Source organism: Bacillus cereus group sp. BfR-BA-01316, from assembly GCF_022664195.1.
Taxonomy (GTDB): Bacteria; Bacillota; Bacilli; order Bacillales; family Bacillaceae_G; genus Bacillus_A.
The window spans coordinates 57,672-111,619 of the sequence record NZ_JAKUGX010000012.1 but is presented as its reverse complement, the minus strand read 5'-3'; the positions used below and the strand labels follow the sequence as shown (position 1 = coordinate 111,619).

Genomic DNA, 53,948 nt, shown 5'->3' with positions numbered 1-53,948 from the left:
CTTTTTTGTCATTTTGAACATTCTCCGATCCCAATTTTCCTCTTATTATACAAGAAATACCCTATAGAATAGACTTTTTTTAAGTGTCTATTCTATAGGGTACATTTTATTAATTCCCTGCTTTTCTATTTGGTTTATTGCCTGATGGTAAGAAGAACGATAACACCCAAGCAATACCGGCTAATATTGTTGCAATTAAGAAGGCATCGTTAATACCGTTAATTGCAGATAACTTTGAAATTTGTCCGAATAATAGTTGCGTGCTCATCGCATCTCCTGCTTGAGCTGATCCGGCTAATGCCGCTAAGCTTTGGCCCATACCGTGTACTTTATCAACTAAAATCGGGTTTGACGTTGTTAACATATTGCCGTAATCCGCTACGTGAGCAGTAGTTTGTTGCGTCATAAGCGTGATTAATATCGCTGTTCCAATTGAACCAGCTACTTGTCTTGACGTATTTTGCGTTGCTGTACCGTGAGAAATTAATTTCATCGGTAACGCGTTCATACCAGCTGTCATAATTGGCATCATAATGAATGACATACCAATTGAACGTATAATATAATCCGTCATAATAACGCTATACGGTGTATCCATCGATAACGTTGTAAATTTATATGTCGCAAATGTTGTAATGGCTAATCCGACAATTGCTAACGGACGAATACCATACTTATCAAATAGTTTACCTGCAACTGGTCCCATAATCCCCATAATTAATGATCCTGGAAGTAATAATAAACCTGATTCCATCGGTGTAAAACCGCGAATGTTTTGCAAGTATACTGGAAGTAATAACATACCTCCGAATAATGCCATCGTTACGATTGCGTTAATTAATAATGTGAAAGTGAACGTTGGATATTTAAACACTTGCAAATCAAGCATTTTATTTTCCGTTGTTAACTCTCTCCAAATAAATACAGCTAAACCAATGACACCGATAATAAGTGTTATAACAACTTCTGCACTAGTCCAGCCATTATTTCCAGCTTCACTAAATCCGTACAGTAAGCTACCTAGTCCAATACTTGAACTAATAACACCGAATACATCTAACTTTGTTTTAGACACTGGCTGAGCTAGTGTAAAGAATTTAAAAGATAAGAACGTAATAATTAAACCGATAACAAACATCCCATAGAACATTAAGTTCCAGCTATAGTTTTCAATTACCCAACCTGTTACAGTTGGTCCGATAGCTGGTGCTAAAATCATCGCTACCCCAAGTAACCCCATAGCTGCTCCGCGCTTATGAGGCGGGAATAATGTCATGAAAATATTCATACCAACTGGCATTAAAATACCTGCACCAACCGCTTGAATAACGCGGCCCGTCATCATCATTGTAAAGTTACCTGATGTAGCACAAATGATAGATCCTACAGTGAAGAATAACATTGCTGCTATGAATAATTTACGATACGTAAACCGTGAAACTAAAAATGCACTAATCGGTACTAAAATTCCGTTTACAAGCATGAAGCCTGTAATTAACCATTGTGCTGTTGAAGTTGATACGTTAAATTCGTTCATTAATGGAGGCAATGCAACATTAATGATCGTTTGGTTTAAAATAGAAACGAACATACCGAGAATTAATACAGCTACAACTGCCTTTACATTCACATTCTCTACCGGTAATTGTCTCTTCAGCATTTCTTTTTCCTGTTTTACTTGCTCTTGCTTCCCTGTTTCTAATTCCACTACGTTAGAAGCTTCTGTTTCTTGTTCAAGTTCTTTCTCTACTGTTTCTGCTTGACTTACTTCTATCTTACTTACGGCTGGGACTTGTTCTTCTCCCACATTCGTTTTTTTCTTTCGTAAAAGACGATTTATAAGGAAGAAGACGATTATACAAAATAGTGCATATCCTACAATTGCAATTGAGGACATCTCATCTCCCCCTTACTTATGAATACGAACTGACACATTCATTCCAGGAACAATATTTACTGATTTACTATGATCTAAAGAAATTTTCACTGGCACAACTTGCTTTACTTTCGTATAGCTCGCTGTTGCGTTACTTGATGGTAACATCGAGAATGTATTCGCTGTTGTTAATCCAACTTGTTCTACTTTCCCTGTTAACGTTGTATCTGGGTATGCGTCTACATACACATCTACTGTTTGACCTTTTTGAACATCATCAATATTTGTTTCTTCAATATTTGCCGTTACCCATAAATTGTTCATATCAAATGCATAAGCAATCGGGCTACCTGCTCCAACGAATGCATTAGTTGTTGCATTTGATTGTACAACTGTTGCATTTTGCGGAATTGTTACATCTACTGTTTGCTCACCATTTGCTCCTGCTACAGTAACCGCACCTACTTTATCGTTCTCATTGTAGTTTTTTCCGACTTCAGCTTTCCAGTCCGTTAACTTACCTGCTACTGGTGATGCAATTGGGATTACTTTCCCGTCAATCTTCGCATTTTCTGTTTTTAAATAGTTTTCCGCTTGATTGTAATAGTAATAACCGCCAATACCGCCGCCAACTAATACAATTAATGTGATAATGTTGATAATTACCATTCTTCGAAACTGATTCATTGCATTCCTCTCCTTATATCGCATATAATTTTTTTCTAAACTATTTACATCCTTAGTGTTTACATTGTTTAATTGTTAATTATATTAACCTTTAAACAAAAAAAGCACACCTTTTACGACGCAAACTATGTTTTGTCTGCATCCTAGCGGTGCTGATTTCTAAAGGACTATCGTTTATAATTATAAATAATTATCCCGAATCTACAACCAACAATTTAAACCCATATGTCGTTTAAACAACATTACACTATACATGTGTTGTTTAAGTTAAAAAAATTAAACGAGGTGAAGTAAAAATGTCTATTAAAAATACAAATGATCCACGTGTAAAACGAACGAGACAACTCATACAGGATGCTTTTGTCGCTTTAGTAGGCGAAAAGGGCTTTGAAAATGTAACTGTGCAACATATCGCGGAACGTGCTCCTGTAAATCGTGCTACATTTTATAGCCATTACCATGATAAATATGATTTATTAGAAAAAAGCATAGAAGAAATGTTAGAAAAACTAGCTGAAGTAATTAAACCACAAAAACGAAATAAAGAAGATTTTCAGCTCACATTTGACTCACCACATCCAACATTTTTAGCTTTATTTGAACATATAGCAGAAAATGTGAACTTCTATAACGTTATGCTTGGTGATAAAGCCGCTAGAAACTACTCTTATAAAATGATGAAAACAGTCCAAACACATTTAACATTAAGCTTATCTATTTCACAACCTGATGATGAAGAACTCATGGTTCCTCGTGACATTCTTATTAGTTATGTTACAGGGGCTCATATCGGTATGATTATGTCATGGTTAAAAAGAGGCATGATTTATACCCCGCATTTCATGGCAATGCAATTAACTCGCTTAATTATTTTAGGAGCCCATACTGCAGCAGGATTAGAACGACCGTTTTAAAAATGGAAAAAGCGAAGGAAATTACCCTTCGCTTTTTTCTATTAATTAAATGTAATGTTATGTACAGCCTCTTTATCAAGACGTTTAATAACTTCTACAATTAACTTCACTGCGTTTTCATAATCATCACGATGTAACATCGCTGCATGAGAATGAATGTAGCGTGTCGCAATCGTAATTGCCATAGACGGAATACCATTTACAGAAATGTGAATTGCTCCTGCATCCGTTCCCCCGCCTGCTACAGAGTCATATTGGTATGGAATTTGTAATTCATCAGCAACATCAACTACGAAATCACGTAAACCTGTATGACCAATAACAGAAGCATCATATAGAATGATCTGCGGACCATCACCCATTTTACTTTGCGCTTCTTTTGCCGTTACACCCGGTGTATCCCCAGCAATACCAACATCTACAGCGAATGCGATATCGGGCTTAATATAGTTTGCAGATGTTTTCGCACCACGAAGACCGACTTCTTCTTGTACAGTCCCAACGCCGTATACAACGTTTGGATGCTTTTCATCTTTTAATTGTTTTAATACGTCAATTGCAATTGCACAACCAATTCGGTTATCCCATGCTTTTGCAAGTAACATCTTTTCATTCTTCATCACTTGGAATTCGAAGTACGGTACAACTTGATCTCCTGGTCGTATGCCCCACTCCATCGCTTCTTCTTGGCTAGAAGCACCAATATCGATGAACATGTCTTTAATTTCAACTGGCTTTTTACGAGCTTCTGGAGGTAAAATGTGCGGTGGTTTTGAACCAATTACACCTGTTACATCTCCTTTACGCGTTACAATCGTTACGCGCTGTGCAAGCATAACTTGCGACCACCAGCCACCAACCGTTTGGAAACGAAGGAAGCCTTTGTCATCAATTTGCGTAATCATAAAGCCAACTTCATCTAAATGACCTGCAACCATAATTTTCGGGCCGTTTTCTTTCCCAACTTTTTTCGCAACTAAACTTCCTAAATTATCAGTAGAAAGTTCATCTGCAAACGGCTCAATATATTTCTTCATTACTTCACGTGGTTCGCGCTCGTTACCCGCAATACCGCGTGCGTCTGTTAATTCTTTTAGCATTGTCAATGTCTCGTCTAATTTTGTCATTGCCAACACCCTCCTTTTTCTTCAGTCACTTTATTATACAAAAGGAAATTGAAATATTCAAAAATTAAATTAGTATCCTTGTGTTTGACGCTGATGATTTACTTCATTTTTATCTAAATATGCTTTTTCAATTTCTTCTTGTTCAAATTCAAGCGCTTGTCCAAGACGAAGATAGCTTGTAAATAGTTCAATATAGTTCGTAATAGAAGGTTGATCTGTAAAGCGAATTACTTTCGCATATGTGTCTAAGAAAATTTCCACTTGTGTTTTATTCGTTTGCGCACATTTATAGAATAAGAAGTTTTTATCAATTCCTAAATCGATTCCGATTGATAAAATAAAATGTAAACCATCTACGTATTCTTCTAATATTACTTCACGTTCTGACGCTGGTTTATTGCTCCAATATTTAAAACAACGTGTTTCATTTGCAAGTTCTCCAATTTCTACAAGAAGAGCTAACATTTTTTCTTTTAACAATTTCTTCGGTTGTAAGTCATGTTCTTTCACAATACGGTCATCTAATTCTTTTTGTAATTTAAATAGTTGTAGTAAGTCCATTCTATTGTCCTCCTCCAACATCGCATTTTCCGCAACAATGTTGTTTCATCTCAAAGTTCATTATTATTTTTCGTTTCTTATTAAAAAGTCAGCTACCTACATCTTTATAAAGATAGCTTGTCCTTAATTTGCAAATACGTTTCAATCATCACTCATAGATTGTTCACTTGATGAAAGTTCCATATCATCTTTCCATTATAGCAGTGTCGTTTCTGCTAGGAAAGATACACTTCTTTACGAATGAGTTCAAATAAAAAAAAGTCAGGAGGATTCTCCTGACTTTTTTTATATATTCTTTTATATTGATTTTGTCATATCGATAACGACACGTCCGTTAATCTTTCCTACTTTCATGTAAAAGTCTCCTCGTTATCGTTACAAAAGCTCTTACAAGCACATCTTAATATACTAGATAGAAATAACTCATTTAATTGTGACGACACTAAGCGGGAAATTTCACAAGTTATTGAATCGTTATAATGAATACAAATAAAAAAACCTTAGAAGAAAGATCTTCTAAGGTTTTAAACAATTAGTTAATGTTGTTTTTTGCAACTGTTGCTAATTCAGCGAAAGCTTTTTCGTCATGAACAGCTAAGTCAGCAAGCATCTTGCGGTTAACTTCGATGCCAGCATTTTTTAAACCGTGCATTAAGCGGCTGTAAGAAAGACCATTCATACGAGCTGCTGCGTTGATACGTGTAATCCATAATTTACGGAAGTCACGTTTCTTTTGACGACGGTCACGGAATGCATACATTAGAGATTTCATAACCTGTTGGTTAGCAACCTTAAATAATGTACTCTTAGAACCGTAGTAACCTTTTGCTAATTTTATAACTTTTTTACGACGTTGACGAGTAACTGTACCACCTTTTACTCTTGGCATAATATTACCTCCTAGTTTGTTCTATATATCAGCCGAACTTATTTTAAGTTGTCAAGCATTTGACGAATGCGTTTGAAGTCACCAGCGCTAACTACACCAGCTTTACGTAGTTTACGTTTAGCTTTTGTAGATTTGTTAGCGAATAAATGGCTTGTGTAAGCGTGAGAACGCTTCAGTTTACCAGATCCAGTCTTTTTGAAACGCTTTGCAGCGCCGCGATGAGTTTTTTGTTTAGGCATAGGTATTTCCTCCTCTATCTATTACTTATCGTTTTTCGGTGCTAAAACTAAGAACATACTGCGTCCTTCCATTTTAGGCTTAGATTCAATTGTACTAACTTCAGCACAAGCTTCTGAGAAGCGATCTAAAACACGTTGACCGATTTCTTTATGAGTAATGGCACGTCCTTTAAAGCGAATTGACGCTTTAACCTTGTCGCCTTTCTCTAAAAACTTGACAGCATTACGAAGTTTTGTGTTAAAGTCATGTTCATCAATTGTTGGACTTAAACGAACTTCTTTCATGCTAATTACTTTTTGATTTTTGCGCTGTTCTTTTTCTTTCTTCTGTTGCTCAAAGCGGAATTTACCGTAGTCCATAATGCGGCATACTGGCGGTTTCGCATTTGGAGCAACCAATACTAAATCAAGATTAAGACCTGCAGCTAAGTCTAAAGCGTCATTACGAGACTTGATTCCAAGTTGATCGCCGTTTGCGCCAACTAAGCGTACTTCACGTGCACGAATTTGCTCGTTAATCATCATATCCTTGCTAATAGTAAGCCACCTCCAAGGTTTTCTTAGAATACGTTTTGCAATTGTAGAACCCGAACAAAAAAAGTGCGGGCACACGGCACCCACACTTGTAATATCTTTAGTAAGAAATACATTTACCTGCTAACTGCGAATGCGTCCATCAGGTGAGAAGCGGGTGCTTCTACTTGTCAAAACCATATTCTATTATCCTTGATGAGTTTATCATAGGACATGACGTCTGTCAAGAAGACGCGATGTGTTTTACTAACAACAAGAAATATTGTAACAAACAACCAGCATACTTGCAATACTTTTTTATGATAAGTATTGTTTGGTTATTTTTTCTAGATTTTCTTTTTTATAATACATAAAAAAGCCGCGGTATACCGCGGCTTTTTCTTATCGTTTTCCTTCTACTTTAATCATGTCAACAAACGCATCTAATGCGATTGTTTCTGATTTTTGTTCACCATATTTACGTACGTTAACGCCATTTTCAGTAACTTCATTGTCACCTACTACAAGCATGTACGGAATCTTTTGCATTTGTGCTTCACGGATTTTGTAACCAATTTTCTCTTCACGAGTGTCTAATTCAACACGGATACCAGCACGTCGTAATTCATCTTGTACTTTCTTCGCATAGTCTAAATGTACTTGCGGAGAAACTGGAATTACTTGCGCCTGAACTGGAGCTAACCAAGTTGGGAATGCGCCTTTGTATTCTTCAATTAAGAAGGCTACGAAACGTTCCATAGTTGATACAACACCACGGTGAATTACAACTGGACGATGTTGTTTACCGTCTTCACCAACGTAAGTTAATTCAAAGCGTTCTGGAAGTAAGAAGTCTAATTGTACAGTTGAAAGTGTTTCGTCTTTTCCAAGAGCAGTACGAACTTGAACGTCAAGTTTTGGACCATAGAATGCCGCTTCACCTTCAGCTTCATAGTAATCAAGACCCATTTCATCCATAGCTTCTTTTAACATACCTTGTGCTTTTTCCCACATCTCATCATCAGCATAATACTTTTTAGTATCTGCTGGGTCACGATAAGATAGACGGAATGAATAGTTTTCTAAACCGAAATCTTTGTACACTTCTAAAGTTAAGTTTACAACACGTTTTAACTCTTCTTTAATTTGATCTGGACGAACGAAAATGTGCGCATCGTTTAAAGTCATTCCGCGTACACGTTGTAATCCAGATAATGCTCCAGACATTTCATAGCGGTGCATTGTTCCAAGTTCCGCAATACGGATTGGTAATTCACGGTAGCTGTGAATATCATTTTTATAAACCATCATATGGTGAGGGCAGTTCATTGGACGAAGAACTAACTCTTCATTATCCATTTCCATTGATGGGAACATGCCATCACGGTAATGGTTCCAGTGACCAGAAGTTTCATAAAGCTCTCTACTTCCTAATACTGGAGTGTATACGTGATCATAGCCTAAGCTTGCTTCTTTATCAACGATGTAACGCTCGATAATACGGCGAATTGTTGCACCTTTTGGTAACCAAAGTGGTAAACCTTGTCCTACTTTTTGGCTATTAGTAAATAGTTTTAACTCTTTACCTAATTTACGGTGATCGCGCTCTTTTGCTTCTTCAAGCATACGTAAGTGCTCATCTAATTCTGCTTTCTTAACGAATCCAGTACCGTAAATACGTTGTAACATTTTATTATTGCTATCACCGCGCCAGTAAGCACCTGCAACGCTTAATAATTTAAACACTTTAATCTTCCCTGTAGATGGAAGGTGAACGCCACGGCAAAGGTCGAAGAATTCGCCTTGCTCGTAAATTGAAATAACTGCATCTTCTGGAAGATCGTTAATTAAATCTAATTTTAACTCATCGCCAACTTCTTCGTAACGACGAAGTGCTTCTGCACGTGGTACTTCATGACGAACGATTTCTAAGTTCTCGTTCACGATTTTTTGCATTTCTTTTTCGATTTTCTTGAAGTCTTCAACTGTAATTGCTTCTTCCATATCGATATCGTAGTAGAAGCCATTTTCGATTACTGGACCAATGCCAAGCTTAACATCTTTATATAAACGTTTTAACGCTTGCGCTAAAAGGTGGGCTGTTGAGTGGCGTAAAATATATAAGCCATCTTCAGAATCTAATGTAATGATAGAAACTGCACCATCTTCTTCAATTGGTGTAGAAAGATCGATCATCTCATCGTTTAATTTTCCAGCCACAGCTTTTTTCTTTAAGCCTGGGCTAATAGAAGCTGCGATTTCTTCAGTTGTTACTCCTTTTGGAAACTCCTTCACAGCTCCATCAGGGAAAGTAATTTTAACTACATCTGCCATCACTGGTCACTCCTCTTTTTTTTCAAAATAAAAAACACTCATCCCATAAAAAGGGACGAGTGTTGAATTCGTGGTTCCACCCTTGTTCCAATTAACCTTATTGTTAATTGCTCAAGTTCAACATAACGGTGTTGTCCGTTAGCAATTACTAGAAAAACGTTCACTGCTAAAGTTTAGAGGTGGTAAGTAATTATCCCGTACTAGGAAGCTCACACCCTAAGGCTTCCCTCTCTGAAAATCGTAGAAAACTACCCATGTCCTCATCATAACATTTCGATATATTTCATTTATGTAGGTAATTATATGCTCAAAAACTTAGAAAATCAAGGGCGTTACCTTTATTTTTTAAATTTTTCACGTTGCGCTCAAATTCATGTAATCCATGTAGTTGCACTCGTTCCTGAAATACATTTCGCAAAGTAATAATCATATTATGATCTTGTTCTTTCGTATATAAATAAATCTTTTTCGGCGAAATAGAAAGAAGTGGTGCAATTACTTTCGTATCGATATATACATCCTGGTTCTTTAATAATTCTTCATCTATATATTGAACTAATTTCTCCTGTTTTAAACGTCTACCTTTATCATCATAGAAAATAAAACTTTCATCAAAAATAAGATGTACACAGGACAAACGTGATTTTCGGCTACTTACTTGTTGGCGAAGTGTCTCAATGAACATTTGATATTCCTGCTCCATCTTATACTCATCAATTGCAACTTCAGCAAGCTTAGCTACCATTTCCCTATATGTACGAAGACGAAAACGAACGTATGATGAAAACGAGAATGAGAGCGGATCACAAAGCCAATCATTCAAAGACGACGCAATATAAGATTCAAATTTTTGACGTGTTAAATCACGAGCTGCTCCTTTTCTTCTTTCCTTTAAAATCTCATGTGCCATATGCAATATTTGATGACACTCTTCTTGTTCTTCATAAAAAAACTTTTCCTTTAAAATGGTATGAATCCATTCATTTTGTTTCACATTCATAATGAAATATAGTAATACTGGCAATAAAATCTTTTCAATATAATTCGATTCACATAATGGTATATGAATAACAACCTTTTGTTCGTTTAAATATACACTTGTTTCCTTATATAAGGATTCCGTTCTTTTCGTTAGTTGTCTGTATACGTGCACAGCATCATTTTTTTCTTCGAAGCAAATTTCAATCACTTTTGTCCCCCCTTTTATCCCCGCTCTAAAGGATTGCATCTAAAATCCTATAAGAGTCCGATCTATGGAAGTTCACTCTTAGTAGAAACCTATCTCCCATTGTTAGAACATCCACTCGATATGGCTTGCTAATTTTATATATATTAAGGGAGGGAGAAAAAAATGATACAAGCTACTCTGAAAAAATGTTTAAAATAAAAAAGAGCAAGCTTCTTAGCTTGCTCTTTACTTATGACGACGGTTCTTTCCACCAATAGAAATCGGCTTTGCTAAATATTGAATTCGTTCCATAATACGGGCTGCTTTCATCTCTTCTGCTTCACCGCGCTGTGTATACGTTAAATGATGTTCTAACTGTTTGAAATCAAAGTTAGACGTAAAGAACGTCGGTAAGTTTTCTAACATACGGAATTGCAAGATTGCACCGAGAACATCGTCACGTACAAAACTTGACATTGCTTCCGCTCCGATATCATCTAACATTAATACTTGTACGCGTTTTACCGCATCAATCTTTTCCCCAATCGTATTATCTTGAATCGAACTTTTAATTTCACGTAAAAATTCCGGGAAGTATACAATCATCGAACTTATTTTCTTTAGAGCAAGCTCATTTGCAATCGCCCCTAAAAGATATGTTTTCCCTACACCAAATTTACCGTAAAGATATAAGCCCTGCACTTTCTTCCCCGGTTCATATGCACGTAAAAATTCATTCGCTGCACCAATCGCCTCAATACGTGCATCTAAACCTGAAGGGTCTAAGTTTTCCATAGACGCCTGTAAAATATCATTTGGCATATACACACTTTGAACGAGTTTTTCATGTTTCTTTCTCTCATCATACGCTACTTTTCTTACGCAGCGATCGTATTGAATATCAATCATCTTACCTTGAATGACAAGCTTCGGCTCATATCCTTGCAGCATATTTTTACATGACCCTAAATTTGGACAATCAGTGCACCCTACACTTTGTCCAATGTATTCATATAACTTCACAAGACTTCGTTCAATCATCGAAGTCGTTACTTCACCTTTATGTTCGTCTATAAATTCTTTCACACGTGGGTGCGTCATTACTTCTGCTTTTAACACTTCATATCTATTTTTAAAGTTTTTATTTTCCATTAACTTCGCAAACGAATTTTGAATATGCTCCATTTCCTCACCTCAAAGAGCGTTCATTCTCTTCTATTAATCACGCTTATATTTTTTCAATACTTCTTCTAATCGTTTTCGTTCATCCTCTAACGTACTTGCCTTTTTTTCCACACTTACGTCATTCTTCACAGTTTCTTTCTCTTGTTCTTTCGGTTCTTCTTTAAGCCAATCAGGCACCATTTCTTTACGCACCGTTCTCTTAGCTGTTCGGCCTTTCTTCTTCGTCTCAGCCCACTCTTGATATTGACGATTCTCTTCTTTCGCTAGCGCCATCGCTTCGCCTACTGTACCGACCTTTTTTCGCGCCCAATGTCCAGCAATCTTCTCGACATACGTTTTAGCAAGCTTCATATCTGAGCGTAGCATAACGTAATAAATAAGTACATTCACAACCCCTGGCGTTAATTTTTGGTTTATCATTACATCCTCAACGATTTGCAAGTCCGCTTTCGTCGCCTCTGCACCGCCTGAAATCTCTTTCAATAGTTGTTTTGGCGAGATTTCCTCTAACTGCTTCATTAGCATCTCTTCTTGCGTAGATGGCTCTTCCTCTTTCATTGTACGAGCTGCATGAGGTTGCACCCTTTCACTTAATACAGGTAGTGCTTGACCATTTTCAAATTGATACCAATCGCGTGCTCCCTTCCGAAGCCTTTCGATATCAATAGTTTGTATCTCTGTCACTGCGCCAAGAACGATATTTTGCATCGATAACGCATCCACACCGTACACATAAGCGAGTGTAATGACACATTCTCGCACTTGATCTGTAATCGCCTTTTTAGGAACAAGCGCTGATAGTCCGTCTACAAATAAAGAGAAATCAAAGAAATCATTCCAAACTTTCGGGGCATCCCCATTCTCGTTATTTGGCATAGTTGTCGTTTTCGGGATACGCAGTTCTTCTTGCGCATGTTCAAACTGACCTGGGTTAAAAGAATCAAATACATCGTTGAAGGAGCGCGTAACATTTTCATAAGAAGCAAAATCGAATTCTTCTTCTAAGAAATATTGCTTTACTTGGTTGTATTTTGTCCGACTCAAGCGATTATATAAAAAGATACTTAAAACAATATCATCAAAAAACTGCTTCGGAGATAAAGGTGGTTGCAATTCATATATAAACATTCGAATATCTTTTTCTTTCTTAATATATACATTTAAAAGACCAATCGCTTCTAACTTTACTCGTTCCCCATATATTTCAGGAAGTTGCATTTGCATAGTCACCATAAGGGAGTGATGTGTATTCTCTTTTCCAAACACACGATCTTGCTCTAACTCTCCCCATAGCGTCATGTATAAGCTAAAAGCTCTACTACCTATTAACGGCTGATACAACATCGTTAATACTTTCCGGTCGTAATTATGTAACAACCCTTTCGCACTTACTTTATAACGATCAATCGGCAATAGCTCCATCCATGACTGTTTTTCCATTCTTGCTTTTCCTTTCTCTCATCCAATCTAACCTATATTTCACTCGTTCTATCTTTATTATATAATTTATCCCGCATTAACGGGCAGTAAGACTCCCACCTCAAAATTCGGCGAATGCGAGGAAGTTAGGTGGGAGATAACTTCCCGTAAATGCCCGATTGGTTCAACTAATAATCATTGGGGATGAACACCCCCCAATGATTAAAGTTTCACTTTATTAGCGAAAAAGAGCTATTAGCTTCCGCTTCTAGCTCTCTTATCTCGTTTACTTACAGTATATAAAGAGATTCCTTCTACTCTCTCTCTTTTTGCAGTATATCTTTTAATTCTTCAATAAATACATTTAAATCTTTAAATTGACGATACACAGAAGCAAAACGTACGTAAGCAACATCATCAATATCACGAAGTTCTTCCATAACAATCTCACCAATCATATCACTTTTCACTTCTGATATACCTAAGTTACGAAGTTCACGCTCCACACTTTGCGTTACTTCCTCTAACTGCCTTAAAGATACAGGTCTTTTTTCACACGCTTTAATTAAACCGCGTAAAATTTTCTCTTTATTAAACTCTTCTCGTGTTCCTTCTTTTTTAACAACGATAAGAGGTGATTCTTCTACTCTTTCAAATGTCGTAAAGCGACTTAAACAACTTTCACACTCTCTTCTCCTTCGAATAGAGCGCCCCTCGTCTACCGGACGCGAATCTAACACTCTTGTTCCATTATGAAAACAGGATGGACAACGCAATTCATTCACTCCTTTACACTATAATCTTTATTCTTTCGCTACTCACCTACATGTGAAAATATATATACAATATTATATAACTCATTCTTCTATAATGACCACTCTAAGTTATTACATATCGTGATCCTATTTTATATAAACTAAAAAAGAGGTGCATTATACACCTCTTTACATTTTAAATCAATTATGTTCTTTTTTAAAGAGCTTTTGTTTCTCTCTGCTTAATTTCGAAGCTACCAGTGCCTCGAGGAAGCTCGATGCTCTCACGCGTTTTCGCGTTTAAACCTTCTGCAATATATTCTGCAGCAACATTTGGATCAATACGATCCCCACAAGTATAAACATCAATACTTGCGTAACCGTGCTCCGGAAAGCTATGAATTGTTAAATGTGATTCCGAGATAATTACTACTCCACTTACACCCTGTGGTGCAAATTTATGAAAAGCAACCTCACGTACTTCAGCACCAGCTCTTAGTGCTGCATCCACAAATAATTGTTCAATATACGGCATGTCATTAAGCTTGTCGAAATCGCAATCCCAAAGTTCAGCGATCACGTGACGACCCATCGTATCCATAGTATCCATTCTACAGTTCCCCCTTGTAAATTTATTCTAACTGTTCGAATTGAAAACTAATTTGCAATTTGGCTTGCTCCACTACCACGGGGGAAAGTTAGTCCAGAGAGGTCCTAACCCTTTAAGTAGTGACTACGTACCTCAGCTCTTAAGTTTACGAGTGTTAGTATACTTTGTTTATTTTCATTTTGCAACAACAGTTTTTTCGATTTTCTGTCATAATTTCCTCTTTACTTTTCCCTAAAAAAAATAAATGATTCACAAATACAGTAATCACAACGTTTTTTGGTCTGTCCAATATTTGAAAATATACTCCTATAATTTTTTCTTTTCAGAAAAAAATAAAAAAAGAGGGCAAATATTCACTTGCCCTCCCTCTATTTCACTTAAATATGTTGTACATTTTCTTGTTTTGCTAATTCATCTACAACTAACGTTACAAGATCTACAACACGACGAGAGTAGCCCCACTCGTTATCATACCAAGCAAGTACTTTCACTTTACGCTCACCCATTACCATTGTAGATAAACCATCAATAATAGCTGAGTGTGTATTTGTATTAAAGTCGATAGACACTAAAGGCTCTTCGCTGAATTCTACAATTCCTTTTAACGCACCGTTTGCAACAGTTTTGAATGCTTCATTAATATCTTCAACTGTTACATCACGTTTTACGTCTACTACTAAATCAACAAGAGACACGTTTGGTGTTGGTACACGAAGTGCCATACCATGGAGTTTTCCGTTTAAGTGTGGAAGAACTTTTGCAAGCGCTTTCGCGGCACCCGTCGTTGTCGGAATGATAGACTGTCCGCAAGCACGCGCTCTTCTTAAATCTTTATGTGGGTTATCAATATTTTTTTGGTCATTTGTATAAGCGTGAACAGTTGTCATTAAACCGTTTTCAATTCCGAACTGCTCATCTAACACCTTTACAACAGGCGCTAAACAGTTTGTTGTACAAGATGCATTTGAAATAACGGTATGTTTTGTAATATCTAATTGGTCTTCGTTCACACCAACTACAATTGTTACATCTTCATTTTTACCAGGTGCTGTTAAAATAACTTTTTTCGCTCCAGCTTCAACATGAAGAATTGCTTTTTCTTTCGAGTTAAATTTACCAGTTGCTTCAATTACAACTTCAACACCTAATTCTTTCCAAGGCAATTCCTTTGGATCGCGGTTGTTTAAAAGGCGAATCATTTTCCCATCTACTAATAAATGATCTTCAAATGCTTCCACTGTTCCGTCAAACTTACCATGTACTGTATCATATTTAATTAAATGTGCTAACGTTTCGGATGGATAGCTTGCGTTGATTGCTACAATTTCGAATGCGCTTTCTTTTATTGCTTGACGAAACACCATTCTCCCAATACGTCCAAATCCATTAATTGCCACACGAGTCATAATATGTTATCCCCCTTGAATGCGTTATACTATTTATCTCCAATCCCAATAATAGTATAACACAAAAAGGAGATATGTCACTAAGCATTTTCATTAATTTCACAATTTTTTAATCAATAATGTTCCATTCTTTCAAAATAGCCGCTAATTGTGTTTTCGTTTCAGCAATTGTGCCATCATTATAAATTACTTCATCCGCCCTCGTTACTTTTTCTTCTAGTGACATTTGAGATTGAATACGCGCCGTTGCTTCTTCTTCTGAAAAGTTATTTCGTTTCATTAAACGTTCCAATTGCGTATTCGGTGTGACCGCTACAACTAAAACACGATCAACGAGATTTGTTAATTTACTTTCAAACAAAAGAGGGATATCTAACACAACCGCTTGCATACCTTCTTTTATGTACATCTCCTTTTGTGCATTCATTTCTTCACGCACTGCAGGGTGAACGATTTTGTTTAACTGCAATCGTTTTTCTTCATTATAAAAAACGACACTCCCAAGCTTTGGTCGATCAAGCTCTCCATCTTTTTGTAACACTTCCGTTCCGAACACCTCTATAATTTTGTTATATGCTGGTTTTCCTCGTTCTACAACTTCTCGCGCAATAATATCTGCATCAATAACCGGTATACTCATTTCACGAAACATTTCTGATACCGTACTTTTTCCGCTTGCAATGCCTCCTGTTAATCCAATTACTACTGTCATAATAATCCTCCTCATAATAAAAGGCGCGAAACTAATGTTCCACGCCCATACTTACATTTTCCAAATTCCAATAATAATGAGTAATACCCCAGGCAGGAATGTAAATTTTTGTAACCATTTCATATTTGATAAAATCGTACCGAGCTTCATTCCAATAAATAAAAATAAAGAACTCATAACCGCGACTAATATCGCCATCATCGCAGGTGCATAACCTAATAAAGATGCACCAATTCCAGCACCAAACGAATCTACAGAAAGAGCGATACCGAGAAGTAGTGCTTCTCCTGCAGAGATAGTTCCTGATTTATCAAAATCCGCAACAGTCGGCTTCCGCAAAATTTGAATCACTAACCCTAGCGAAGCAATTTCTAGTTTCCAAACCTTCTCCTCTTGCTTTGGTTCTTCTTTTTTATCACTTCGAAAAAATTGATATAATACCCAAATACCTATCCCAATAAGAACAAGCCCACCGATACGCGTTGCGATAACAGGCGAAAATATTTTCGCGATCATATGTCCAATTCCCATGGAAACGAGCATGACAGCTGCTGAACAGATCCCGATAATTATAATTGATCTTAGTGGAATTCTTACGCTCCTTAACCCATATGTTAGCCCTACACTACAGCTATCTAAGCTTAATGTAAAAGCTAATAAAATAAGAGATAAATAAAGGTACATCGGTAAGCTCCTCCCTTATACATAGCTCTGCTCTATGTATATGACAAATGCCTATCCGATGTTATCCCTTTTCTATATTCTAGGTTGGCAAATTGGGCAGTAATGTGTTCCCCTTCCGCCAACAACTGTTTTTTCTAATAGCGTACCGCAAGTCACACATGGTTCTCCTTTTTTCCCATATACATTTAGAAGTTCCTGGTACGAACCAATTTGTCCTTGCGAATTAATATACGTTCTAATTGTACTTCCGCCTCGCTTAACAGCTTCGCCCAGCGTTGTAACAATCGCCTCATAAATTCTTTCTACTTCTTCTTCTGTTAAAGATGCAGCTTCTCGTTCTGGATGAATTTGCGAACGGAATAATACTTCATCTACATATATATTTCCAAGGCCTACTAAAAGACGCTGATCTAATAATACGACTTTTATTTTGCGATTTGTCTTTTGCAATCTTTCTTGTAAATACTGCGGTGTCAATTCAACATCAAATGGCTCTGGTCCTAAATCAGCAAGAGGCATTTGAGCAAACTCTTCACCTTTCTTAAAGAGATGCATCGTACCAAACTTTCTCACATCTTTATAATGTAATTCAGTTCCATCTGTAAATAAGAAGCGTACGTGTGTATGTTTATCAATTGGCTCATCCTCTTGATGAAGTAAAAACTTACCTTCCATACGCAAATGTGAAACAATTACATAGTTCGTTACATACAAAAGCAAAAACTTACCTCTTCGCTTTATATTCTCGATCATCTCGCCTCTTAGCATGTCTTTAAAGATTTCTGCATCGTCCGGTCGTTTCACTATTTTTGGATAGGTGACAATTACATCTTCAATCACTTTTCCCGTTACAAGATTTTCAAGTGTCCGTCTAACATTTTCAACCTCTGGTAATTCCGGCATTTTATCACTTCCTTATTTCGCGTCGTACCAAGTTGGACCGTAAGAATAATCAACTTTTAACGGAACTGCTAGTTCAATTGCATGCTCCATTACTTCAGGTACAAGCTTTTCTAGTTTTTCCACTTCTTCTTTTGGCGCTTCAAAGATCAATTCATCGTGTACTTGCAGAAGTAAGCGAGCTTGTAGACCTTCTTCTTCTAAGCGATCCGCCATAATAATCATAGCCTTTTTAATAATATCCGCCGCACTACCTTGAATTGGTGTATTCATTGCTGTACGCTCTGCAAAGCTACGTAAATTAAAGTTACGGCTCGTAATTTCTGGAATGTAACGACGGCGATTTAATAACGTTGAAACATATCCTTTTTGCTTCGCATCTTTTACAATGTCAGCCATATATTCTTGTACTCCAGGGAAGCTTTCTAAATACCTTTCAATAAATTCCCCTGCCGCTTTTCTCGTGATTCCTAAGTTTTGTGAAAGGCCGTAATCACTAATACCGTATACAATGCCGAAGTTTACAGCTTTTGCTTGTCGTCTCATATTAGATGTCACTTCATCTTTTCCAACACCGAATACATCCATAGCTGTTTTCGTATGAATATCCATGTCATGTTGGAACGCTTCAACTAAACCTTTATCTTTTGCAATGTGAGCAAGCACACGAAGTTCAATTTGTGAATAATCGGCTGCGTACATAATCCATCCTTCTTCTGAAGGAATAAACGCCTGACGAATCTTCCTTCCCTCTTCTAAGCGAATCGGGATATTTTGCAAGTTTGGTTCCGTTGAACTTAGTCGTCCCGTTTGTGTTAACACTTGGTTAAAGCGAGTGTGAATTTTAGACGAATCGTCATGTACAACTTTTAATAACCCTTCAATATATGTAGAGTTTAGTTTCCCTAATTGACGGTAGTGTAAAATCTTCGGAATGATTGCATGATGATCCATAAGCTTATCTAGTACATCAGCAGACGTAGAATAACCTGTTTTCGTCTTTTTAATAACAGGTAAATTTAAGTTTTCAAACAGAATAACCCCAAGCTGCTTCGGTGAATTAATATTAAATTCCGTTCCTGCAAGTTCATAAATCTCTTGTTCCATTTCCTTTAATCTACCCGCAAGCTCTTCTCCCATATTACGAAGACGCTCCGTATCAACTGTAACACCTTTCACTTCCATGTCAGCTAATACACGAGCAAGAGGTAATTCTAAATCCGTAAACAGTTCATATTGCTCATTCTTTTCTAACTCTTCTACGAATGTTTGCTTCACATCGAATAATACATGTACTTTACGAGCGACATGCTCCGCTACTACCTCTTGCTCAGGAACAGCACGCTTCGCACCTTTCCCGTAAACTTCTTCGTCAGATTTTACCGCATGTGTTTCTTTCATCTTTGCTACAGTACGGAAATCTTTATCTGTATCGGCTGGATCAAGTAAATAAGCAGCAATTAATAAATCAAAGTCAATCCCTTGAATATCTACACCTTTCCACTTGAGAGCAACGATAGCACGCTTCGCATCAAATGTATGTTTTCTCATTTCTTCATTTGCAAGCCACTCTTTAAAAGCATCTGATTTAAGAGCAACATCGGCCGGAATGAAGTAACAACCATTTTCATTTTGAATACCAAAACCTTGAATATCGGCTTTATGATAGTTATCTTCTTGCACTTCAACAATAAGCGCACTATCTTGCTGAAGCATTTCTTCTATAACTTCTTCTACAATATCAAATGTAATATCATCTAATTCAGCTGGATCCGTTTCCTCCGGCGTAACACCTAATTTATTTAAAAGGGATGTAAATCCTAAATTCTCGAACATTGGAATCAAATCGCTTGGTTCATACCCTTTATATGCCATATCATCTACATGCACAGTAATCGGTGCGTCTGTAATAATAGTCGCAAGTTCTTTACTCATAAGAGCTTGTTCTTTATTCGCTTCTAACTTTTCTTTTAATTTCTTTCCACTCACTTGATCTAAGTTTTCATATACTGCTTCTACCGTTTCAAATTGCGTTAATAATTTAATGGCTGTCTTCTCACCAACACCTGGTACACCTGGAATGTTATCCGATTGGTCTCCCATTAAACCTTTCATATCGATAATTTGCTTTGGTGATAAGCTATATTTCTCAAATAAAGCTTCTTTCGTATATTCATCTACTTCCGTAATCCCTTTGCGAGGAATACATACGAGTGTATTATCTGAAACAAGTTGCAGTAAATCTTTATCTCCTGAAATAACTTTAACATGAAACCCTTGCTCACTCGCTTCTTTCGCTAACGTCCCCATAATGTCATCCGCTTCATAATTTTCCAGCTCATAACGCGGTACATTGAATGCATCAAGCATCTCACGAATAAACGGGAATTGCTCTGATAACTCAGGTGGAGTCTTTTGACGCCCTCCCTTATAATCACTATACGTTTTATGACGGAATGTTGTTTTCCCCGCATCAAACGCCACAAGCATATGCGTCGGTTTTTCTTCCTCTAATATTCTCATTAACATCATCGTAAAACCATAAATTGCGTTCGTATGTATACCTTTGTCGTTATTTAAAAGCGGTAGTGCAAAGAAAGCACGATACGCGATATTATTACCATCTACTAATACGACTTTTTTTTCCAAACTACAAACCTCCCATACAAATTTGAAACGATTTTTCCACAGAAAAAAAACCGTTCCTATCCTCTCTCTATATTAACATGACTAATAGAGAGAAGAAAAATAACGGTTTTTTTCTATCATATATAAACAGACTTACATTGGCATAAAGGGAAGTGACGAGAATAGCATAACTACTCTCGTCCAAAATTACTCCTTGGATGAAGGGGTTTTCATGTATTATATTAACAGAGCTTTATTAATATTTAATTAAGCCAATGTTAATATATTGTAAATATCCTTCATCCTATTTTTCAGTAGCTGATTTTGGTAAAACAACTGTAAATGTTGTTCCTTCTCCAACCTCACTATCCACCGTAATCGTACCTTGATGTGCCTCAACTAAATGCTTTACAATTGATAAACCAAGACCCGTTCCACCCGTATTTCTACTTCTCGCTTTATCAACTCGATAAAAACGTTCAAATATACGAGGGATTTCTTCTTTACTAATACCAATTCCAGTGTCCGACACCTTTATATACGCATTATATTTATCCTCTAATAATTCAACTGAAACAACGCCTCCATCCGGCGTATATACGATTGCATTATTAATTAAATTAATAAAGATTTGTTTTAAGCGGCTCGGATCTCCAATAACGGAAACTCGTTTCAATACATTCACTTGTAAAGAGATTTCTTTTTCACCCGCTTTATTATCAAGCACCATGTGAATGTCTTCAAGAATCCCCTTCATATCAACCGTACCCATATTTAATCTAAACCCTTGCTGCTCGATTTTTGACAAATCTAATAAATCTTCAATTAATCCTTGCATACGCTCACTTTCTTTTAAAATGATATGCAAGAAATGTTCGCAGAATTTTTTATTATCCATCGCTCCGTCCAAGAGTGTTTCTGAAAAACCTTTAATAGAAGTAATCGGTGTCTTCAATTCATGAGAAACATTCGCTAAAAAGTCTTTTCTTATTTGTTCTAATTTCTTCAGCTCAGTAATGTCATGGAATACGAGAACAATCCCTTTCCACTCATGGTTCGTCCCAATAATTGGCGCTCCATATACTTCGAAATGCTTTCGCTCAATACTAAGTGGCAATAACATTTGTTTACGCACTTTCACTTCTGTCATAAAAATTTCTTCCACAAGCTCAATAATTTCCGTATGGTGAAATGATTCATAATATAAACGGTCTAAATATTCTTCATCCGTTACGTGGAAAGTCTCCTTATAAGAACGGTTTACAAGGTTTATATAACCACGGCTATCAATTAAAATCATTCCGCTTCCCATATTTTCAATTAATGTGTGCAAACGATCTTGTTGCATTTCTTGTTCGAGTGTCATCTCTTGTAAATTACGAGCTAAAATATTAATTGCTTTACTCAGCATTCCTGTTTCATCCGAATGACTTTCATATGCACGCGCTTTATAATTACCCTTCGCTAATTCAATCGCAACTTTCGTAACTGATTCAATCGGCCTAATATATTGTCCTGTAATTTTGACACCTAGGAATACAACTACAAGACAAGCAATGACAAATCCGATAATTAATAATCCCCACGTTTTTTGGTGAACGTCCCTCAAAGTATCAATTGTACTTTTCACCAAAATGTATCCTTGTTTCCCTTCTACATCCTGGACAAACACAGCATGATAAAATTCATTCTTTTGATCTGTTTCTTTCGTAATGACTTTATTTTCTTTCTTTTCTGTTTCGGAAGAAAGTTCTTTAATCATCTCTTGACTAAATGCAGATGGTTGTCCTCCGCTATATTGAACTTTCTTTTTTTCATCAACAAATATAATAGAAGCTGGTATTTTTTCTTCTAACTTTTCAAATACATAAGGCTTTTTTAAAACAGCATCAAACCCTTGCTCTTCTGCTAATACCGCAACATACTGTGTCTCTTTTACCATTCTCTCTTTAGCATGATCTATATAGTATTTTTCAAATACAGTTTCTAATAATACACCTAGTCCAACTAAAATAAAAACGATAAGAGAAACAAATGTAAAAAGAAGCCTGGAACGAAATTTATTCATCCCCTTTTGGCTCCTCTAATTTATAACCTAAACCACGTATCGTTTTAATGTACGTCGGTTTTTTCGTATTTTGTTCAATTTTATCGCGCAAATGGCTAATATGGACATCAACAATTCTTGTATCACCGGCAAAATCATAATTCCATACAGCACTTAATAATTGGTCACGAGTTAATACACGACTTTTATTTTTCGCAAGATAAACAAGTAACTCAAATTCTTTCGGTGTTAATTCCAGTTTCCTTCCTTGGAAGTACGCTTCATAAAACTCCGGTAAAATTTTAAGCTCTGCAATTTTGATGCTCTCTTCATCTGGTGCTTCCGAAACTTGTTCTTCCTGCTGTAATTTCGTACGGCGCAAAATCGCCTTCACACGAGCAACAACTTCCCTTGGGCTAAACGGCTTCGTCATATAATCGTCAGCCCCAAGCTCAAGACCTAGCACCTTATCAAATTCATCATCTTTTGCTGTTAGCATTAAAATCGGCGTCATAACACGCTGCAATCGTAATTCTTTACAAACTTCCATACCATCCATTTTTGGAAGCATTAAATCTAATATAATTAAATCTGGGCGTTCTGTAGTCGCTTTTTGAAGCGCCATTTCTCCATCCATTGCTGTAATAACTTCAAACCCAGCTTGTTGTAAATTAAATTCAATTAAAGTTAAGATAAATTCCTCATCATCAACTACTAAAATACGATTGTTCATTCTTTTCCTCCAAGTTATAGACTTGAAACCTTCTTCATCCTAGCATTTTCCCCGTTATTCTCATCATACTAGAAAACAGGTTCACCCTCAATATAATTGTCTATTCATGGAGCTCGTTTATGTAACATTGAGAAAATAGAAGCAATTATGACTCACCTTCTGCTACACAGGATTTTTCCAAACTTTATAGATTGCTCTCTCTTTTTTAAAGCTCACTTCCGTATGAACTATAAAATCTCGATTTTGCGCTAGGAAAAACGAAAGAGCATACGCTATTTTATAATCTGGTGTTTCATATCCATCAAATACTTTCCCGTACATTTCATTCGCGATTGAATCGGCCCATACTTCAGCTTCTCTTATCGTTTCAAAAATAATGTCTTCCCTTTCCCATTTCACAGTTATATCACCCTTTCCAAACAAAAAGTAGCGCTAGCATACCCTTAATAAGAATATGACTAGCGCTACTTTTATATCATTCTAACTTTCATTTTTTAAAAATTATCTAATGCTTTTTCCATAATAGAAACAGATTTAAAAGGTGGTGTTACTGTTAATGAACCTTTTACAACAGTTTCTCCTTTTTCATCATGAGCAAATACAAGCATATCAATTGTATGTTCCTCCTCTGAAACAGTCACAACTTCAAAGTGGATTTGTAACGTTTCATAATGGTGAACATGTTTCACGAACGTAAGGTCCTTCCTAGTAATATGACTACCTGGACCTGGTAAATATTTCGTAACCGCCGTTGTAATCAGCCCCGTTAGCATAATGCTTGGGACAATCGGCTTTTCATACGGAGTTTGGGATGCGTAATCATGCTGAATATATAATGGATTGGCATCATTCGTTAACCCTAAATACAATAACAAATCTTTATCCTCAATTTTTTCAGTGATAGATAATTTCTCTCCTACTGTAATTTCATCCATTCTACGACCAATTTGAACTTTTTTCTTTAACATGTTACAACCCCCTCCGATTTTTTCACCTTATTATCCTACTAAAAGCGATACCTTATCCGAAAATTACTATGACGAGGGCAATGTATAGTATAAGTCTATAGTTTCATTATAGGATACACCGAATGATAGCGTTTTCATATTATTCCAAAAAAATAATTTAGTAAATAGTAGAAAAAGATTCGGGGCCCCGAATCTTTTTCCGCTTATATTTAATTATTAAACAAGAACTTTCATAACGTTACGTACAGATTCTACAGAGCGATCTAACGCTTCTTTTTCATCTTCAAGAAGTTCTAATTCAATAATTTTTTCAATTCCGTTACCACCTAGAATTACTGGTACCCCTAAGTAAAGGTCACTATAACCATACTCACCTTCAAGGTATGCAATAGCAGGTAATACACGACGTTGATCTTTCAAGATTGCTTCTGTCATTTCAACTAAAGAAGCTGCTGGCGCATAATATGCACTACCGTTTCCTAATAAGCCTACAATCTCACCGCCACCTTTACGTGTACGTTCTACGATTGCTTCTAAACGCTCTTTTGGAATTAATGTTTCTAGCGGAATGCCACCTGCATAGGAATAGCGTACAAGAGGTACCATATCGTCACCATGTCCACCAAGAACAAATCCTGTAATGTCTTTCACAGAAAGCTTTAATTCTTGTGAAATGAATGTACGGAAACGAGCTGTATCTAATACGCCCGATTGACCGATAACACGCTCTTTCGGGAATCCTGCTTCTTTAAATACAGAATACGTCATTGCATCAACTGGATTTGTTAATACAACAATAATCGCATTTGGTGAATGTTTTGCAATGTCGCGCGTAATACTTTTCATAATTTTAGAGTTTGTTGCTACTAAGTCATCACGGCTCATACCAGGCTTACGCGCAATACCTGCTGTAATAACGACAACGTCAGAATCAGCAGTATCTGCGTAATCAGATGTACCAATAATGTTAGCATCAAAACCTTGTACTGGGCTCGCTTCTAACATATCTAACGCTTTCCCTTTTGTTGGATTTTCCAGCTGTGGAATGTCCACTAATACAACATCTGCAAGTTCTTTTTGTGCCAATAAGAATGCTGTTGTTGCTCCTGTAAATCCTGCACCGATGACTGAAACTTTCTTGCGTTTGATTGTCATAATTTACCCCCCGCTTTAATTATGCGTTTTTGATTATCGCTACATCCATGTTTTTAATAAGTTCATTAGCAAACTCAGAACATTTCACTTCTGTTGCACCTTCCATTAAGCGTGCGAAATCATAAGTTACTACTTTTGATTCAATTGTTTTCTCAACTGAAGCAGTTACTAAATTCGCAGCTTCGTTCCATCCTAAGTGCTCTAATAATAATACTCCAGAAAGAAGAACAGAAGATGGATTTACTTTATCTAAACCTGCATATTTTGGAGCTGTACCGTGTGTAGCTTCAAAGATAGCATGTCCAGTCACATAGTTAATATTTGCACCAGGTGCAATACCAATTCCACCTACTTGTGCAGCAAGTGCATCCGAGATGTAGTCTCCATTTAAGTTCATTGTTGCAACAACATCGAACTCACGTGGACGAGTTAAAATTTGTTGTAAGAAGATGTCTGCAATAGAATCTTTTACGATGATTTTTCCAGCAACTTCTGCTTCTGCCATCGCTTTGTTCGCTGCATCTTTACCATCTTTCTCAACAATACGGTCATATTCAGCCCAAGTAAATACTTTGTCGCCAAATTCTTGTTCCGCTACTTCGTAACCCCAGTTTTTGAAAGCACCTTCTGTAAACTTCATAATGTTTCCTTTATGAACTAGTGTAACAGAAGAGCGTTTTTCGTTAATTGCATATTGAATTGCAGCACGAACAAGACGCTTTGTCCCTTCTTCTGAAATCGGCTTAATACCAATTCCTGATGTTTCTGGGAAGCGAATTTTATTAACACCCATTGCTTCTTTTAAGAAAGCAAGAACTTTTTCTGCTTCTGGAGATCCTTGTGCATATTCAATCCCAGCATAAATGTCTTCTGTATTTTCACGGAAAATAACCATATCAGTATCTTCCGGACGTTTTACAGGTGACGGAACACCTTCAAAGTAACGAACTGGACGTAGACATACATATAAATCTAATTCTTGACGAAGTGCTACGTTTAGAGAACGAATACCACCGCCAACTGGAGTCGTAAGTGGACCTTTAATCGCGATTAAATACTCACGAATTTCATTTAATGTCTCTTCTGGTAACCACTCGCCTGTTTGGTTGAATGCTTTTTCCCCTGCAAGCACTTCTTTCCAAACAATTTTCTTCTCACCATCATAAGCTTTCTCAACTGCTGCTTCTATTACGCGAGATGCTGCAGCCCAAATATCAGGACCAATTCCATCTCCTTCGATAAATGGAATAATCGGATTGCTTGGTACATTCATAACACCATTAGTTACAGTAATTTTTTCACCTGTCGTCAATGTGATAACCCCCATGTTTGAAATTTCATATGTATGAAACTGAGGGAGTAATCCCTCAGTTCAAACCGTTAGTCAAATTAAAATATTCTAATCATTATATCTTTCCGAAAAAATCAGACTTTTGAAAGCGTATTTTCACTATCAAAATAGTGTTTTTCACTTATCGTTGCGCAATCGGAACATACACTTGATGCGTAGGTCCATCATAATCAGCACGCGGACGGATTAAACGGTTGTTTTCATATTGTTCTAGAATATGAGCTAACCAGCCTGACATACGGCTAATCGCAAAGATAGGTGTAAATAAGTCATGGTCAACTCCTAAACAATGGTATACAGAAGCTGAATAGAAATCAACATTTGGTGGAAGACCTTTTTCTTTTGTTACAATGTCTTCAATTTTGATAGACATATTATACCATTTGTCTTCTCCTAAAAGCACGCATAATCTCTTAGACATTTCGCGTAAGTGTTTCGCGCGTGGATCACCATGCTCATATACGCGATGACCAAATCCCATAATTTTCACTTTATTTTGAAGAGCATTATGAATATATGATTCTACATTTTCTTCTTCGCCAATTTCAGTTAACATCTTCATTACATTTTCATTTGCCCCGCCGTGAAGAGGACCTTTTAATGCACCGATTGCTGCTGTAATACCAGAATACACATCTGAAAGTGTAGCTACGCAAACACGTGCAGTAAATGTAGAAGCGTTTAACTCATGATCTGCATGAAGTACAAGTGCCTTATCAAAAGCCTCAATTTCAACTTCATTTGGCTCACGATCATTTAACATGTACAAGAAGTTTGCAGCTAATGATAGATCTTTTCTTGGCTCAACAACATCTAAACCTTTGCGAATTCTTGCATAAGCCGCAATTAAAGTTCCGACTTGAGCCTGTAATTTAACCGCTTTCAAATAATTAGACTTTCCATCCATTATTTCAGCGCTCTCATCATATAATGATAGCATGGAAATCGCAGTTCGTAAAACCGACATCGGGTGCGCGATTTTTAAATCTACTTGTTTCAAATATGTTAAAATCTCACCCGGTACTTTATAGTATTCAGATACAGTTTCACTAAATTCCGCTAGTTCTTTTTCGTTAGGCAGCTTGCGATGCCATAATAAGTACACTACTTCTTCGAACGTAGCATTCTCAGCTAAATCATCAATATTATACCCAACATAAGTTAATGTATCATCAATAATAGAGCTCACAGATGATGTTGTTGCTACTACCCCTTCTAAACCTCGAATAACAGTCATGACATTCTCTCCTTTTCCTGAAAATTCTCCCAATCTTGCTCCTTATATCTATTTGCTCCCCTTATAAATTATGAACGCTCGTTCACTCTTTAGGCAAGCAAAATGCACGTTCATGCAAATTTGTTGCGATGTTCCCCTCTGTTGTCCATTACTTACATGGAAAGCATGAGCGTGAATGTCTCCCCGAATCCTCACGCTCAAAACAACAAGTTAGTGAGGAAAATGAATTCCGAAGAGTTTATGATAAAAACAACATAAAACAATATCATTATAAAATTGTTTTATGTTGTTTTTATTTTATCTGGTGTAAAGTCTCTGCTGTTATGTAACTTTTCAAAGTTTCTAATCCTATTATAAACAATTATCTGACTTTTGTGAACAGAAAGAATTCAAAAATTTTATATTACTATAAAATTCCTTATTTAAACATTTGTATAATACTCATAACTGCATAGGCAATTCCAGCCCCAATTAATGGACCTACAGCGACTCCATTAAATAAAGCTACAGCTATAATTGTCCCAAAAACAAGCGCAGTTGTAATATGAGGATCAGTCGTTAATAATTGAACCCCACCTTTCGCCAATAAAGCAACCGCTACTCCTGAAGCTAAAGCAATCCATGCATAGTATGATTTCGCCGCTTCTCCGAGTTGTTTAAACCCTATTTCTCCCGTCGCAATTGGGACGAGCACCGCAATTGTAATAACCGTCACACCGAGGTTAATTCCTTTCGTTTGTAAATAAGGAAAGACTTTATCGCCTAAAAACGTAAACTTCAATAAAAATAACACTCCAACAGCTACAGTAAGCGATTGGTTTTTAGCAATTAGTCCTATAATTAGTAGTATGAATAAAAATAACGTTGACTGACTAATCATGATTACACTTCCTTTCTGAAAATAATGAAGTTGTTTCCAAATAAAAATACCTTTAAACCTATCGTTATACATGCTATATCGATTCATATTTGTCAATTATAATAAAGAAACAAATTGATTTTTATATACATTTCAAAATTACAAACAAGACTTTAACCAGAAAAAAATAAAGCATGCATATACATTTAAAAGCGGATGTCTCTCCTTTCTTTTATAATAAGAAACAGGTAAAATAAAAAGGAGAGAAAATGAAGTTTTTACCATATAGTAGAAGCATCACCAACAAGCTTCTGTAGTCATTAATCCGCTGTAAAAGCAGGCTAAATCCATCATTCCACTATAACATAAAGTGAAACTTTGATCAGTGAATCTCACTAGTTATAAGTTGAACGAATTAGGATAATCCAAATTGGAATGGGAGGTATACATCTTTGAACCGAAACTTACTATATATGATATTACGACTCATATTTGTCATTGTAGCAACGGTAGTTGGGTTCTATGCATTGCTGTACATGTCAGGCCTTATCTATCCTTTTATTATCGCTTTTGCATTCGCTTATTTGATTAATCCTGTCGTCAATTTCCTTAATCAAAAACTACAATTCCCTCGCGCATTAGCGGTACTCGTTAGCTTAATTCTCGTATTCGGAGCTATCGTCGGACTCGTTACATACCTTGTAACTGAAGCAATATCTGCCACAACATACTTACTACAAATTGTTACAGTGAAGTTTCCAGATATCGTTGCATTCGCCCAACAATTTGCACTTAATCATATTATGCCTCTCTATGATGATTTAATCTCTAAATTTAATCATCTCGGAGAACCACAGCGATACACTATTACACAAAACATTCAAAACTTAGGCACCGAAGCAACGACACAAATGAAAGAACTTTTAACCGCCATTATAAGTGGATTAACAAATTTCATTAGTGCATTACCTACAACTTTAACTGTTCTTGTATTCGTCTTATTAGCCACCTTCTTCATTAGTTACGATTGGCACCGTCTTGCTCATAAAGTAAGAAAACTTCTACCTAATCGTGTACATGGATACGGAAAAACTATTTTTGTCGATTTAAGAAAAGCTTTATTCGGTTTTGTTAAAGCGCAACTTACACTCGTATCTATGACAACTATTATTGTACTAATCGGCCTTTTAATATTACGCGTGCCATACGCAATTACTATCGCGATTATTACAGGGGTTGTAGATTTACTCCCGTATTTAGGAACTGGAGCCGTCTTCGTTCCTTGGGTTATATACGTATTTTTCACAGGCGATACTGCATTCGCCATCGGTCTTCTCATCCTATACATCGTCGTGATTGTCCAAAGACAAATCATGGAGCCAAAAGTACTTTCATCTAATATTGGACTCGATCCATTAGCGACACTCATCGCTCTATTTGTCGGCTTTAAGCTCTTTGGTTTTTTAGGATTAATCATCGGTCCAGTCATATTAGTACTACTTAATACATTACACAAAGCTCATGTATTCCACGACTTATGGAAATTCATTAAGGGCTCACCATCAAAATAATATTTTCTAATTCATACACAACAAAAAATCAACTGTAATCAGTGGGAATTCCCCACTGATTATTCACTGTACTTTTTTGTACTACCTACATTCAAAAGAGAATTTCCTAAAAAAGGATAATTCTCTTATTTTTTTGCATGAAAACGCATATTTTAGGACGTAAATACATTTTTATTCTATTTTCTCTATAATTATTACTTACATTTATTACTTTTTATGTAAATGAATAAATATACAAAGCGAGGCAGATGAACCCTTTAATCAGTAATTTTTCTTCTCCTGTCTAACTTCTGCTCACTACTCGAATCTTACTATAAGCAAGAACATCACCCTAATGTAACACTTTTAATTCACAAGAACCCTCTGTATCCTATCGTTTAATAACTAACAACAATCCAGCCCCAACAAGAAGCTAACAATTGACTATAAATAGCAAACAAAAAAAATAACGCGTAGATCCTATAATCTACGCGTTATTTCTGAACAATAATAGTAGTTCTCTTTCTAAATTTCCAATCAATCCACTTCATAACAACCGGCTTCAATAAAGCCCTCGTTACAGGAACAACAAAGATAAAACCTATTATATCCGTCACATATCCAGGCAGTACTAAAAGAATACCTCCTACGAATATAAAAATACCATCTAGAACCGTATCACCCGGCATTTCTCCTCTATTTAACCTAAATTGGATCTCTCTAAGTACTTTAAACCCTTGTCGTTTCGCCAAATATACACCCACAATACCCGTAAATACAATCATAGCGAACGTAGACCATAAACCTATTACATGACTCGATCCTATTAATACCGTAATCTCAATCGCCGGTATTACAATAAGTAAGAATAACAACCACTTCACAGCTCCACACTCCTTCATATTTCATTCAAAAGGTTAAATACCCAAATCCCCTTACAAAACCCCTTATAAGCCCCTCATAACGCTCATACAAGCTTTACAAAGGACGAATAACCCTTCTTCCACTAAACATTATAATAAACGTTTTTCAAAGCTATTTCAGGTATTTAAAGCTATTTCTATCCTTTTTTGTGTAAAAAAAAGAGAAGGACTCCGATCCTTCTCTCCGTATTACTTCTTATAGCACTTCCGCATGTCCATTATAAACAATTCCGCGTGCTGCATCAACTGTTACTTCTTGGCCACTTTTTAAAGTTGTTGTTACGCCGTTTACACCAACGATAACAGGAATACCGATTGATACACCCACAACAGCTGCATGGCTTGTTAGACCGCCTTCTTCTACAACTAGAGCTGCAGCTTTTTCAATCGCAGGAATCATATCTTTATCAGTGCTTGTTGTAACAAGGATATCTCCTTTGTTTACGTTCGCTACAGCTTCAGCAGCTGTTTTCGCTACAACTACTTTACCTTTTGCAGCTTTACGACCGATTCCTTGCCCTTTAGCAACTTCTTCACCAACAACGTGGATTTTCATTAAGTTTGTTGTACCAGTTTCAGCAACTGGAACACCAGCAGTGATTACTACAGTATCTCCAAGTCCGATTAGACCCGCATCCATACCTGTTTGAATTGCTGTATCTAACATTTCGTCAGTAGAAGCTGCACGTTTCTCAGACATAAACGCTTGAACACCCCAAACAAGTGCAAGACGACGTCCTACTTGCTCGTCAGATGTTACAGCTACGATTGGAGATTTCGGACGGTATTTAGAGATCATTTTCGCAGTATGTCCACTTTCTGTTGGAGCTACGATTGCAGCTACATCAAGAGCAAGTGCTGTGTGCGCAACAGATTGGCTAATTGCATCTGTAATTGTTGGAGTGAACTCTTTAATACGTTTTTTGAACATATCTTCATATTGTAATGATTTTTCAACACGTACCGCAATGTTAGCCATCATTGTTACAGCTTCTACAGGGTATTGACCCGCAGCAGTTTCACCCGAAAGCATGATTGCATCTGTTCCATCGAAGATTGCGTTTGCTACGTCACTTGCTTCCGCACGAGTTGGACGTGGGTTACGTTGCATAGAATCTAACATTTGTGTTGCAGTAATAACTGGTTTGCCTAATACGTTACATTTTTTGATTAGACGTTTTTGTACTAACGGTACTTCTTCTGGTGGAATTTCCACACCCATATCACCACGAGCAACCATTAAACCGTCAGAAACTTCTAAGATTGAATCGATGTTGTCGATACCTTCTTGGTTTTCGATTTTTGGTACGATTTGGATGTATTGAGCGTTATGCCCTTCTAATAATTCACGAATTTCTAATACGTCAGATGCTTTACGTACGAAAGATGCTGCGATGAAATCAACTTTTTGCTCGATACCGAAAACGATATCTTGTACGTCTTTTTCAGTGATACCAGGAAGCTTAATGCTTACGTTTGGTACGTTAACACCTTTTTTATTTTTTACAGTTCCGCTGTTTAATACTTTTGTACGGATGTTTCCGTCAGCTTTCTCGATTACTTCTAGTTCGATAAGACCGTCATCGATTAGAATACGAGAACCCGGATCAACATCATCATAAAGACCAGCATAAGATACAGAGAACTTCTCTGCAGTTCCTAATACTTGTTCAGTAGAAAGAATTACTTCTGCACCTGTTACAAGCTCAGCTTGTCCGTCTACGAAGTCATGTGTACGGATTTCTGGACCTTTTGTATCAAGTAAAATACCAACTGTTTTACCAGTTTTCTTTGAAGCTTCACGAATATTTTTAATACGAGCTCCATGCTCTTCATGGCTACCATGAGAGAAATTTAAACGAGCAACGTTCATACCCGCTTCCATTAATTGCTCTAATTTCTCAATACTTTCACTAGCAGGACCTATAGTACATACAATTTTAGTTTTACGCATATTGCACCTCCGAAAATTATGAAACCGTTCCCAAATACAAGGCATTAAGCCGATTAGATAGATAATTCTTTAGATAATTGATACATATCTTTATCGATTGTATGCTTTTGAGCTAACGCTTCGATAATGTCATGATCAACCAGTTTATTATTTTGAATACCAACACAACGTCCACCATTACCAGCAATTAACAATTCAACTGCTCTTGCGCCAAGACGACTAGCTAATACACGGTCTTGTGCACTTGGTGATCCACCACGTTGTACGTGACCTAATACAGTTACACGAGTATCAAAGCTTGTTGCTTCTTCAATGTGCTTACCGATGTCAATTGCACTTCCAACACCTTCAGCTACAACGATAATACTGTGCTTTTTACCACGTTCACTACCGCGTTTCAGACGAGCGATAACATCTTCCATGTCATACTTTTCTTCTGGAATTAAGATAGTTTCTGCACCATCAGCTAAACCAGCCCATAATGCGATATCTCCAGCGTGACGTCCCATTACTTCGATAACATATGTACGTTCATGAGATGTAGCTGTATCACGGATTTTATCAATTGCATCAATAACAGTATTTAAAGCTGTATCGAAACCAATTGTGAAGTCTGTTCCAGGGATATCATTGTCAATTGTACCTGGTACACCTACACATGGGAATCCTTGCTCAGTTAATTTTTTTGCGCCTTGGTAAGAACCATCTCCACCAATAACAACAAGTCCTTCAATACCATGTTTCTTTAATTGCTCGATTCCTTTTAGTCGTACTTCCGGGTCTTTAAACTCAGGACATCTTGCTGTATATAATTTTGTACCACCACGGTGGATAATATCGCCAACAGAACCAAGTTCTAATTTTTCAATATGACCAGAAATTAAACCAGCGTATCCATGGTAAATACCATATACTTCAATATCATGGAAAATCGCTTTACGAACAACTGCACGAATGGCAGCATTCATACCAGGTGAATCTCCACCACTTGTTAATACACCAATACGTTTCATTTGTACTCACCTCATAAAGATTATTTGCCTTATAATAAAATAACACGAAAAAATATAAAAACACAATGGAGAAGATGTGTCTTTTCATAATAAAAACGTGCATTCGCGAAGAGGAACGCACGCTTTTCTTATTTTATCCCAATGGAAGCGTTTGAAAACGAAACTTGCCCAATTTTCATATATTTTTCATAACGTTTTTCGATTAATTCATCTTTCGAAATTCCGCTTAATTGTTCAAAAGTTTTCTTAAGCATTAAATCTATATTTTCTGATTGTTTCAAAACATTACGATGCGCTCCGCCTTTTGCCTCTGGAATAATTTCGTCAATTACACCTAATTCTTTCAAATCTAATGCTGTAATTTTCATCGCTTCTGCAGCTTCTTTTGCTTTACCAGCATCTTTCCAAAGAATCGCCGCCGCACCTTCTGGTGTAATGACAGAATAAGTGGAATTTTCCAGCATATGAATGTAATCTCCTACTCCAAGACCTAACGCACCACCGCTACCACCTTCACCGATAACGATACAAATAACAGGTACAGTTAAACCCGCCATTTCAAATAAATTACGGGCAATTGCCTCACTTTGTCCACGTTCTTCAGCTGCTTTACCAGGATAAGCTCCCTTCGTATCGATGAAACAAATAATGGGACGATTAAACTTTTCCGCTTGTTTCATTAGACGCAGTGCTTTTCGATATCCTTCTGGATGAGGCATCCCAAAATTACGACGAATATTTTCTTTCGTATCTTTTCCGCGTTGGTGCCCAATTACAGTTACAGGCATCCCCTTATATTTCGCAATGCCACCGACAATCGCTGCATCGTCGCCAAATAGGCGATCTCCATGACATTCAAAAAAATTAGTAAATAAGTGCTCAATATAATCGAGCGTTGTCGGTCGTTCTGCATGACGAGCAATTTGAACACGGTCCCATACTTTCATATTGCCGTATATATCTTCCTCTAGTTTTTCTAGCTTGTCCTCCAAAATACGAATCTCCTCACTGAAGTCCATCTGGCTGTTTTTCGTATAGTCTTTCAGTTCACGAATCTTATTTCTTAGCTCAACAACTGGTTTCTCAAATTCTAGCTCTGCCATACAGCCATTTCCCCTCCTTGATGAACTTCTAAAATCTTACGGAGTGATTCTCTCATATCATCACGATGCACCACCGCATCTAATTGACCGTGCTCTAGTAAAAATTCTGCCGTTTGGAAATCTTCCGGCAGTTTCTCACGCACTGTTTGTTCAATTACGCGTCTACCAGCAAATCCGATAAGTGCACCTGGCTCTGCAAGATTGTAATCACCAAGTGAAGCGAAACTCGCTGAAACCCCGCCCGTCGTTGGGTGAGTCATAACAGAAATAAATAACCCTCCTGCATTACTATGCTTTTTCAAAGCTACGCTTGTTTTTGCCATTTGCATTAAACTTAATATCCCTTCTTGCATACGAGCACCACCCGACGCAGTAAAGATAATAAATGGAACTTGTAAGTCGTATGCCTTTTCAACCGCACGGGCAATTTTCTCTCCTACAACAGAGCCCATACTGCCCATTCGAAAACGAGAATCCATTACTGCAACAACAACAAGCATGTCATCAATTGTTCCTTCACCAGTTACAACCGCTTCATTCAATTCAGTCTTCTTACGATCGTTTTCTAGTTTCTCTTCATATCCCGGAAACTCAAGTGGATTTAGTGAAACCATCTCTTTGTCATACTCACGAAATGAACCTTCGTCCAATATACTATCAAGGCGTTCCCATGCATTCATCGGATGATGATATCCACAATTCACGCATACTTTTAAATTTTTAAGAAGCTCTTTCGTATACATGATTTTTTTACATTTCGGACATTTTGTCATAACGCCATCTGGTACATCTTTTCGTACTTGTTCTGAAGGTATTGCAGCGTACTTTTTCTTTTTCACGAATAAATCTCTTAGCACAATTTGACCCCCTTCGTTGAGAGCTAAGGTTAGCGTAAGAAGAAAATGGGGCTAACACCAATGTTTGATGTTAGCCTTATCTTCTCAATCTGTCTAATAACCTCTCTCTTTACGTTTAACTTTAACCGCTATGCGGTAGAATGTTTGTCATAACGTGTCATGGTCATTTCGACAAATTTTATACATTACGAGTGAAACTGTATATTCTCTACTAATTCATCGTAAATTTTTAACGCATCATTTTCTTGTTTCACTTCCAAAGTAGCATAAAGCCTTCTATACATTGTGATAGAATCTCCTGAAGCTTCACAAGAAAGAGTTGCAACGTAATCATTTACGATCATCCAAATGCGATATAGTAAATAATTATCGAATTGTTCAATAAGTGTTTTAAAGAACGTTTGATGAAGCATTGGAATTGAACTTTCATTTTCTTCAAGCACTTGGTGTAATTTACTTAGTACTTTAGAAAACGTTTCTTTCGGTAAATTACATACAATTCGAATCATATCTTTCTCAAGCAATCGTTTTGTTTGTAATAAATCACGAATTGTTTTCTCATCTTGCAGTAGAAACGGAGCAATTAATTGTACAAGACCGTTATCGTAAAAGTTTCGAATAAACGTCCCCTCACCACGTCTCGTTTCAATTAATCCTACCAGTTCTAACGCACGTAATGCTTCTCTTACAGAGGAACGTCCAGCATTTAAGCGTGAACTTAACTCACGCTCAGATGGCAAACGATCCCCTGCTACTAAACAATCCTCTTCCATAATGGAACGGATTTTTTTTACAATTTCGAGATATACTTTTGTATTTGATGATGTCAATGGAAATTCCTCGCTTATTCTTTACCAATCAGCGCTAATTGTTTTGTTTTCTCAGCGACTTCATTTGGATCTACTTGACGGCGAGCTACTCCTGTCTCCATTGCTGCTTTCGCAACGTAAGCCGCTACTTGAGGCGCTACACGCGCGTCAAATGGTGCTGGAATGATATGATCTGCATTCAACTCATCCTCTGATACAAGCTCTGCAATGGCTTGTACAGCTGCCATCTTCATTTCTTCATTAATTTGTGTCGCATGTACATCAAGTGCACCGCGGAAAATACCTGGGAAAGCTAGTACATTATTTACTTGGTTCGGGAAGTCAGAACGACCTGTTCCAACAACAGCTGCGCCCGCTGCTTTTGCCAATTCTGGCATAATTTCTGGAACCGGATTCGCCATTGCAAAAATAATTGCATCGTCATTCATTGTACGAACCATCTCTTCAGTTAATGCACCTGCTGCAGATACACCAATGAATACGTCCGCACCTTGTAAAACGTCAGCTAAAGAACCTTCTATACGATTCTTATTTGTATATTTTGCAACTTCATCTTTCACCGGATTCATACCGACAGGACGACCTTCATAGATTGCACCTTTACGGTCACACATAATAACGTCACGTACACCATAGCGATATAAAAGTTTAATGATTGCAATACCTGCTGCACCTGCACCATTTGCGACAACTTTAATGTCAGACATTTTCTTTCCAACTAACTTCAGCGCGTTCACAAGGCCTGCTACTGTTACGATAGCTGTTCCGTGTTGATCATCATGGAATATTGGAATGTTTGTCTCTTTTTTCAAACGTTCTTCAATAACGAAGCAGTTTGGTGCTGCGATGTCTTCTAAGTTTACACCGCCAAAAGTTGGCTCCATTAATTTTACAGTTTCAACAATTTTATCTACATCGTTTGTATTTAAGGCAATCGGGAATGCATCTACACCAGCAAAGCTCTTGAATAATACAGCTTTACCTTCCATTACTGGAAGAGATGCTTCAGGTCCAATGTTACCAAGACCAAGTACAGCCGTTCCATCTGTCACAACTGCTACCATATTTCCCTTCATTGTATATTCATATACCTTACTTTTATCGTCATAAATTTCTTTACAAGGCTCTGCAACCCCTGGAGAATATGCAAGACTTAAATCTTTTGCATTTTCTACTTTTACTTTTGATACAGTTTCTAATTTTCCTTGATGCACTTTATGCATGTGAAGTGCTTCTTCACGAAGTGTTGACAAACTATCCACTCTCCTCAAATTATGCTTGCTGATATCAATTTCTCCAAGTGGTCTGACCACGAACACTACTACTATAATAATCGAAGTGTAGGGAAATTGTCCATTATATTTTCACAACGACATTTTCGTCACCGACAATTTCACGAAGTGCTCCTAGACATTCTTCACTTGGATGAATCGATAAACTTCGAGATAATTGTACCATTTTATGTTCCTTTTCATAATAAATTAGTACTTTCGTAAAACCTGAATAATCAAACAATATTTTCGTAACTTGATTTACAAACTTTTTTTCATATTGAGACGGCAATTTCACGTAAACAGATGCTTCTTTCATTTCTTCATAAACATCCATTTCTTCTAGCGGATATAGTCCATTCACGATCCATTGCAACTTATGATTTCTTTGCTCGATCGTACCATCAACTAAAACAATTGCACCTTCTTGTAACCTGTCCGAAAAATGTATATACGTTTCTGGAAAAATAACGGCTTCCATTTCATCATTTTGATCACAGAATGTAATAAACGCCATCTTTTGCAACTTTTTCGTACGAATAACTTTCACACTTGTTATATATACGATCGCTCTTTGTACTTTTTTCTTATGTCGCATCGCCTGAGCAAGAGATGGAATTTCTAATTCTTTTCCTAACTCCGCATACTGCGCTGTCGGATAGCTAGATAAATAAAAACCGAGTGCTTCCTTCTCTTTATTTAACTGTTCAATAAAGGATAGCTCTTCTCCTTGTACGTATTTTGATTTCGGAACAGCATCCCCTAAATCAAAATCACGTGCAAGATTTGCATACTCCAACGCTCCTTTAAGACTTTTCCATAACGTCGTCCTCGAAACACAAAAATCGTCAAAACACCCAGACCAGACAAACGCTTCTAAATTTCGCTCTGTTACAAATTTTGATGGCATACGAAGACAAAACTCAAATAAATCTTCGAACATTTTTTTCTCTCGTTCTTCCAATAATGCCGTCACGGTAGCCATTCCGATATTCCGAATCGAAAGTAAACTATATCGAATCGCATTCCCTTCTATTTTGAAGTTGTAACCACTTCTCTGAAGAGACGGCGGTAAAACGTGAAAACCTTTCCGCTTCGTTTCTCGTACATACTGCACAATCTTATCTTCATTTCCAATTGCACTTGATAATAACGCCGTCATAAATTCCAGCGTATAATTTGCTTTTAAATATGCAAGCTGATATCCGATCATACTGTAAGCTACAGCGTGACTTCGGTTAAAACCGTAATTCGCAAATCTTACAATTAAATCGTAAATTTGTTCTGAAGATGTCTCGTCGTATCCGTTTTCCAAACAACCTTGAACAAAATGCTTACGTTCTTGATCTAAAATATCACGATTTTTTTTACTCACTGCACGGCGCAGCAAATCCGCTTCTCCAAGCGAAAATCCAGCTAACTTCGATGCGATTTGCATAATTTGTTCTTGGTATACAATTACGCCGTATGTTCTTTCTAAAATCGGCTTTAAATCCGGATGTAAATATTCAATGCGTCTTTTCCCATGCTTCGATTCAATAAAGGTTGGAATTTGTTCCATCGGTCCTGGTCTGTATAACGAGTTAACAGCGACTATGTCTTCAAATTCATTCGGTTTTAACCCACGAAGTACATTTCGCATACCACCTGATTCAAGCTGGAATACACCTGTTGTATCCCCTCTTCCTAACAATTGAAACGTCTTTTCATCTTGCAGAGGTAAATTTCTTATATCAATTTGTTTCCCAGTTTTTTCAACAATAAACTTTATAATATTTTCAAGTAACGTTAAATTACGTAAGCCTAAAAAGTCCATCTTGAGCAACCCAAGTTCTTCTAATGCATCAGCTGGATATTGCGTAACATAAACATCGTTATGCCCTTCTTGAATCGCTACACTTCCCGTTAACGGTTCTTGGCTCATAATAACGCCAGCTGCATGAATAGACGTATGACGCGGTAATCCCTCTACACGTTTTGCAATTTCAAACACACGCTCATGCAAAAGATTCCCTTGTATAAACTCACGAAGCGATTGCGATTCCTCATATGCATCTTTTAACGTTATACCAAGCTTTGATGGGATAAGTTTTGAAAATATGTCAATATCTCTTGGCAGGAGCCCCATTACACGAGCAATGTCTCTAATTGCGGCTTTCGCTGCAAGAGTTCCGAACGTTACAATTTGAGCAACACGAAGCTGACCATATTTATCTTTCACATATCGAATCATCTCATCACGTCTTATATCTGGAAAATCAATATCAATATCTGGAAGTGTCACACGTTCAGGGTTTAAAAACCTTTCAAATAATAATTCATATTCAATCGGATCAATATCTGTAATTTCCAATACGTAAGAAACGAGTGAACCAGCTGCCGATCCACGGCCTGGCCCAGTTAAAATATGATTTTCATGTGCATATTTCATAAAGTCCCATACGATGAGGAAATAATCGCTAAATCCCATACGAGAAATAACATTTAATTCATGATCCAAACGTCTTATATGCGCTTCTTTCGGCGTACCATAACGTTTCTGCAAGCCTTCTTCACAAACACGGCGCAAATACGTATCATTCGTCTCGTTAGATGGAACAGGAAATTTCGGTAATTGATTTACATGGAAAGGAATTTCTACTTGGCAACGTTCCGCGATTGTTATTGTATTTTGAACTGCTTCCTCAGCATGAGAAAATAGTGCTTCCATTTCATCCGATGACTTTAAATAATACTGATCCGTTTTCATTCTCGGTCTATCTGGATCAGTCATTTTCGTTCCGCCTTCAACAGATAATAAACATTCATGAACAAGTGCGTCACTTTGATTAATATAGCGAACATCATTTGTTGCAACGACTGGAACGTTTACCTTATTAATAAATTCAGGCAGTTTTTCTTGTAAAAGCAGTTCATCTTGAATCGCATGATGCTGCAAACTTATATAAAAATTGCTGAACATATTTTGATACGTATGAGCTACTTCTTCAGCCTGACTCTCTTTGTCTTCTAATAATAGCTGTTCAATCTCTCCATCTTTCCCTGGTGAAATTGCAATTAATCCTTTCGCATAATGAGCAAGCCACTTCTTCGGGATACCTTCTTTTGACTTCGTCATAATGCTGCTAGAAATCTTTAATAAATTTTGATAGCCTATTTCATTCTCAGCAAGTAAGACGAGTGGATAAGACCTTTCTTCTTCTTCACTAAAAATAGAAGCTGTTAAGCCGATAATAGGCTGTATACCATTTTTCTTGCATGCTTTATAAAACGGAATAACTCCATACATAACATTTTCATCTGTAATGGCCAGCGATGAAAATCCAAGCTCTTTCGCCCGAATGACAAGCTCATCGATTTTACAAGCACTTTTTAATAAACTAAAAACGGTTTGACATTGTAAATGCACAAACTTCACTGTTGTACCCTCTCTTTACCTATGTGACTACTTTTATTATAGGTGATGAGGAAAGCGGAAATCAAAACATACTTCTCATACTTTGTCCATATATATGAAGAAGAAAGGGGAATGACGATGGATGTAAGAGAACATACTTTTTTCTCTCTGCTTATTATTAGTTATTTTATTGCCTTTGGAGTTATACTTGGTGGTTCATTAATTGGCGGATTTGGTGCATTTCTCATCGGAAAACCAGCTCTAACTTATATTAATCAATTCGCCCAAAATTTAAGAATTTGGGCACTCGTTGCAGCAATTGGCGGAACGTTCGATACCTTTTATAGCTTTGAAAGAAGCTTCTTTGGCGGAGATATGAAAGATATCGTAAAACAAATTCTCCTTATTTTTTTTGCAACTGGCGGTATGCAAACTGGTCTTATTATTATTAAATGGCTTACACAGGAACATGTATGAGAGTACCCAGTGCCAATACAGCCAAAAGGTGGTATTTAGTTTTAGCTGGCGCTGCTGTTGGAGGAGTGTTGAGCTGGTTTGTTTTTTTGTACATATACGGTGTTTTTCAAGAAGAACAAGCTAGTAAAATAGCAGAACAAAAAGAAATTATCGAAAAACAAGAAGCAAAACTCCACGTCCTTCTCGAAGACCAAGAGAAATTGAACACAGAAAATAAACGGCTCTTAACAATTCAAGAAATCAAAATAAAAATTATAAATCGAAAAAAATATGATTTAGACAATCTTACACTTGAAAACATGACCACTTCTATCCATAATGATCTCCAGCATCTTTTAACGAAAAACATTCAAAGCATCGCAAAAAATAAAGACCTGCTCAAAAAAGTCATCGAAAATAAAACGTACAAACATTACGATCGTATATACCGCTTTAAAGTAGACACAGTCTCTTTTGATACCGTACTTGAAATTAATATTGATATAGAGAAAGAAAAATAAAAAAAGGAGGGCTTCAGTGCCTCTCCTTCTCTTTCATTCAACATATAACTTCTTATTTACACAGCTCACGTAAATCAGCAAACAGGCGATCCGCTTCTTCCCAAGAAGATGCTTTTGCACCAGAAGCCATCGGATGTCCTCCGCCATTATATTGCATTGCTAATTTATTAATAACTGGTCCTTTTGAACGAAGACGAACACGAATAACATCATCTTCCTCTAAAAATAGAACCCATGCCTTTAATCCATCAATATTACCAAGCGCTCCGACAACACCAGATGCTTCGGTAGAAAGTACATCAAACTCTTCTAGTACCTCTTTCGTTAATTTAATGTACGCTGCGCCTTCTTCTACCATCGTAAAGTTTTGTAAAATATAACCGTTTAAACGAGCGATCTTTTCTTTTGTCTTATACATTTCATTGTATAAATCCGTAAATTTAACATCCATTTCAACAAGCTCACTTACGTAACGAAGTGTTTTCGCTGTTGTATTTGGGAATAAGAAACGACCTGTATCTCCAACAATACCCGCTAAAATAAGGCGAGCTGCTTCCTTTGAAATCGTTAATCCTTTATCTTTTCCATAACTGTAAAATTCATAAATCATTTCACTTGTAGAACTAGCTGTCGTATCCACCCACGTAATATCTCCGTACGGGTCTTCATTCGGATGATGATCAATTTTAATTAACATCTTTCCTTTTGCATAACGCTGATCACAAACACGCTCTTGATTTGCTGTATCACAAACGATAACAAGTGCATCTTCATATACACTATCTTCAATATCATCCATTACTCGTAAAAATGATAAAGAAGGCTCGTTGTACCCAACCATATAAATATTTTTCTCTGGAAACGATTCTTGCAGAATTGTACCAAGTCCGCACTGAGAACCTAATGCATCTGGATCCGGACGTACATGACGATGAATAATAATTGTATCAAACTCTTTAATTGCTCCTAAAATTTGCTCATGCATATGTATAATCTCCTTTTTATTCAACTTCTTCACTTTATCCCGCATTAACGTGTAGTAAGACTCCCACCTCAAAAGTATTAAAAACAATGGTGCAAAATTAATTGGGAGCCCGGATGCACGTAAAAGCCCGATTGGTGAGGGCTAATAATTAGTGCGTGGGATCTCCCCACACTAATTAAAGTTTCACTTTATCCCCCATTATAACGGAAAACATTTCATACATGCGAACAATTGCTTTATAATAAAAATTAGAAAGTTTAGATTTTTCTTTTTTCTAAATTGTTATTTTTATACCAATCGATGGGAGCGTGTATTATGCCAGTATTCGTCTTTTGTATTATCATCTCATTTGTGTTGTACCTCTTCTACAAAACAAAATTCTTTCGTACAAACCGTCCAATGGAGAAGGGTTGGCTCTCTGGAAAATCTGCTATGGCACTCGGCTTATTCGTCCTATTCTTTGGGATAAACCAATTCTTTTTAGAACTTTCAACTGCCCGCATTATCGTTGGTGTTTTGTTTGTTTTATTTGGCAGCGCGAGCACCTTTAATGGATTCCGCCAATATAAACATTTTCTACCATTAGCAGTCAAAGAAGCCGAATCTTATAAAACAACGTAAAAAAGCATCAACATTGTGATGCTTTTTTACGTCCCTTAATCTTCAAAATCATACTTGCAACAAACGCAGACGGTATATTAAATAGATTGCCTTGCACGTGAAAATGTAATTGCTCTTCTTCAAAAGACATCTGTTTGTATAGTTCTTGTTGAGATAATCCTGTTCGTTTCTTTTTTTCATTTAATCCTTGTAAGTATAAGTATTGAATTGGTATCATCACAAGGAAATAAAAGAGTGCGATACCACCAAAAAAGAGTAATTCTGATGACATATTACATCCCCCTTCCGACATCCATTATCTTACAATCTAATTATATCATAGTATACAATCTAAATGAATTAATATTCTGTCTTTTCCGATTATACAATTATCTCTCCTTATATATATATCCTGCTACTCCTTTGCTTTCCCGCTAAAACTCTTCCACATCTTTAGCAACAGCTTCCAAACCCAATAAAACAAAAAAGATGGAACAAATCAAAGCGATTTGTTCCATCTTTTTATTTATCGATCAATTGCACCATAAGCAATGCTTTCCCGACAACATTACCTTCATGATGCACTTCTACATCAACCTTACCAAATTTACGCCCAATTTCTAATACTTTCGGATGAACTGATACAACATTATCAATTTGAACTGGCTTTACGAAATAAATTGTTAAGTTCTCAACAATTGAATCGCTCTTCTTCTGCGCACGAATGACGCGGTTTGTTGCTTCTGTCACAATTGTTGTGAATACACCGTAAGATAACGTCCCGATTGAATTGGTCATTTGTGGTGTCACTGAAAATTGATACAAATGCTCATTTTTCGCTTCTTTCGGCGTCATAAATTGATTCGTTACAATGTCATCAATTGTTTCACCAACTTGTGGTTGACGTTGAATCATTTGCAGCGCCTGAAGTACATCTTGACGACTAATGATACCTTGCAATTTATTTCCATCCTCCACAACAGGAAGTAATTCAATACCTTCCCACACCATCATACGCGCTGCAGCTGCGACAGACATTTTTCCATTTACTGTAATCGGATGCTTCGTCATCACTTTATCAATCGGTGTATCTTTCGCAACACCAATCATATCTTTCGAAGTTACAATACCTAACACCTTTTTATTTTCATCCACAATTGGATAACGTCCATGCATCGTTTCTTCATTGTACTCATGCCATTTCTGCACTGTATCACTTGGCTTTAAATATAACGTTTCTTCAATCGGTGTTAAAATATCTTCAACGAGTACAATTTCTTTCTTAATAAGTTGATCATAAATTGCACGGTTAATTAACGTTGCGACCGTAAATGTATCATAACTACTCGAAATAATTGGAAGCTTTAATTCGTCTGCTAACTTTTTCACATGCTCTTCTGTATCAAATCCACCTGTTATTAGTACGGCAGCCCCTGTTTCTAATGCTAATTGATGTGCATTCGTACGGTTCCCGATGATAAGCAAGTTCCCCGCTTCTGTATAGCGCATCATTGCTTCTAATTTCATAGCCCCAATAACGAATTTATTTAACGTTTTATGTAGTCCTTCTCTGCCCCCAAGTACTTGGCCATCGACAATGTTAACGACTTCTGCATATGTCAGTTTTTCGATATTCTCTTTCTTCTTTTGCTCAATTCGAATTGTTCCGACACGTTCAATTGTACTAACATATCCTTTATTTTCTGCATCTTTAATTGCACGGTAAGCTGTCCCTTCACTTACACTTAAATCTTTCGCAATTTGCCTTACAGAAATTTTATGCCCTACCGGTAGGCTATTAATATGTTCTAAAATTTGATTATGTTTGGTAGCCAAATGGTTTCACCATACTTTCTTTTCCCTAAATTCTTCATGTGTTGTATTTTCAGTATACTATATTTTCAAAACTGTTACACTCTCTCTTTATATATCTGTACTATTTTTTTTATAACAAAATGACCCTTACATTCCACCAGTCACTCTATTACAACAATGTAATGCTGTTGTCATCTCGTTCGATAGTTTGTCCACTCGATTCCATATACAATTAAGACAAGAAATGAAACAAAGGAGCGAATACATGATGAAAAAAATTTTAGAGGTTGTAGGTGCTGTATTTGTAGCTTTCGTAGATGGAAAAAAAGTTGCAATGGAGTTGAATGAAACACCCGAACAGCCACTTCCAAAAAGAAAAGAATCACCAAAACAAGCGCAAACTTTAAAAGCTGTACTACACACGTAAAAAACCCTTCACTTGTCATTTCAAATGAAGGGTTTCTTTTTTATAGTGTAATACTTTCTCCAGCTTCTAATACTTTCCCTGTACAATTTTGTAGCTTTTCTACAAATTGATATGGATCTTGTTCAATAACTGGGAACGTATTGTAATGCATCGGTACAACTGTTTTCGCACCTATCCATTTTGCTGCTAACACAGCATCTTCTGGCCCCATTGTGAAATTATCACCAATTGGTAAAAATGCTACATCAATGTTATTAAGTTCTCCAATTAACTTCATATCAGAGAATAAAGCAGTATCTCCTGCATGATATACCGTTTTCTCTTCTGCTGTAAACAAAATACCAGCTGGCATACCTGTATATGTAATCGTCTTATTTTCTTCATCAATATAACTGGAGCCGTGGAATGCTTGGGTAAATTTCACTTTTCCGAAGTCAAATTCATGCGAACCTCCAATATGCATCGGATGTGTATTTACACCTTGCCAGCCTAAAAATGTAGCTAATTCAAACGGTGCCACAACGACCGCATTATTTTTCTTTGCTAACGCTACTGTATCCCCGACATGATCACCGTGTCCGTGCGATAAAATAATCGCATCAACTTTTACATCTTCAGCCTTTAAATCTGTTTTCGGATTTCCCGTTAAAAATGGGTCAATTAAAATAACTTTTCCATTCGTTTCAATCTTTACAACTGAATGCCCGTGATAAGATACTTTCATCATTACATTCCTCCCCTATTCACATTCTCACTTTTTATTCTACATGATTTCTCAATTACCTGTCTTTTCTAACATCTATTTACTTGTCATAACGCTTTCATCCGATGTAAAGTTATATTTGTAATTAAATATCTCGGGGGTGCCAATCGATGAATGCTAGATTAGAAAATTTAATGCAATGGCTAAAAGAAAAAAACGTAGAAGCTGCGTTCTTAACTTCTACACCAAACGTTTTCTACATGACGAACTTCCATTGTGAACCACATGAAAGACTACTTGGTATGTTTGTATTCCAAGAAAAAGAACCTATTTTAATTTGTCCTAAAATGGAAGAAGGCCAAGCACGTAACGCTGGCTGGGCACATGAAATTATCGGATTTACTGATACTGACAAACCATGGGATATGATTGCAAAAGCAATTAAAGATCGTGGTATTGATGCAAATGCAGTTGCAATTGAAAAAGAGCATTTAAACGTAGAGCGTTACGAAGAATTAACAAAATTATTCCCAAATGCAGCCTTCAAATCAGCTGAAGAGAAAGTTCGCGAGCTTCGCTTAATTAAAGATGAAAAAGAACTTTCTATTTTACGTGAAGCAGCTAAAATGGCAGATTATGCTGTTGAAGTTGGTGTAAATGCAATTAAAGAAAATCGTAGTGAGCTAGAAGTATTAGCAATTATTGAGCATGAATTAAAAACAAAAGGCATCCATAAAATGTCATTCGATACGATGGTATTAGCAGGTGCAAACTCTGCTCTTCCACACGGCATTCCAGGTGCAAACAAAATGAAACGCGGCGATTTCGTACTATTTGATTTAGGTGTAATCATTGAAGGTTATTGCTCTGACATTACACGTACAGTAGCATTTGGTGATATTTCTGAAGAGCAAACTCGCATTTACAACACTGTACTAGCTGGACAACTACAAGCAGTCGAAGCATGTAAACCAGGCGTTACATTTGGTGCAATCGACAACGCTGCCCGTTCTGTTATCGCAGATGCAGGTTACGGAGACCTCTTCCCACACCGACTTGGTCACGGACTTGGAATTAGCGTACACGAATATCCAGATGTAAAAGAAGGCAACGAGTCTCTATTAAGAGAAGGTATGGTCTTCACAATCGAACCAGGCATTTACGTACCAAACGTAGGTGGCGTTCGTATTGAAGATGATATTTACATCACAAAAGATGGATCAGAGATCTTAACGAAGTTCCCGAAAGAATTACAATTTGTGAAATAAGAAAAAAGGTAGCGTGATCGCTACCTTTTTATTAAAGAAGGCTCCTTAAAAAGTGCCTTCTTCTATTTCACTAATATTTATTTGAAATTTCACGATCCAAACTGAGAAAAGGTGGACAAGAAGTGCAAACGCCATACATGCTCCGCTTAAAAAAGTTAGTATAGGATGCGAATACACGTGCCCTAAACCATAGGATATCGCCACGAAAAACATTGTTATGTAAATATAAATTGCTCCATGTATTTGCCTCATATAAACCTCCTTTTCCCATATTATAACATAGATTTTCAGATTATTCACATTAATGAATTGTGATCAATATTTCTCAACTGTTACGCCTCTTACAGCCGCCTTAATATACGGTGCTCCTTGTAAACTTTGTAAATCCGCTGTTTTCCCTGTTACGACTACTCCGTATATTGGTAAGTCTTTTGGTTTTGTGTTTTTTATTTCTTTATAATATTGTTCAAAATAATCACTTGGTATACCTTCACTATTTTTTGCTAAATACTTCATTTGGTATAGAAACTCTTTTGAGTTTATTGTTACATCGTTTTTCACATCTTCTTTCACTTTTGAATAACTTCCTTCAAATCCAAAAACATTATTTGCCATTTCTGCATTTAATATCGTACCATTTTTAGGATCTTTTAACCCTACATAAAAATCACTTTTCTTTTCATTATATGTATCTACCCAAAACCAAACTGGCTGTACACTTTTGGGAAGCATCTCAGTAATTTGTTCAGCTGTATACGATTTATCAAAAGATAAGGCTACTTCTGCAACTTTATTTTGCGAATCTCCAATATTTTCCAGATCATCCACATAATTTTTATAAGTAACGAAAGGTAAATAAAACCTCATTTCTCTTTGCATTGTTTGTACATTATAATCTGGTATCGCAACAGCCTCTTTCCCCCTTTTCTCTTCATCTAAACTAACAAGTTCACCATTATAGTGCTTCATACTATAATTCCATATACCTGATTCGTATATATCATTTATCCATTTTACTGGTTGACCAGCTATATTTTTATACGAGTTATATATTACCGTACTCCCTGTAACACCGAGACTTAAATACATACTTCCACTGAAACGAATATTAGGGCCTTGAACCCTATGTAGTGCATTCAATTCTCTTTCCATTTTTCTAAACGTTTGCTGAGAAAAATACGCTGCCCCCAAAAACAAACTTACTATAACAATAATGGACGCACAAATAGAAATAAGCCAATTTCTCCAAAACTGCTTCCTCTTCGCCCTCTTCATCAAAGTCTTCATCTGCTTATCATCCATATTCAAATCAAAGTCCTTCCGACTCATCATTTCTCCTCCTATACAATTTTTTAAATTGATTTCTTGCTCTGTACAAACTTGTTTTCACTGTTTCTTCTTTCATACTTAATAAAATGGCAATTTCTTTATAAGATAGTTCATAATCGTATTTCAATAGTAAAATATGACGATAATCTTCTGTCATCGTCTCCAATATTTCCTGCACTTCTCCTTGCAGTTCACTTGTTAAAAGCACTTCATCTAATGACTTTTGTCCAATAAGAACGACCGATTCAATCGCAATTGGATTTAACCTTTTTTCTTTTCGGTATAAATCTCGGTGCTGATTGATCGCAACTCTAAATAACCACGGCGTTAAATGCTCTAACGGTATTTCCTCCATAAGCAATAAAGCTTTGTATAGCGTATCTTGCACAATATCTTCCGCTTCTTTTCTATCTGCTCCAATCTTAATTAAGTATCCAAACACAGCTTTTGACTTCTCTATTAATAATGATTCAAACGTATCATGGCTCATTCTGCTCTCCTTTCTATATACTCAACGTTTGAGAGCATAAAATGTATACAGCTTTTCTAAAAAACTTTTCATAATAAAAAGCACATCTGTTTTGATGTGCTTCTCTCAAAAATACTATTCTATTATTTCATCGCTTCTTTCACAACATCTTGAATCATAACAACTTCTGTTTTCATATCAACAGACGGTGCTTCTTCATCAATACACTCATACCAAAACGCTAAATGCTTTTTATCAATTTCATGATGAGAATTTTCGACAAGAGCCCCGCCTTCTCCTTGCACAGAATACCAATATAGATACTCTTCTCCATCTCTTATTTCCCGGAAAATTGTCTCTACATACATTTTCTCGTCGTTTAATGTCAAAAGTACTTCTTTCATATAGTCATTAAGAAGCTTCATCCATTCATCTACGCGATGACTTTTACCTGGCCTGACTTTGAATCTTGTTAATTCTACATTCATTTTTATTCCCCCATTTTCTTGCGGACAAATAAATCATATTCTACTGGATTATGAAAACTTAATTTACTAGCTAACTTTTTCGAAGGTATATTATCTGCATTACAATCCCAGCACGGTGTAATATCATTTTGTATACAATGTTCAATGAAACTTGTTGCAACAGCTTGAGCTAATCCTTTTCCTTGATGTGCTTCATGTGTTGCAATATCAATTTCAGCAAATCTATTCCCGTTAAATATTGAGACGCATTCAGCTACAATCATCCCATCTTGTTCTATACAAAAACCAAAGCCATTATTCAAAAATGCTTCGTTTGCCCCCCAATATTCTTTGTAATAATCCACCGTAAATTCATTACTTCTTTCTATATCACTTTTATCAATACGTTTAATTTCATATGTATTTTTGTTTAATTCTATTTTTCTATCTTCAAAAACTTCTCTTTGAAATTGAAATGTCATTCTTGGGATTTTCCGAAATGCATTACTAAAGCACTCTTCAATCATCATTTCCCACTCTTCACTCGAAGTGAACAGTGTAAATCGTTTCTCTGTTTTTTCAATGGCTGTTTTTATATACGAAAATAAATCTTCGTTATAACTTTGGTCTCGAGTGTCACCAAACAAATAATAAATACCATTAGTGGTGACGATTAGTCCTGCTGTTAATTGCTCGTTTACACAAACCTCACCATCTATCATTTGATCACATACCGCATAAGCAAAAGTCGTCGTTCTTGTATTACCTTCTAAAACCGAAATAACTTTTCTATACTCGGCTAAAGATAATTCTTTCATAATTGCTCCACTACAATCGTATCAGCTTCTATATTTTCAAAACAAAGATTTACCGTTCTCTTTAATGCTCTCGTTCTATGAATAGTACATGCTGGAATTAAAATTGAATCATTCGGCTTTAAAATTGCTGTCTCTCCATCTTGAAAATCAATAAGTAATTCTCCCTCCAACACAATGAATAATTCATCCGAATTAGAATGATAGTGCCAATCATATTCACCAGTAAATACAGCAATTCGTAAACAATGACTATTCACATTTGAAACGACGAAGTTCTTATGTTGATCTTTTATATCTTTTGTTAATTCTAATAGATTCACTGTTTCCATATTTCTTCCCATCCTCTATTCAGTCGTTATTCTCCAAAAACTAATAGCGCGATATTCATCCACTTTTAGTCTCCACCACCTCCACAATCGCCTCCTCCATCACTTGAACTGCTACAATCATTGCTACTATAGTCACCAAATCCACTTGATGAGCTCGAAGCGTATGAAGGTTTTTTGCACCTTTTTCTTTTTCTATCTTTATTGCTTTCATGACTAGGCCACACTTTATCAAATAATATAAAGAATAAGACTCCTTCTATTGTGACAAGTATAAAGCCTAAAATACCCTCAATAATATTGGGTGTTATCCCAAAATTTTTAAACACCCCACATGAATACACACAAAAAATCACATACAGGAACATACAAATATACCTAAATATTCTCCCTATAATCAAGACTACTTTTTTTGAAATTGGTATATTCTGTTCCTGTTTTTTCTTTATATATTTTTGTTTTCTAGCTTGCTTTTTCTTCCTACTTTTGCTCCCCATCGAATTCCCTCTTCCGGCTTTTATTTTCCGTTTAATTCCAAATTATCACAAAAAAACACATCATAACAAGCTATATTTCTCGTAAATTTTTGTTTACTTTTTGTAAAGTTTTATTTACCTTTTACCTAAAAATGGATATAATAAATGTAACAAATTTACAAAAAGGAGACTTTGTATATTTGATTAAAAATAAGGTGAAACAATTCCGCGTTGTTAGAGACATCACCCAAGAGCAATTAGCTTCCTCTGTTCAAATCACTAGACAATCCCTCATCGCTATCGAGAAGAATAAATACAACCCAAGTTTAGAATTAGCATTGAAATTATGTGAGTTTTTCGGCTGTAAAGTGGAGGATTTATTTCAATTAGATAAAACTGGGGAGGAAAAAGAATGAAAAATACTTTTAATCAAGAATTCATTTCTCATCTTACCATTTTAGTGTTAGGATCGACTTTTCTTTATTTCAATAGTAGTGATGAAGAAAAGATTCGTTCTGTCCTTCTATTCGCTAGCGTATACATACTCTTAGCCTTGGTACTATTAGTAGTGAAACGAATATTCTTTAAGAAAAAAAAGAAAGAATCCGAGCAATACCCATTACCTGAGATAGATGAAAGAATTGAGAAAATGAGTTTAAAGCTTATGGCACAAATTTTCGGTCTCTCTCATTTAATTGGCTCTGCGATACTATTTGTTTTATATATCACTAATGAAAATTCGACGATACGAGTTGAGTATGCCCTTTATTACTTGTTCGGCATTCTTTTCTTTACAATGATGTTCGGTTTGAAAATTGTAAAGAAACTAGACAATTAATCAAAATAAAAAGACCCTCCTTACAAAAGGAGGGTCTTACATATATCTTTATTATGATAAAGCAGGAGCTTTTTCAAGAAGCTCTTTTGCATCAGCGTATTGTAAGCCGTGAGCTTCTGCAACTGCTTCGAATGTTACATAGCCATCTAATGTGTTAATACCTTTTAATAATGCAGTGTTGCCTAGGCAAGCTTCTTTGTAGCCTTTGTTAGCAATTTGTACTGCATATGGTACTGTTACGTTTGTTAATGCAAGAGTTGATGTACGTGGAACCGCACCTGGCATATTTGCAACTGCATAATGTACAACGCCGTGCTTTTCATAAGTTGGGGTGTCATGAGTTGTAATACGGTCAGTTGTTTCGAAAATACCACCTTGATCAATCGCGATATCTACAACGACAGAACCTTGTTCCATTGATTGAATCATTTCTTCTGTTACAAGTTTTGGCGCTTTTGCACCTGGGATTAATACTGCACCGATTACAAGATCAGATTCTCTTACAGCTTCTGCAATGTTGTATGGATTAGACATTAATGTTTTTACTTGGTTACCAAAAATGTCATCTAATTGACGAAGACGTTCTGCACTTAAG

55 protein-coding genes and 2 other annotated features (1 of these 57 only partly in view) are annotated in these 53,948 nt (G+C 36.5%); of the genes, 9 read left to right on the top strand and 46 right to left on the bottom strand.

Features of this window, described 5'->3' with window-relative positions:
* Positions 1–109 precede the first annotated feature (109 nt).
* Together MR071_RS12195 and MR071_RS12190 are read right to left on the bottom strand one after the other, a co-directional pair.
* A complete protein-coding gene (locus tag MR071_RS12195; RefSeq protein ID WP_105586791.1) occupies positions 110–1,897 on the bottom strand; it encodes a DHA2 family efflux MFS transporter permease subunit in 1,788 nt (595 codons plus the stop codon).
* 12 nt (positions 1,898–1,909) lie between these two features.
* Positions 1,910–2,563, bottom strand: coding sequence for an HlyD family secretion protein (locus MR071_RS12190; RefSeq protein ID WP_105586792.1), 654 nt, complete (start codon positions 2,561–2,563; stop codon positions 1,910–1,912).
* Between the two features lie 296 nt (positions 2,564–2,859).
* On the opposite strand from MR071_RS12190, the gene MR071_RS12185 reads away from it, so the two are divergent.
* Entirely contained in the window at positions 2,860–3,477 is a 618-nt protein-coding gene (locus tag MR071_RS12185) for a TetR/AcrR family transcriptional regulator (RefSeq protein ID WP_242236194.1), read from the top strand.
* Positions 3,478–3,518: 41 nt separating this feature from the next.
* Here MR071_RS12185 and MR071_RS12180 read toward each other — a convergent pair whose 3' ends face one another.
* From MR071_RS12180 to MR071_RS12065, 24 genes are all read right to left on the bottom strand, one after another.
* Positions 3,519–4,604 carry a M42 family metallopeptidase gene (locus MR071_RS12180; protein WP_105586793.1) on the bottom strand — a complete coding sequence of 362 codons (1,086 nt, stop codon included), beginning with the start codon at positions 4,602–4,604 and terminating at the stop codon, positions 3,519–3,521.
* A gap of 69 nt (positions 4,605–4,673) precedes the next feature.
* Positions 4,674–5,165: a dUTP diphosphatase gene (locus MR071_RS12175; RefSeq protein WP_000365057.1), complete on the bottom strand. Its 492-nt coding sequence runs from the start codon at positions 5,163–5,165 to the stop codon at positions 4,674–4,676.
* A 532-nt stretch (positions 5,166–5,697) separates the two neighbouring features.
* Entirely contained in the window at positions 5,698–6,054 is a 357-nt protein-coding gene (gene rplT / locus MR071_RS12170; RefSeq protein WP_001138364.1) for a 50S ribosomal protein L20, read from the bottom strand.
* A 38-nt stretch (positions 6,055–6,092) separates the two neighbouring features.
* Positions 6,093–6,293, bottom strand: coding sequence for a 50S ribosomal protein L35 (gene rpmI, locus MR071_RS12165; RefSeq protein WP_001125945.1), 201 nt, complete (start codon positions 6,291–6,293; stop codon positions 6,093–6,095).
* 21 nt (positions 6,294–6,314) lie between these two features.
* Positions 6,315–6,818 (bottom strand): translation initiation factor IF-3, encoded by a 504-nt coding sequence (infC, locus tag MR071_RS12160; RefSeq protein WP_002015470.1) that lies wholly within the window; start codon positions 6,816–6,818, stop codon positions 6,315–6,317.
* A 63-nt stretch (positions 6,819–6,881) separates the two neighbouring features.
* Positions 6,882–7,002 (bottom strand) — a sequence feature (ribosomal protein L20 leader region).
* Positions 7,003–7,208: 206 nt separating this feature from the next.
* Positions 7,209–9,140 carry a threonine--tRNA ligase gene (gene thrS, locus MR071_RS12155; RefSeq protein WP_105586794.1) on the bottom strand — a complete coding sequence of 644 codons (1,932 nt, stop codon included), beginning with the start codon at positions 9,138–9,140 and terminating at the stop codon, positions 7,209–7,211.
* Positions 9,141–9,188: 48 nt separating this feature from the next.
* Positions 9,189–9,416, bottom strand: a binding site (T-box leader).
* A gap of 31 nt (positions 9,417–9,447) precedes the next feature.
* Positions 9,448–10,329, bottom strand: a complete 882-nt coding sequence (gene ytxC / locus MR071_RS12150; protein ID WP_105586795.1) for a putative sporulation protein YtxC — start codon at positions 10,327–10,329, stop codon at positions 9,448–9,450.
* Between the two features lie 225 nt (positions 10,330–10,554).
* The gene (gene dnaI, locus MR071_RS12145; RefSeq protein ID WP_105586796.1) at positions 10,555–11,493 is read right to left on the bottom strand and encodes a primosomal protein DnaI; all 939 of its coding nucleotides are present in this window, start codon (positions 11,491–11,493) and stop codon (positions 10,555–10,557) included.
* A 33-nt stretch (positions 11,494–11,526) separates the two neighbouring features.
* A complete protein-coding gene (locus MR071_RS12140; RefSeq protein ID WP_242236192.1) occupies positions 11,527–12,933 on the bottom strand; it encodes a replication initiation and membrane attachment family protein in 1,407 nt (468 codons plus the stop codon).
* A gap of 293 nt (positions 12,934–13,226) precedes the next feature.
* Complete coding sequence (gene nrdR / locus MR071_RS12135; protein ID WP_001203686.1) at positions 13,227–13,688, bottom strand: transcriptional regulator NrdR; 462 nt, start codon at positions 13,686–13,688, stop codon at positions 13,227–13,229.
* A 196-nt stretch (positions 13,689–13,884) separates the two neighbouring features.
* Positions 13,885–14,268, bottom strand: a complete 384-nt coding sequence (gene speD, locus MR071_RS12130) for an adenosylmethionine decarboxylase (protein ID WP_002003660.1) — start codon at positions 14,266–14,268, stop codon at positions 13,885–13,887.
* Positions 14,269–14,654: 386 nt separating this feature from the next.
* A complete protein-coding gene (locus tag MR071_RS12125; RefSeq protein ID WP_016096022.1) occupies positions 14,655–15,683 on the bottom strand; it encodes a glyceraldehyde-3-phosphate dehydrogenase in 1,029 nt (342 codons plus the stop codon).
* Positions 15,684–15,792: 109 nt separating this feature from the next.
* Entirely contained in the window at positions 15,793–16,395 is a 603-nt protein-coding gene (coaE, locus tag MR071_RS12120) for a dephospho-CoA kinase (protein WP_105586798.1), read from the bottom strand.
* Between the two features lie 51 nt (positions 16,396–16,446).
* Positions 16,447–17,079, bottom strand: a complete 633-nt coding sequence (gene ytaF / locus MR071_RS12115) for a sporulation membrane protein YtaF (protein WP_078172713.1) — start codon at positions 17,077–17,079, stop codon at positions 16,447–16,449.
* A gap of 72 nt (positions 17,080–17,151) precedes the next feature.
* Positions 17,152–17,982 carry a DNA-formamidopyrimidine glycosylase gene (gene mutM, locus MR071_RS12110; protein WP_242236190.1) on the bottom strand — a complete coding sequence of 277 codons (831 nt, stop codon included), beginning with the start codon at positions 17,980–17,982 and terminating at the stop codon, positions 17,152–17,154.
* Between the two features lie 12 nt (positions 17,983–17,994).
* Complete coding sequence (gene polA, locus MR071_RS12105) at positions 17,995–20,628, bottom strand: DNA polymerase I (protein ID WP_105586800.1); 2,634 nt, start codon at positions 20,626–20,628, stop codon at positions 17,995–17,997.
* 283 nt (positions 20,629–20,911) lie between these two features.
* Positions 20,912–22,675, bottom strand: coding sequence for a sensory box histidine kinase PhoR (gene phoR, locus MR071_RS12100; RefSeq protein WP_242236188.1), 1,764 nt, complete (start codon positions 22,673–22,675; stop codon positions 20,912–20,914).
* Positions 22,668–23,387, bottom strand: a complete 720-nt coding sequence (phoP, locus tag MR071_RS12095; RefSeq protein ID WP_105586802.1) for a two-component system response regulator PhoP — start codon at positions 23,385–23,387, stop codon at positions 22,668–22,670. Before phoP ends, phoR begins: the two co-directional genes overlap by 8 nt.
* Before the next feature lie 162 nt (positions 23,388–23,549).
* A complete protein-coding gene (locus MR071_RS12090; RefSeq protein ID WP_105586803.1) occupies positions 23,550–23,786 on the bottom strand; it encodes a hypothetical protein in 237 nt (78 codons plus the stop codon).
* A 95-nt stretch (positions 23,787–23,881) separates the two neighbouring features.
* Positions 23,882–24,355 carry a MaoC/PaaZ C-terminal domain-containing protein gene (locus MR071_RS12085; protein ID WP_098778157.1) on the bottom strand — a complete coding sequence of 158 codons (474 nt, stop codon included), beginning with the start codon at positions 24,353–24,355 and terminating at the stop codon, positions 23,882–23,884.
* A 216-nt stretch (positions 24,356–24,571) separates the two neighbouring features.
* On the bottom strand, positions 24,572–25,510 hold the full coding sequence (mdh, locus tag MR071_RS12080; RefSeq protein WP_105586804.1) for a malate dehydrogenase: 939 nt from the start codon (positions 25,508–25,510) through the stop codon (positions 24,572–24,574).
* A gap of 19 nt (positions 25,511–25,529) precedes the next feature.
* Positions 25,530–26,822: an NADP-dependent isocitrate dehydrogenase gene (gene icd / locus MR071_RS12075; RefSeq protein ID WP_142395881.1), complete on the bottom strand. Its 1,293-nt coding sequence runs from the start codon at positions 26,820–26,822 to the stop codon at positions 25,530–25,532.
* A 160-nt stretch (positions 26,823–26,982) separates the two neighbouring features.
* Complete coding sequence (citZ, locus tag MR071_RS12070) at positions 26,983–28,131, bottom strand: citrate synthase (RefSeq protein ID WP_002112199.1); 1,149 nt, start codon at positions 28,129–28,131, stop codon at positions 26,983–26,985.
* Positions 28,132–28,516: 385 nt separating this feature from the next.
* Positions 28,517–28,978 carry a DUF441 domain-containing protein gene (locus MR071_RS12065; RefSeq protein WP_002112200.1) on the bottom strand — a complete coding sequence of 154 codons (462 nt, stop codon included), beginning with the start codon at positions 28,976–28,978 and terminating at the stop codon, positions 28,517–28,519.
* 431 nt (positions 28,979–29,409) lie between these two features.
* Between MR071_RS12065 and ytvI the strand changes: the two genes are divergently transcribed.
* A complete protein-coding gene (gene ytvI / locus MR071_RS12060; RefSeq protein WP_002088938.1) occupies positions 29,410–30,528 on the top strand; it encodes a sporulation integral membrane protein YtvI in 1,119 nt (372 codons plus the stop codon).
* A 473-nt stretch (positions 30,529–31,001) separates the two neighbouring features.
* On the opposite strand, the gene MR071_RS12055 is transcribed toward ytvI, so the two are convergent.
* The 8 genes from MR071_RS12055 to dnaE form a co-directional block, all read right to left on the bottom strand.
* Positions 31,002–31,391 (bottom strand): FxsA family protein, encoded by a 390-nt coding sequence (locus tag MR071_RS12055; RefSeq protein ID WP_105586878.1) that lies wholly within the window; start codon positions 31,389–31,391, stop codon positions 31,002–31,004.
* 235 nt (positions 31,392–31,626) lie between these two features.
* Entirely contained in the window at positions 31,627–33,384 is a 1,758-nt protein-coding gene (gene pyk, locus MR071_RS12050) for a pyruvate kinase (RefSeq protein ID WP_105586806.1), read from the bottom strand.
* A 53-nt stretch (positions 33,385–33,437) separates the two neighbouring features.
* Positions 33,438–34,397 carry a 6-phosphofructokinase gene (pfkA, locus tag MR071_RS12045; protein WP_002034288.1) on the bottom strand — a complete coding sequence of 320 codons (960 nt, stop codon included), beginning with the start codon at positions 34,395–34,397 and terminating at the stop codon, positions 33,438–33,440.
* A gap of 128 nt (positions 34,398–34,525) precedes the next feature.
* Positions 34,526–35,500 carry an acetyl-CoA carboxylase carboxyl transferase subunit alpha gene (accA, locus tag MR071_RS12040; protein WP_000818787.1) on the bottom strand — a complete coding sequence of 325 codons (975 nt, stop codon included), beginning with the start codon at positions 35,498–35,500 and terminating at the stop codon, positions 34,526–34,528.
* Positions 35,488–36,357 (bottom strand): acetyl-CoA carboxylase, carboxyltransferase subunit beta, encoded by an 870-nt coding sequence (gene accD / locus MR071_RS12035; protein WP_002173724.1) that lies wholly within the window; start codon positions 36,355–36,357, stop codon positions 35,488–35,490. The genes accA and accD overlap by 13 nt, the downstream gene beginning before the upstream one ends.
* A gap of 185 nt (positions 36,358–36,542) precedes the next feature.
* The gene (locus tag MR071_RS12030; RefSeq protein ID WP_105586807.1) at positions 36,543–37,187 is read right to left on the bottom strand and encodes a FadR/GntR family transcriptional regulator; all 645 of its coding nucleotides are present in this window, start codon (positions 37,185–37,187) and stop codon (positions 36,543–36,545) included.
* Positions 37,188–37,201: 14 nt separating this feature from the next.
* Entirely contained in the window at positions 37,202–38,410 is a 1,209-nt protein-coding gene (gene ystJ / locus MR071_RS12025; RefSeq protein ID WP_165763976.1) for an NADP-dependent malic enzyme, read from the bottom strand.
* Positions 38,411–38,543: 133 nt separating this feature from the next.
* A complete protein-coding gene (gene dnaE / locus MR071_RS12020) occupies positions 38,544–41,876 on the bottom strand; it encodes a DNA polymerase III subunit alpha (protein ID WP_242236186.1) in 3,333 nt (1,110 codons plus the stop codon).
* Between the two features lie 42 nt (positions 41,877–41,918).
* Between dnaE and MR071_RS12015 the strand changes: the two genes are divergently transcribed.
* Positions 41,919–42,332 carry a YtrH family sporulation protein gene (locus MR071_RS12015; protein ID WP_002034291.1) on the top strand — a complete coding sequence of 138 codons (414 nt, stop codon included), beginning with the start codon at positions 41,919–41,921 and terminating at the stop codon, positions 42,330–42,332.
* A complete protein-coding gene (gene ytrI, locus MR071_RS12010) occupies positions 42,329–42,832 on the top strand; it encodes a sporulation membrane protein YtrI (RefSeq protein WP_105586809.1) in 504 nt (167 codons plus the stop codon). Before MR071_RS12015 ends, ytrI begins: the two co-directional genes overlap by 4 nt.
* Positions 42,833–42,884: 52 nt before the next feature.
* Here the strand turns inward: ytrI and MR071_RS12005 are convergent, their stop codons facing one another.
* Positions 42,885–43,817: a DHH family phosphoesterase gene (locus MR071_RS12005; protein WP_060752089.1), complete on the bottom strand. Its 933-nt coding sequence runs from the start codon at positions 43,815–43,817 to the stop codon at positions 42,885–42,887.
* Positions 43,818–44,132: 315 nt separating this feature from the next.
* Between MR071_RS12005 and MR071_RS12000 the strand changes: the two genes are divergently transcribed.
* Positions 44,133–44,438 (top strand): YtpI family protein, encoded by a 306-nt coding sequence (locus MR071_RS12000; RefSeq protein ID WP_105586811.1) that lies wholly within the window; start codon positions 44,133–44,135, stop codon positions 44,436–44,438.
* 7 nt (positions 44,439–44,445) lie between these two features.
* Here the strand turns inward: MR071_RS12000 and MR071_RS11995 are convergent, their stop codons facing one another.
* Together MR071_RS11995 and MR071_RS11990 are read right to left on the bottom strand one after the other, a co-directional pair.
* Positions 44,446–44,709 (bottom strand): DUF3949 domain-containing protein, encoded by a 264-nt coding sequence (locus MR071_RS11995; protein ID WP_105586812.1) that lies wholly within the window; start codon positions 44,707–44,709, stop codon positions 44,446–44,448.
* Positions 44,710–44,939: 230 nt separating this feature from the next.
* The gene (locus MR071_RS11990; protein ID WP_105586813.1) at positions 44,940–46,253 is read right to left on the bottom strand and encodes a CBS domain-containing protein; all 1,314 of its coding nucleotides are present in this window, start codon (positions 46,251–46,253) and stop codon (positions 44,940–44,942) included.
* A gap of 244 nt (positions 46,254–46,497) precedes the next feature.
* Here MR071_RS11990 and MR071_RS11985 point away from each other — a divergent pair, with 244 nt between their 5' ends.
* On the top strand, positions 46,498–46,659 hold the full coding sequence (locus tag MR071_RS11985) for a hypothetical protein (RefSeq protein WP_242236184.1): 162 nt from the start codon (positions 46,498–46,500) through the stop codon (positions 46,657–46,659).
* Between the two features lie 40 nt (positions 46,660–46,699).
* Here the strand turns inward: MR071_RS11985 and MR071_RS11980 are convergent, their stop codons facing one another.
* Entirely contained in the window at positions 46,700–47,383 is a 684-nt protein-coding gene (locus MR071_RS11980; RefSeq protein WP_105586879.1) for a metal-dependent hydrolase, read from the bottom strand.
* A gap of 149 nt (positions 47,384–47,532) precedes the next feature.
* Between MR071_RS11980 and pepQ the strand changes: the two genes are divergently transcribed.
* The gene (gene pepQ / locus MR071_RS11975) at positions 47,533–48,630 is read left to right on the top strand and encodes a Xaa-Pro dipeptidase (protein ID WP_105586815.1); all 1,098 of its coding nucleotides are present in this window, start codon (positions 47,533–47,535) and stop codon (positions 48,628–48,630) included.
* Positions 48,631–48,675: 45 nt separating this feature from the next.
* On the opposite strand, the gene MR071_RS11970 is transcribed toward pepQ, so the two are convergent.
* The 7 genes from MR071_RS11970 to MR071_RS11940 all read right to left on the bottom strand — a co-directional run bounded on the left by MR071_RS11970 (position 48,676) and on the right by MR071_RS11940 (position 52,536).
* On the bottom strand, positions 48,676–48,882 hold the full coding sequence (locus tag MR071_RS11970; RefSeq protein WP_002088956.1) for a hypothetical protein: 207 nt from the start codon (positions 48,880–48,882) through the stop codon (positions 48,676–48,678).
* Positions 48,883–48,945: 63 nt separating this feature from the next.
* Positions 48,946–49,959 (bottom strand): anti sigma factor C-terminal domain-containing protein, encoded by a 1,014-nt coding sequence (locus MR071_RS11965; protein ID WP_242236181.1) that lies wholly within the window; start codon positions 49,957–49,959, stop codon positions 48,946–48,948.
* The gene (locus MR071_RS11960) at positions 49,940–50,449 is read right to left on the bottom strand and encodes an RNA polymerase sigma factor (RefSeq protein WP_242236179.1); all 510 of its coding nucleotides are present in this window, start codon (positions 50,447–50,449) and stop codon (positions 49,940–49,942) included. Before MR071_RS11960 ends, MR071_RS11965 begins: the two co-directional genes overlap by 20 nt.
* 122 nt (positions 50,450–50,571) lie before the next feature.
* Complete coding sequence (locus MR071_RS11955) at positions 50,572–50,916, bottom strand: DUF6176 family protein (protein WP_105586818.1); 345 nt, start codon at positions 50,914–50,916, stop codon at positions 50,572–50,574.
* A 2-nt stretch (positions 50,917–50,918) separates the two neighbouring features.
* Entirely contained in the window at positions 50,919–51,713 is a 795-nt protein-coding gene (locus tag MR071_RS11950) for a GNAT family N-acetyltransferase (RefSeq protein WP_105586819.1), read from the bottom strand.
* On the bottom strand, positions 51,710–52,042 hold the full coding sequence (locus MR071_RS11945; protein ID WP_105586820.1) for a cupin domain-containing protein: 333 nt from the start codon (positions 52,040–52,042) through the stop codon (positions 51,710–51,712). Before MR071_RS11945 ends, MR071_RS11950 begins: the two co-directional genes overlap by 4 nt.
* A 65-nt stretch (positions 52,043–52,107) precedes the next feature.
* On the bottom strand, positions 52,108–52,536 hold the full coding sequence (locus MR071_RS11940; protein ID WP_242236176.1) for a hypothetical protein: 429 nt from the start codon (positions 52,534–52,536) through the stop codon (positions 52,108–52,110).
* Positions 52,537–52,667: 131 nt separating this feature from the next.
* On the opposite strand from MR071_RS11940, the gene MR071_RS11935 reads away from it, so the two are divergent.
* Together MR071_RS11935 and MR071_RS11930 are read left to right on the top strand one after the other, a co-directional pair.
* On the top strand, positions 52,668–52,931 hold the full coding sequence (locus tag MR071_RS11935) for a helix-turn-helix transcriptional regulator (RefSeq protein ID WP_033713772.1): 264 nt from the start codon (positions 52,668–52,670) through the stop codon (positions 52,929–52,931).
* Complete coding sequence (locus MR071_RS11930) at positions 52,928–53,353, top strand: hypothetical protein (RefSeq protein WP_105586823.1); 426 nt, start codon at positions 52,928–52,930, stop codon at positions 53,351–53,353. Before MR071_RS11935 ends, MR071_RS11930 begins: the two co-directional genes overlap by 4 nt.
* 51 nt (positions 53,354–53,404) lie before the next feature.
* Here MR071_RS11930 and ald read toward each other — a convergent pair whose 3' ends face one another.
* Positions 53,405–53,948: the 3' end of an alanine dehydrogenase gene (ald, locus tag MR071_RS11925; RefSeq protein WP_242236174.1), read on the bottom strand. 590 nt of this gene lie beyond the right edge of the window; only the last 544 of its 1,134 coding nucleotides appear in the window; the start codon falls outside the window, past its right edge — the gene reads right to left on this strand; its stop codon occupies positions 53,405–53,407.

Bases quoted from the DNA above. Each gene is read 5' to 3' on its own strand.
- MR071_RS12195 (WP_105586791.1), bottom strand. From the start codon at position 1,897: ATGTCCTCAATTGCAATTGTAGGATATGCACTATTTTGTATAATCGTC.
- MR071_RS12190 (WP_105586792.1), bottom strand. From the start codon at position 2,563: ATGAATCAGTTTCGAAGAATGGTAATTATCAACATTATCACATTAATT.
- MR071_RS12185 (WP_242236194.1), top strand. From the start codon at position 2,860: ATGTCTATTAAAAATACAAATGATCCACGTGTAAAACGAACGAGACAA.
- MR071_RS12180 (WP_105586793.1), bottom strand. From the start codon at position 4,604: ATGACAAAATTAGACGAGACATTGACAATGCTAAAAGAATTAACAGAC.
- MR071_RS12175 (WP_000365057.1), bottom strand. From the start codon at position 5,165: ATGGACTTACTACAACTATTTAAATTACAAAAAGAATTAGATGACCGT.
- rplT (WP_001138364.1), bottom strand. From the start codon at position 6,054: ATGCCAAGAGTAAAAGGTGGTACAGTTACTCGTCAACGTCGTAAAAAA.
- rpmI (WP_001125945.1), bottom strand. From the start codon at position 6,293: ATGCCTAAACAAAAAACTCATCGCGGCGCTGCAAAGCGTTTCAAAAAG.
- infC (WP_002015470.1), bottom strand. From the start codon at position 6,818: ATGATGATTAACGAGCAAATTCGTGCACGTGAAGTACGCTTAGTTGGC.
- thrS (WP_105586794.1), bottom strand. From the start codon at position 9,140: ATGGCAGATGTAGTTAAAATTACTTTCCCTGATGGAGCTGTGAAGGAG.
- dnaI (WP_105586796.1), bottom strand. From the start codon at position 11,493: ATGGAGCATATTCAAAATTCGTTTGCGAAGTTAATGGAAAATAAAAAC.
- MR071_RS12140 (WP_242236192.1), bottom strand. From the start codon at position 12,933: ATGGAAAAACAGTCATGGATGGAGCTATTGCCGATTGATCGTTATAAA.
- speD (WP_002003660.1), bottom strand. From the start codon at position 14,268: ATGGATACGATGGGTCGTCACGTGATCGCTGAACTTTGGGATTGCGAT.
- MR071_RS12125 (WP_016096022.1), bottom strand. From the start codon at position 15,683: ATGACTCGTGTGGCAATTAATGGATTTGGACGTATTGGGAGAATGGTG.
- coaE (WP_105586798.1), bottom strand. From the start codon at position 16,395: ATGACAGTAGTAATTGGATTAACAGGAGGCATTGCAAGCGGAAAAAGT.
- ytaF (WP_078172713.1), bottom strand. From the start codon at position 17,079: ATGTACCTTTATTTATCTCTTATTTTATTAGCTTTTACATTAAGCTTA.
- mutM (WP_242236190.1), bottom strand. From the start codon at position 17,982: ATGCCGGAATTACCAGAGGTTGAAAATGTTAGACGGACACTTGAAAAT.
- phoR (WP_242236188.1), bottom strand. From the start codon at position 22,675: ATGAATAAATTTCGTTCCAGGCTTCTTTTTACATTTGTTTCTCTTATC.
- phoP (WP_105586802.1), bottom strand. From the start codon at position 23,387: ATGAACAATCGTATTTTAGTAGTTGATGATGAGGAATTTATCTTAACT.
- MR071_RS12085 (WP_098778157.1), bottom strand. From the start codon at position 24,355: ATGTTAAAGAAAAAAGTTCAAATTGGTCGTAGAATGGATGAAATTACA.
- mdh (WP_105586804.1), bottom strand. From the start codon at position 25,510: ATGACAATCAAACGCAAGAAAGTTTCAGTCATCGGTGCAGGATTTACA.
- MR071_RS12065 (WP_002112200.1), bottom strand. From the start codon at position 28,978: ATGATTAGTCAGTCAACGTTATTTTTATTCATACTACTAATTATAGGA.
- pyk (WP_105586806.1), bottom strand. From the start codon at position 33,384: ATGCGTAAAACTAAAATTGTATGTACTATAGGTCCTGCTAGTGAAAGT.
- pfkA (WP_002034288.1), bottom strand. From the start codon at position 34,397: ATGAAACGTATTGGTGTATTAACAAGTGGTGGAGATTCACCTGGTATG.
- accA (WP_000818787.1), bottom strand. From the start codon at position 35,500: ATGGCAGAGCTAGAATTTGAGAAACCAGTTGTTGAGCTAAGAAATAAG.
- ystJ (WP_165763976.1), bottom strand. From the start codon at position 38,410: ATGCATAAAGTGCATCAAGGAAAATTAGAAACTGTATCAAAAGTAAAA.
- ytrI (WP_105586809.1), top strand. From the start codon at position 42,329: ATGAGAGTACCCAGTGCCAATACAGCCAAAAGGTGGTATTTAGTTTTA.
- MR071_RS12005 (WP_060752089.1), bottom strand. From the start codon at position 43,817: ATGCATGAGCAAATTTTAGGAGCAATTAAAGAGTTTGATACAATTATT.
- MR071_RS12000 (WP_105586811.1), top strand. From the start codon at position 44,133: ATGCCAGTATTCGTCTTTTGTATTATCATCTCATTTGTGTTGTACCTC.
- MR071_RS11995 (WP_105586812.1), bottom strand. From the start codon at position 44,709: ATGTCATCAGAATTACTCTTTTTTGGTGGTATCGCACTCTTTTATTTC.
- MR071_RS11985 (WP_242236184.1), top strand. From the start codon at position 46,498: ATGATGAAAAAAATTTTAGAGGTTGTAGGTGCTGTATTTGTAGCTTTC.
- MR071_RS11980 (WP_105586879.1), bottom strand. From the start codon at position 47,383: ATGAAAGTATCTTATCACGGGCATTCAGTTGTAAAGATTGAAACGAAT.
- pepQ (WP_105586815.1), top strand. From the start codon at position 47,533: ATGAATGCTAGATTAGAAAATTTAATGCAATGGCTAAAAGAAAAAAAC.
- MR071_RS11970 (WP_002088956.1), bottom strand. From the start codon at position 48,882: ATGAGGCAAATACATGGAGCAATTTATATTTACATAACAATGTTTTTC.
- MR071_RS11965 (WP_242236181.1), bottom strand. From the start codon at position 49,959: ATGAGTCGGAAGGACTTTGATTTGAATATGGATGATAAGCAGATGAAG.
- MR071_RS11960 (WP_242236179.1), bottom strand. From the start codon at position 50,449: ATGAGCCATGATACGTTTGAATCATTATTAATAGAGAAGTCAAAAGCT.
- MR071_RS11955 (WP_105586818.1), bottom strand. From the start codon at position 50,916: ATGAATGTAGAATTAACAAGATTCAAAGTCAGGCCAGGTAAAAGTCAT.
- MR071_RS11950 (WP_105586819.1), bottom strand. From the start codon at position 51,713: ATGAAAGAATTATCTTTAGCCGAGTATAGAAAAGTTATTTCGGTTTTA.
- MR071_RS11945 (WP_105586820.1), bottom strand. From the start codon at position 52,042: ATGGAAACAGTGAATCTATTAGAATTAACAAAAGATATAAAAGATCAA.
- MR071_RS11940 (WP_242236176.1), bottom strand. From the start codon at position 52,536: ATGGGGAGCAAAAGTAGGAAGAAAAAGCAAGCTAGAAAACAAAAATAT.
- MR071_RS11935 (WP_033713772.1), top strand. From the start codon at position 52,668: ATGGATATAATAAATGTAACAAATTTACAAAAAGGAGACTTTGTATAT.
- MR071_RS11930 (WP_105586823.1), top strand. From the start codon at position 52,928: ATGAAAAATACTTTTAATCAAGAATTCATTTCTCATCTTACCATTTTA.